The following is a 57,671-nucleotide window of genomic DNA, read 5'->3' as shown; positions in this document are numbered from 1 at the left end:
GGTAAGACATGTGAAGATGATAAGGAAATAATTGTTACCGAATAAAATTTTAAATTCTAAGAGTCTTTTGCTTATTTTTTCTCCGCTTAAGTACATAATGGCTGCATTCAAAAATGCTCCACCAAACGCGCAGATCAGATAAAGAAACAGGACAGCGCCGATGTAAAAAGTAAGAGGGTATTTTTTATCTTCCCAGATAATGAATGATCTGTTTTCTATGAAAAAATTGTAAAACAGTATCAAAAGAAGAAGTATCCAGAGAGACAGTCTGTTATAGAAAAAAAGTTCAGCCGTTAAGATTCTTGAATTGAAATATAGGTTGATTAGAGGAATTGAATAAAGCATAAACAAGACAAGCAGTATAAAAGTAAGTGCAATGCCTACAGCGTATTTTCCGTTGAGACTCATACAAATATACTTCTAAATTTCTCCTTTTCCCTGTCTGATGATTTCGGGCTCACCTGAAGTCAAATCTACAATAGTGGAAGCTACATTATCCCCATATCCTGAGTCGATGACAATATCCACAAGATGGTCATATTTTTCGGCAATTAGTTCTGGGTCGGTAGAATACTCTATGATTTCGTCTTCATCTTTAATAGAAGTTGATGCAATAGGATGACCCAGTTTTTCAACGATCAATTGCGGAATGGAATGATCCGGAACACGGATTCCTACTGTCTTATGGTTTTTATAAGCTAAAGGCAAGTTTTTATTTGCCTCAAGAATAAAAGTAAAAGGGCCGGGAAGATGACTTTTTAAAAACCTGAAAACAGAAGTGTCGATGGGTCTTGTGAAATCTGAAAGATGGCTTAAATCGTTACATATAATGGAGAATTTTGCCTTATCAAGTTTCTGTTTTTTAATCTGAGCCAGCTTTTCCATGGCCTTAATATCAAAAATATTGCAGCCCAGTGCGTAAACCGTATCGGATGGGTAAATAATCAGTCCACCATTATTCAGGGTTTTAATAACCTCGTTGATAAGGTTTTCCTGAGGATTGTCTGGATAAATCTTTAATATTTTTGCCATATAACAAAGATACAAATATTTAAATTATGAGTGAAAGTACCGTATTTAAAAGAAATATTTGTAATGTTAAAATATATTCGTACATTTGCAATCCAATATCGCGGGATAGAGCAGTAGGTAGCTCGTCGGGCTCATAACCCGGAGGTCATCGGTTCGAGTCCGGTTCCCGCTACTAAGTTGAAGTGCTTTCGGTAAGCACTCTAAAGATACACCGCGGGATAGAGCAGTAGGTAGCTCGTCGGGCTCATAACCCGGAGGTCATCGGTTCGAGTCCGGTTCCCGCTACCAATAGGAGAATTACGAAAGTAGTTCTCCTTTTTTTTGTTAAATTATCAGAGATTATGATTTAAAAAACCTCCTTTTTAAAATCTCTGATCTGCTGAGAATAGATGGTAGTCTGTTAAAAAATCGTAAAAGATTTGTTGTGAGCTTAATTTTTTAAGAAATGGTAAAATAATTGAAGTATTTAAATGATTTTAAACTAAAAAAGAGATTTAAAATTATTCAAAAAAGATACTTAAATAAAATTTTATGGAAAATTTACAACAAATAACTGTTGAAAAAATTAAAACATTTATGGAAAAATGGTTTGAACATTTTGATCAGTTAGATGAAAACAGCTTCTTTCTTCAGTACCTGTCAGAAGATGTCAAAATGAAATTCCCTGGAAATGATTTGTTTACGGGACACAAAGGATTTAGCGACTGGTTTACAGAATCTAAAAAGAATCTTTTGGCAAATACAAAGCATCACGTTTCAGATATTAAAATAACAGAAATGCCTGAAAACCATTTTGCTGTTTATTTTAAAGTAAGATATGTTGCTGAGATGAGAGACCAGAAAATTGATATGGATGTACAAGAGGACTGGAAATTAGCTTGGGATGAGATTAGAGACCAGCCTGTGATTTCTGAATATATCGTCAGTTAGATTTCATTATGTAAAAAAAAATCCCGCTTTAAGGAAGCGGGATTTTTTTTAGTTAACCAGAGTGTCAAAGTTCTGAAGTTTGTAATCATCAGATTTTAACTGTTCGAAGTAAGTTGATTTGTTGTCTCCTTTCATTTTTTTCACAGCGCCTACTGCTCCCGAGAAATCTTTGTCAATTTTTGTAGCAATCTCTGTTGGTTTGAAATCTAGTTTTACACTGTCATCCGCTACACCCAGATAACCGTTCTTTTTGGTAACGTAGGTAATGTAGTTTTCATAAATGCCTAATGTATTTCTAAAGTATTGGGTGTGATAGTTCATACACTTCTTAGTCAGTTTAGATTTTCCTAAAATACAGCTTGCCATATTTCCTTTGTAAAGATCAAATTCTTGAGAAACTTTATCGTATTCGTTTTTTAAAGCGACTTTTCCGTTATCTAAAACAGTTGTATTCCCTTGTTTTTCACTGACTTTTTTGAGATGTTCTAGAACAACAGGAACTGTAGCTTCTATTTTTGATTTTGCTTCGGTCACTGATCCGAACACTGATGACATCTGAGCCGATGTTAAGCTAAAAATAAACAATAATAAAACAGGTAATAGATTATATCTTTTCATGAGAAATTTTTAAAGCACTAAAATAAATATATTTTCTCAGTTTAAGCAAGTAGATTTTAATTTTATTTAATAAATTTTAACAAGTTTTATGAAATTTTCGATTTATCCGTTTGATTGATGCTAAATAAGTAGTGGTAAAATAGCTGCGATTGAAAATTTAACATATTTTAGTAAAAAATATAATACTGATAATCAGTAGTTTATACGATTTAATCCTTTATCACTAAAAAAATAGTTGTTCGAATGAATTTAATTTCTACATTTGTATAACTAATTTACTAGTGATATTAAAATCGTTGGTAAAAATGAGATAAGAAAGCTATGAAGATTCAAAACTTAACAAAGGCGGAGGAGCAGGTAATGCAGTATTTATGGAAACTCGATAAAGGTTTTCTGAAAGATCTGCTTGATCTTTTTCCGGAACCGAAACCGCATACGAATACTGTTTCTACCATTTTAAAGGTTTTGAAGGAAAAAGAATTTGTTGACTATAATATATATGGAAGACAGCACGAGTATTTTCCTTTGGTTTCGAAAGAGCAATATTCTGGGAAGACAATGAAGAGTCTTGTGAAAAATTATTTTAAAGGTTCTTACAAAAGTGCCGTTTCGTTTTTAGTTGAAAAAAATGAGATGACCGTTGAAGATCTTGAAATGTTACTCAACGAACTTAAAAAGAAAGACTAAGATGGAAGCACTGATTTTATATATCGGAAAAGTAATCATCTGTTCGGGTGTACTATTTTTGTATTATCAGTTGTCTCTTAAAGACAAGACGTTTCATCATTATAACAGATTTTATCTTCTGGTTGCGATGATGGTCTCCATTTTTCTTCCTTTAATAAAGGTAGAAGATTTTACAATTGAAGTCAGTAATAATATTTATTTGCTAATTAACAAATTACAGAATTTAAACACAAACAAAACAGCAGATCATGATTACATTTATTTTAGAATTGTTTTTTCAGCTTTGGGATTGGTGTCTTTCTATTTTTTAGGAAAGCTGATTTACGGAGTTTTAAAGATTACACAGTTTAAAAAGCAGTTTCAAAAAGAAACTTTTGAAGGGGTCAATTTTTATCAGACCAACCTTTCAGAAGCACCATTTTCTTATTTCAAAAATCTTTTTTGGAAGAATACCATTGTGATCAATTCAGATATCGGAAAACAGATTTTAAAGCATGAAATGGTTCATATTGAGCAGAAACATTCATATGATAAGATTTTTATTGAAATCATGACCGCAGTTTTCTGGTTCAATCCGTTCTTTCATATTATCAAAAAAGAAATAAGCTTAATACACGAATATCTGGCTGATAAAAAAGCCGTCAAACAATCGGACACCAAAGCATTTGCGCAGATGCTATTAGCCAGCCACTTTTCCGGAAAAGAGTTGCCAGCGACCAGTCCGTTTCTAAGTTCAAACCTTAAAAAAAGACTTAAAATGATTCAAAAACCACAGACCAAATTCGGTTATGCGCGTAGAATTTTTGCATTACCGGTGTTATTTACAGTTGCTTTCGCTTACATGGTGAATGCAAAAAATAAAGAGATTGCAGAAACCAATATTGAGATAGAAAAAGCAGTTTCTGAAATTAAAAAAGATACCATTTCTCCTAAAAATGATATAGATCAGATGGTACAAAGACAGGAAGCTAAAATTTCTAAAGCCAATGAAGCATTAAAAATTCAGGCTGAAAAGCTGAAAACATTAAGTGAAAAATCAAAAGAAAAAGCTGCAGAACTCAAGAAAATTGCCAAAGAAAAAGGCGATAGCAGCTATGAATTTGAATTGAAAGCAAAAGAGTTAAAACAGCTTTCCAGTGAAATGGATAAAATCGTAGAAGATGATAGTGTATATGATTTAGAGTGGAGTAATGTTTCTCCGAACGGCAACAGTTATTTCTATAAATTAAAAACTGATAAAAGTAAGCCTGCTGAGGCAATAAATGTTCAAGGACTTAGATTATCAGATATAGAACTTGATATTGAGAAGGTGTTTGATTCTAAAGATTTCAAGGAGAACTCAGGATTAAGTGAAGAGAAAATTAAAGCACTAAAAGAGAAAATTAAGAACAATTCAGATCTTAAAAATAAGTTTGGTAAAGCAAACAGATTATACATTAATGGAAATGAGGTTTTTTCAGACGGGGATTTCCGAATACCGCCAACTCCTCCAATGCCACCAAATGCTCCAAATGCTCCAAAACCTGCCCGTGGATATACAGGTGTAGCAACATACAGTGCAATCAATCGTACAAATTTATCTAAAAAAGAAATTCGTAAACTTGAGAAACTGGCAAAAGAAAAAGCCAATCTTTCTGAAAAACAAGCTGACATTGCAAGAAAGAAAGCTGAAATTACTAAGGAACAGATAAAAATGCAGGGAAATCCGTGGATTATTGGAATGGGTGCTCATGTGAAGCCAGATGTGAGATATTCATTCAAGTCAAGTTCTGTTGATGGAGATAAAATAAATGAAAAAGCCGTCGCTATTGCAAAAACATACCAAAAAGATGGATTTAAAAATCTCGTAAAAACTGATTTTGATAATGATACTAAAATCTACATTGATGGAAAGCCCGTTTCAAAGATTGAAATGAATGCGCTTAATCCTAGTAAGATAGCTTCGATAAATATCAAAAGATCTAATGATAGCGGAAAAAATGTTGGTGAAATTCATGTGAAAACAAAATAAGTACCTAAAATCTTAAGTAAAATAGAGTCATGGACACAGTAATTTACCTCCTTAAAGTCATTCTCTGTTCAGCAGTGATGTTTGCTTATTACTGGCTATGTCTGAAAGATAAAACATTCCATCACTACAACAGATTTTATCTTCTTGTGATGATTGTAGTATCCATGATTCTTCCGTTACTTAAAATCGAATATTTCACGGTTGAATTCAGCGATGAAGTATTTGTTTTGCTCAATAAAATTCAAACTTTTAAAGATTCTAAAGCCACAAATGATGGAATCAATTATCTGAAATATATAAACTGGGGAATTGCCGGAGTTGCAGTGATTTTATTATTAAAACTTTTAATAGGAATATTTAAAATTTTTAGATTTAAAAACCAATTCCAGAAAGAGAACTTTAAAGGAATCAATTTTTATCAGACCAATCTTTCTGAGGCACCGTTTTCATACTTTAAAAATCTGTTCTGGAAGAATACCATTGTCCTCAATTCAGATATTGGAAAGCAAATCTTAAAACATGAGATGGTTCACATTGAGCAAAAACATTCTTACGATAAAATTTTTATCGAAATCGTAACCGCAATTTTTTGGTTCAACCCGTTCTTTCACTTTATAAAAAAAGAGATTAACTTAATTCACGAATATCTGGCGGATAACAAAGCCGTCAGACAATCGGATACCCAAGCATTTGCGCAGATGCTTTTAGCAAGTCACTTTTCCGGAAATCAGGTGCCGGCGACCAGTCCGTTTCTCAGTTCAAACCTAAAAAAAAGACTTAAAATGATTCAAAAACCAAAAACAAAATATGGATATGTGCGCAGACTTTTTGCTTTACCGGTTGTCTTTAGTGTTGCTTTCGCTTATCTGGTGAACGCAAAAAACATAGAGATAGAAAAAGTAAACAGTGATGCTGAAAAAATAATTAATTCATTAGAAAACAGAAGCGAGCAGAATAATGATGAAGTCAGAATTACTAACGCTGAAAATTTGATTGTAAAAGATACTACAAGACCAACAAATTCTCAAACTTCTGAGGGTGAAATTGTTTCAAATTTACAGATTTCAGGTACCGAAGCTAACCCACTAGATAAATTTTTGGTGGATGCAGATGATCAAGATATCTTCCTGGTAGAAGGTCAAAAGGTCAGCAAGTCTGAATTTAAAATTTTTTTAGAAAAGAACAGCGAAACTCCCAATTTTGTATTCAGCCATTCAGCGCGCAAAACCGATGCGATAAAAGTTATGATTTACAGTGCTGCTAAAAATAACGACAAGGTTTCCAGCGCTATAAGAAATAAGATGATGAAGGAAAATAATCTCGGCAATGATATGTTTATGTACATGACAAAAATCATCGTTTCTGATGACGAGAGAGAAAATCTTAGGCAGTCACTTTTGGAAAAGATCAAAGCAAGGAAAGCAGCTGAGGAGGCAGAAAAAAATGGAAAAAATACGTTGAATGATAACCGACAATTTTTTAACAATTCTGAACAGAGACGAACAGGTGCAATAAAAGCCAATGAAGAGTTAAAAAAAGAACTTCAGAAAGCAATTATTGCTAAAAATGAAGCTTCAAAACTTAGAAATAACTTCAAGAAAGGAAGGGATTACGATAAAAATCCTTTAACCAAAGAAGAGGTGTCTGAGCTTAAAAAAGAGGCAGAAGAAATTGAAGCAATAACTGAAAACCATTACATAAAATCTGGAAGAATTTCTGATTTCGCACTTTTTAAAGCAGATAAGCAGAGTACAAAAGTATATGATATAGAAGGGAACGAAATCGTTTTGCCAGAAGCTCCATTCGTTGTAAACACTAAGATGATCGGAATGTCAACAAGCGGAGCAGATTTGTATATTGATGGAAAAAAAGTTAGTAAAGAAGAATTTTTGAAGTATCAAACTAAGTTTAAAGATGGCGATAGCGAATCAAAAATTAAAGAATTTAAAGTGGAAAGAATTGGTGACGGAAAATATTCGTACGCTAAGAAAATGGAAATTATCACGAAATAAAAATTAAATGAAATTATTTACCCTTAGTATACTCATTCTCGGAATATTCTCCAACGCGCAAAACAAAAGATTTTCCTATGAATACCAATTTATCCCGGATTCTACCAACGTTTCTGACGTTAAAAGTGAATTGATGAATCTTGATGTTACAGATTCCGGTTCAAAATTTTACAGTGCTACAGTTTATCAGTCAGATTCGATTATGAAAGTTGATCTAGACAAGCAGTTGGCTGCAACAGGTGCAATTAATATAAAATCTGATATGCGGAAAGGTTTGGTACGGTATAGTGTTTCCAAAAAATATCCGAAATACGAAATTTTTTTACATAGCCGAATTCTTTCAGACTTTTACAAAGTGTCTGACGAAAGACCGCTCGACTGGAAAATAACTTCTGAAAAACTGAAAATCGGTGAATGGTCAACTCAAAAAGCAGAAACAGATTTTGGAGGAAGACATTGGATTGCCTGGTTTACAACCGATATTCCGATTCAGGATGGACCTTACAAATTTCACGGACTTCCCGGTTTAATTGTTAAATTGGAAGATCATACAAAATCGCATCTTTTTAATTTGCAGGGTGTAAAAAATATAAATGTTATTCCGCGGGATGTTTTTGGCGCAAAAGAGATTTCTGTCAATTCTAAACAGTACGACAAGTTGATGAAAGACTACGAAAATGATCCTACTAAAGGTCTTAAACAAATGCAGATGGGCGGTGTGACGATGATTATGAAAGACGGGCAGAACAATCAGATGAAAGATCAGGAAGAACGCCTTAAAGCAAAAATTAAAAAAGATAATAACAGAATAGAACTTAATACGATCAAGTAAAATGAAAAAATTATATTTTGGATTTCTCCTAGGAATGTACTGTTCCTTTTCCGCTCAAAATCGTTTTTTTTATGAATATAAATTCATTTCGGATTCGACAGATAAGGCAGATGTTAAAAAGGAAATGATGCTTTTAGATATTGATGATAAAGGATCAAATTATTACAGTCAGGACAAATTTGTGTCAGATTCTACATCAAAAGCTGATCTCGAAAAACAATTGAAAAGCAGTCCAAGCAATATTACCATTAATAGAAGAGATAAACCTGGACAAGTTTCCTATAAAGTGACAAAACAGTATCCGGATTTCAAAACTTATCTTTTCACTCGAATTTCCAGCGACAGCTATAAGATTGAAGAAGACCAAAAGCCTGAGTGGAAGATTCTTCCGGATAAACAGAAAGTGGGAGTATATAATGCTCAAAAAGCCACAACGAATTTTGGAGGTCGCGAATGGATAGCCTGGTTTGCTACGGACCTTCCGTTTCAAGACGGACCTTATAAGTTTTACGGACTTCCGGGATTAATTGTAAAGATTGAAGATAAAACAGGTTCACATACAATGACCTTAGTAGGAAATAAAACAATTGCAATTGCCGCAGAAAAACAAACGGAACTTCCACAGGGAATACAAATCTTCGGAATGGGCGGAAAAGAGATTGAGATCGATGAAAAGCAATTTAAAAAAGCTTGGAAATCTTACGTTAATGATCCTACTAAAAATATGCGTGAAATGATGATGAAGAGCACCGAGACGAGCAAGGTAGTTTTCAAAACAACATCGGCTGACGGAAAGGAAATCTCAGACCCCAATCAGGTGTTCAGAGAAATGGAGAAAAAGGCAAAAGAAGGTTTTAAAAAGAATAATAATCCAATTGAACCGGATTTGTACAAATAAATATCGTCAAAAAAAAAGCGGAGAAAATTTTCTCCGCTTTTTTTTTTGTTTTATTTTTTACCAGTTAACCATTGGTCTTGAAGTTTCTTTTCGGCCGGTGTTGGGTTAGCTTTAAACTGCAATGTTTCTATCGTCATTTTGTCTAAAACTGCTTTTCCTTTTAAATCGATTTTATCAGATTTATCACCATTTTTTCTAAGAATAGTTACAGTAACATTCTGTCCGTCTTTGATCGTTTTAGAATAATTAATAAACTCCTGAACATTTTGAATGTTAATTGTTTTACCGTCTAGTGCTAAGATTTCGTCAGTGATTTTAAATCCGATGCTTTTTGCAAAAGGAGATAACGCTGAACTTTCATCAAACACAAACGTATTGTTTTTATCATTGTAACCTGTCTGGTTCGGATCCTTCACAAACCAGAAGACTGGCGGAGTTTCCTGCTTCTTGATTTCTACACCTACTTGTGCCAAATATTCTGCGTAAGGTGTCGGCTGGCTACCTGCAATATATTTACTGTAAAAATCTTTCACCTGAGAATATCCTGTAACGGTTACCAATTCGTCAATCAGTTTGTCATCTTTGAATGGTTTGTTTTCACCAAATCTTTGAGACAGTTTTCTGATCATATCACGGTAGCCCGTTTCACCGTTTGACAGTTTTCTTAGTTCAATATCAAGACACATCGTCAAAAGTGTTCCTTTTTCATAAACATTTCTGTATTGATCTTTGTATTCATCCAGCAAAATATTTTTACTCATCACTGTAAACGGCATCGTATCGTTATAGCTTTTTGAGTTTTTAATTTTGTCGCTCATTCTCTGAAGAAACTGATCTTTAGTAATCAACCCCTCCTGGATTTGGAATAAATTGGCAAAATATTCAGTTCCTCCTTCATACATCCAAAGATGCTGAGACATTTTGGGATCTGCATAATCAAAATAGTGAATTTCTTCTGAATGGGTCTTCAAAGGATTCACTGTGTGGAAAAACTCGTGAGAAACCACGTCTACAATAGCTTCATCAATGGCTTCTTTAGGCATCATTTCGTGAAGAACAACGCTTGTGGATTCATGGTGTTCTAATGCTCCGAAACCTTTAATCTGCGGGCCTTCAGTTCCTGCAAGATAAAGCATGATCGCATACTTTTTGTTGGTATTCATATCACCCAAAAATTTCTTTTGGGCTACAACCATCTTCTCTAAATTTTCTTTAAAGTCTGCCGCCTTATACTTGCCTGTAGGTGAATAAACACCTAGCACCAAATCCATTCCTCCTGCATTGAAGGTGATGTAGTCAGGTTTAGAATACATCAATGGAGAATCTGTCAGCTTCGCATAATTAGCCAGAGTAAAAGTATCTGTAGCTTCAGATTTGTCCTGATCTACTAAGGCAGTCGTTCCATAAAAGTCATTGGGCTTCTGGATGGTTAGTTGATAAGGAACATCCTGCATATTATCGATATAACCTACAAAACCATGCGTGTTGACCATGAAAATTTTCCCTGCTTCAATGTCGGTTCCTGATGGTGAAAATACGGCTTTATGCTTTGTAGCGTCACCTTCCTCATCAAAACTGTCGTTCACCAAATAAGTGACTTTAGTTAAGTCCTTCGCATTTTTAAGAGAATATGTATTGTCACCAACTTTTGTAAAAGCTATTTCTTTTCCCTTATTATCTAAAAACTTGATACCCTCTATAAATCTACCGTAGTCATCAACAGAATACGTTCCGGGAACGGTTTTAGGAAAGTGAAATTTCACATCTCCTGATTTCATTTTCGGAAATTCCATCGTTACGGCAACTTTGTCATCTTTCACATTCACCAAATCAATATTGGTTTTAATTGATTGTGCTTGAACGAAAGCTATTGCAAGAATTCCTAAGCTTACTGCTATTTTTTTCATTAGGTTTTATTTTATAGATAAGTAGTTGATGGAAAATTGTATTTGTTACAGGAGTAACAAATTTTAATTCAAATTTTATAAATAAAAAAAGACAAATCTTCATTGAGTTTTGTCTTTTAATATATTATTGCACCTTATTATACCTCAAATAATAATTCTTATTAAACTCAACGGGAGCTCCGTTTTTGAGTGTAATTTTCTGCCAAGATTCAGTAGGCGAAATTGTTTCATTATTAAATTTAATCGGAAGATTCAGATTTTCGACCACATTTGTAAAACGGTATTTCAGCTCAGTTCCATTTTGAGAATATTCTAAAACCGGAACTTTTGTCGTTCTTAAATACTGATTGAAAACTGTCGACAAATCAATTCCTGATTTGTTTGAAATGTACTTCTCAATTTGTTCGGTCGTAACCGTTTGATGATAAAAATCTTTATTCAAGCCTCTTAAAATCTGTCGGAATTTTTCATCATTATTGATGATTTGACGAATCGTGTGAAGCATACTTGCACCTTTCGGGTACATATCGCCGCTTCCTTCATTTCTTACGCCGTATTTTCCGATAATAGGAATGTCGTTGGCAATATTATTCTGGATTCCCTGTGCATACCTATCTGCAGATTTTTTATTCATATAATCTTCGGTAAAAAGTACTTCAGAATACATCGTGAAACTCTCGTGAATCCACATATCTGCCTGATCTTTTGCTGTGATATTGTTGGCAAACCATTCGTGACCGCTTTCGTGGATGATGATATAATCCCAGTTTAAGCCGACTCCTGTTCCTGATAGATCGTTCCCCAAATATCCGTTAACATATTGATTTCCGTAGGCTACATTGCTCTGATGCTCCATCCCTAAGTACGGGGCATCTACCAATTTGTAAGAATCTTCGTAGAAAGGATAAGGTCCGAACCAGTGTTCAAAGGCTTTCAACATTGGTTTTACCTGCTGAAATTGTTTTTTTGCTTTATCTAAATTGTAATCAATCACCCAGTAATCGAGATCAAGTTTTCCCTTTTCTCCATTATAAGAATCTTTAAAATTAACGTATTTCCCAATATTCGGGATGATAGAGTAGGCGTTAATAGGATTTTTAATTTCCCACGTGAAAATGTTTTTTCCGTTCTCTGTTTTTTTATCAGTTAGTCTTCCGTTCCCGATTCCTACCAAGTCAGATGGAGTGATAATTTTCATCATAATTCCTTCGTCCGGCTCATCGTCCCAAATGTCTTTTAATGGAAGCCATATTGATGCACCAATTCCTTCATCGGCAACACTCATCCACGGATTTCCTTTTTCGTCTTTGGTGAAAACCCATCCTCCGTCCCAAGGCGCATTTTTTGCGATTACTGGGTTTCCGGAATACGTAATGTCAATCGTATACTTTTCTCCTTTTTTAAAATTTTTCTTAGATGAAATGAATATAAAATCTCCATCTCTCTTAAAGTTTTCTAATACAGGAAAACTTGGTGTAACTTTATCAGCCTTCATCGGATGTTGAAGGTCAATCTGAAAAACAGGATTGGTTACATCTTTTAGAATTTCAAAGCTGATTTTATTGTTTCCCTTAATACATTTCTGTTCAAAATTGGGTTCTACAGAAAGTTCATATTTTTTGACATCCCAGAAATTGCGGAATTCAGTGTTTGAACCTTTTAAAGTATCTTGTTTGGTAAAAGTTTTGTCTTTTTCAAAAAACTGTCCGAAAGCCAGCCCGGAAACCAATAAAAGAGAGTAGTAAATTCTTTTCATATCATGTGAAATTTGATGTCTTCAAAAATATAAAATTTAAAATCAATTAAATAAAAAAGTGTGAGAAAATGTACTGAGGATAATATTAAAAAAAATGTCTTATTCACTCTATTTCGGTAAGAAATCTAATTATATTATTTAAGACTAAGTAAAATACAGACTCTGCAGTGAGGTTTTTTTAAAATTAGCTTGTGCTTTTATAATAATACGGCGAGAAAATCAAAGATTTTCTCGCCGTATTATTATATTAATTTTTTAACCTTGACCTATTTCTGTACCATAGGTACTTTTGCTTCTCTTTTTTGCACTTTTTTATAAGTATAAGCACACATCAGAATACTAAATTCGTACAAGAATAGCAATGGTAAAGCTGCCATCATCATACTTAAAACATCTGCAGGAGTAATAATTGCTGCCACCACCATAATCAGAACAATAGCGTGTCTTCTGTATTTTTTCATGAAAGCGGGATTCAGAATTCCAATCGTTGTTAAAAAGTAAATTAAAACCGGAAAAAGAAAAACTACACCCATTCCTAAAACTACCTGTAAAAACAAAGTTGTGTAGTCGCTCAAGTCATACAACGGAATTATAATATCTGAAATTTTGAAAATAACTCCAAAGTTGACTGCGAAGGGTAAGATGAGATAATACCCACATAAAACTCCGGTCAGAAAAAGAATCCATACGGAATTGATGATGAAGATTGAATTTTTTCTTTCATTAGGATGCAGTGCAGGACTGATAAATCTCCATAATTCCCAAACGATGTAAGGGAAACCAATCACCAGACCTCCAAAGATTGAAACCGCCATCATCACATTAAATTGCTGATACAATCGCTGTACACGTACTGGAAATTCTTTGGGAAGTTCAATACTGTCTTCGCCGAGAATCATTCTCGAAAAATGATTCACGATTTTAAACGTAGGAAAATCATTTCTGGTCGGCCCGAAAAAGACGTGATCCATGATCCAGTTGATGTTGAATCCAACGACTACAGCGGCGATAACGATAGCAATAATTGAACGGATAAGATGACCTCTCAGTTCACCAATATGTCCGAAAAAGGACATGTCTTTACCTTCACTCACAGAATTTTTTTTAATGTTTTCAAATTTATGAAAAAAAGCGGGGAGTTGGATGCAGGAAATTGGAAGTTATTAATTTGATTTTTAAAATTAACATACAATTTTACAGTCCCAATTGCTTTGTACAGCAATGATCACAACAAAGGCTTAATTAATTCCCTCGTCTAAAAGTTTATGAATATCAATAATTCCGAAATACTTTCCGCTTTCTGTTACAATCAACTGACCTATATTGTTATCCTTTAGAATTTTCATTGCCTCTTTTGCCAAAAAATCTTTTTCAATACTTTTAGGATTGGCAGACATGATATCTTTAGCTAAAACTTTTGAAATATCATCACCGTTCAGCAACATTCTTCGCAAATCACCGTCGGTAATGACGCCAATAATTTTTTCTTCATTTGTGACAACTGTAATTCCATGGCTTGACGCGCTGATAGAAATAATTACATCCCTGATTGAAGATTCTTCGGTTACCTGAGGCTTTTGTGAAGAGACAAACTGTTCGACTCTCGCCGTCAAGTTTTTGCCTAAACTTCCACCTGGATGAAATTTAGCAAAATCATTTTCTTTAAAATCATTGAGTTCCATTAAACAAATTGCCAAAGCATCTCCCAAAGCCATCTGTAAAGTGGTTGAACTTGTTGGAGCCAGCTTATTCGGACAAGCTTCTAAATCAACATGAGTATCGAGAATAACATCAGAATATTCTGCCAATTTACTTTTCAAATTTCCTGTCATCCCTATCAAAGCTGAAGAATAATCCTTGAGATAAGTAACTAAATTAACGATTTCCGGAGAATTTCCAGAATTGGAAATGCATAAAACGACATCCTGCTTTTGAATTACTCCCAAATCACCGTGAATAGCTTCTGAAGCGTGCAAAAACTGCGAAGGGGTTCCCGTAGAGTTCAGAGTAGCCACAATTTTATTTCCGACATGAGCAGATTTTCCGATTCCTACAACAATTAATTTACCTTGTGCAGAATGAATAATCTCTACGGCCTTTACGAAGTCTTCGTCTATTCTGTTTTTTAATTTTTCTAATTCAGCAATTTCTATTGCTAACGTACTCTTAGCGATTGAAATGATGTTTGATATATCCATTTTTTCGAGATGATTTGTATCCAAAATATGCCAAAGGAAAACTGCATTGATTAAGAATTTATTACGCAGGTTTTATTTTTAATAAATCTCTTTACTTTTATTTTCAGTAAAAAAGTTATAACTTTGGGTTAGATGCAAATTTAGCAATACAAAATTAGATGAGCGCAAAAAAAGCCAATTTATCGGGCGAGTTAAAGAAATACTTCGGATTTTCTACTTTCAAAGGTCAGCAGGAACTTATTATTGAAGAACTGTTGCAAGGCAAAGATATTTTTGTCTTAATGCCTACAGGAGGTGGTAAATCTTTGTGTTATCAACTTCCCGCCCTTATTTCAGAAGGAACTGCAATTGTGGTTTCGCCATTGATTGCTTTAATGAAAAATCAGGTAGACGCCGTGAACGGTCTTTCATCTGAAAATGGAGTAGCCCATGTTCTAAATTCTTCTCTCAACAAAACCCAGACCAAACAGGTATTTGATGATATCAAAAGCGGAAAAACAAAACTTTTGTATGTTGCTCCTGAGTCTTTAATCAAAGAAGATTATCTTGAATTTTTCAGAGATGTGAAAATTTCATTTGTTGCGATTGATGAGGCACATTGTATCTCAGAATGGGGGCACGATTTCAGACCCGAGTACAGAAATTTAAAATCAATTATTGATAAGATTGCAGATGTTCCGGTAATCGCTCTTACGGCAACTGCGACACCCAAGGTTCAGGATGATATTCAGAAAACTTTAGGGATGACGGATGCTTTGGTTTTTAAGGAAAGCTTTAACAGAGCCAACTTGTATTATGAAGTTCGTCCCAAAGTCAACGTAGATAAAGAAATTGTAAAATTTATCAATAAACATAAAGGAAAATCTGGAATTGTTTACTGCCTGAGCCGAAGAAAAGTAGAGGAATTTGCCCAGCTTTTACAGGTTAATGGAGTTAACGCACTTCCTTATCATGCAGGTTTAGATCAAAAAGTAAGAGTGACCAATCAGGATAAATTTCTGATGGAAGAAGCTGATGTCATCGTCGCAACGATTGCCTTTGGTATGGGGATTGACAAGCCGGATGTTCGTTTTGTTATTCACTATGATTTTCCGAAGTCTTTAGAAAGTTATTATCAGGAAACAGGTCGTGCCGGTCGTGATGGAGGGGAAGGTCACTGTCTGGCATTTTATGATCCAAAAGATATTGAAAAATTAGAAAAATTCTTAGCTCAAAAACCTGTTTCGGAAAGAGAAATCGGGCTTCAGCTTTTAAATGAAGTGGTCGGTTATGCCGAAACTTCTATGAGCAGAAGGCAGTATATACTGTATTACTTTGGTGAAACTTTTGATCCGGTTACTGGTGAGGGAGCCAAAATGTGCGACAACGCATCAAACCCTCCCAAGCTGAAAGATGCAACCAAAGATTTGAAGAAAGTTTTAGAGTTAATTGATACCACCAAAGAAAAATTCAAATCAAAAGATTTAATCTCAGCGATTGTTGGAAAAGAAAACGCTGTCACAAAGTCTTATAAACTGGAGCAAAGTTCATTTTTCGGTTTTGGAAAAGATGAGAAAGATAATTATTGGAAAACAATTTTAAGACAGGCTACCGTTCAAAATTTCTTACAGAAAGATATCGAAACGTATGGTGTTTTAAAAATTTCGCCAAAAGGACGTGAAGTGATTATTGGAAAATTCAAAGAGCCATTTTTAATAGCTGAAGACCGTGAATTTGATTTGTCGCAAACAAAAGCAGATAGTGATCAGGTTCAAATGCAGGCAAGTGGATGTCTTGATCAAAACCTGTTTGGACAGCTAAAGGAACTTAGAAAAAAAGTTGCCAAAAAACATGGAATTCCTCCTTATACGGTTTTTATGGATCCTAGTTTGGAAGACATGACTGTTCAATATCCAGTTAGTCTCGAAGAAATCGCAAAGATTTATGGAGTTGGGGAAGGAAAGGCAAAAAAATATGGTAAAGAATTCGCTGATTTTATCTCAAAATACGTTGAAGAAAATAATATAGAACGTACTCAGGATATGGTGTTGAAAAATGTGGCTAATAAATCGAGTCATAAAGTTTTCATTATTCAAAGTACTGATAAAAAGATTGATCTTGAAGATATTGCAAGAGCTAAAAATCTTTCAATGAATGATTTGTTGAAAGAAATGGAACGTATTGTTTATCAGGGAACAAAATTGAATATAGATTACTATATTGAAGAAAACTTTGATGAAGATATTGTTGATGATTTCATGGAATTTATGAATGAATCTGAAAGTGATAGCATGAAGGTTTTGCTGGATGAATTTGGAGACGAGCTTTCAGACGAAGAAGTGAGAATGCTAAGAATTAAATTTATTAGTGACGTTGCAAATTAATGGTGTTGGATGATAATGAAATAATTTTAAGAGAGATTTTTCCAGCAAAAAAGTTTTTTTTAAATACCGCTGAAAAATTAAGAATTTTATTTTCTTTTTTTTATTTAGCCATTTCAATTATTTTAATAATCAATTTGCAGGCAATGCTTTTTATTTTTGCAGTTTTTATTTTTTTTGTAGCATTGTATCTGGCTTTTTTTCGCTGGATTTTGAGGTATTTTGATGTAAATGATAATTATTATTTAGTAACGAATTATAGAATAATTATCGCAGAAAAATCAACAAAGGAAATTACAAAATATAAAAAACTCGAAGAAATAAAAGAGATTAATGTTCAAATGAACAGCAGTTTTTTTGGAAATATTATTTTTGGTCAGCCTGAAGATATTTTTGGAAAAGCTGATGATTCTTTTTCTTTTTTTAAAACAAACGGGATGAATTTCACAGAAGATAAATATATCTTTTTAAGTGTCGAAAACATTCATGAAATTGTACCTGTTTTTGAAAGTTTAGGATTGCCAATCAATAAAACTTTTTTCTAATTTATCAATGAAAAAGAAAATTTCTGTCATGTTTATTCTGCCGGATCTCGAAACGGGAGGCGCAGAAAGAATCGTTACCACCATTGCAAATCATCTTTCCCGAGATAAGTTTGAGCCTAAGATTTTGCTTTTACGCAAACAAGGTGCTTATCTTGATTTCCTTAAAAGTGATGTTGAAATTATAGATATCGATACCGAAAGAATAAGACATTCGCTAAAGCCTATTTTAAAAGAAATTTACCGCAGAAAACCGGATATTGTGTTTTCTGGATTTGGTGAAGTTAATGCTTATCTATCTTTATTTATCAAGCTGTTTCCAAAAGTAAAATTCATTGCTAGAGAAACCAATGTTGTCTCGAAGCATGTGACCAAAACAGAAATCAAATTTTTCTATAATTTCTACAATAACTACCAGCAGATCATTGCACAGAGTGAAGACATGATGAACGATTTGGTTAATAATTTTAAAATTAGCCGTTCAAAAATTATTAAAATTAATAATCCGGTTGATTTTGATTTTATTAATGCAAAACTTAGCTTTTCCACTAAACCTGAAAGTTTTAAATATAATTATAAAAACGTAGTAGCCATTGGAAATCTGTCTGCCAGAAAAGGTTTTGACAATTTACTGAAGGTTTTTTCGAGGTTAAAAAATGAAAAAATCATTCTGCATATTTTAGGTGACGGGAGAGACCGAGAAATTCTTCATCAGATGAAAGAATTTTTAGGTTTAAAAAATGTAGTTTTCCACGGAATACAAGAAAATCCGTATGAGTTTTTGAAATTTGCAGATTTGTTTATTCTTTCCTCAAGATACGAAGGTTTCCCAAATGTTTTGCTCGAAGCAGGAGCCTGCGGAACTTATTCTTTGGCCAACAACTGTCCGGGTGGAATAAATGAAATTATTCAGCACGAAACCAATGGTGAGATTTCTGATATTGAAAATCACGAAGATTTTTCCCAGAAGATAATACAGATTCTGCATCGTTCTTATGATCATGAAGCTATTAAAAATTCTATTAAGTCACGGTTTTCTAAGGAGATTATTCTAGATAAATATGAAAAGATTTTGTTGGAATTAATGAAGAAGTCATAGTCTTTAAATTTCTCTAAATTTGCACTTCAATTTATCAAAAAATCAATATTTCATTTCATGAAAAAACTTCCGAAATTAGGTTGTGCGTGCGAAAAACATGACCTGACCGAATCTGAATACAGAACTTCAATAGTGGGTACAGATCTCACCAATGGCAAAAATGCGGAAGTAAGTGTTATTCAATGCAGACTTTGCCAAAGAATTTGGATTAAATACGCAGTCGGATTTCCGGATTCTCCAGAATCGGGAAGATGGTATAAAGGAATTATTGCGAAAAAAGACGTTGCAGAAATGAAACCGGAAAATGTGGTTAAACATTTGGAAAACCTTGAATGGTACATTTGCGGAGGTCAGTTTTTCGGAAATAAAGAAGTTTTCGGACTGGGAAAATTAAATTTAGATTTATAAAATTGGCTGGATGATGCTAAAATTAGAATTTAAACAAAAAAAATTTCTATCTATTAAACTTCCATCATCAAGCTTCAAAGATCCGCTTTCCAAAACTTGACAAAACTCACTTTGTTCCTTGTAAATTAATCAGTAAATTTGTAAGGATTTAAGAATAGCTAATAATAAATTATAAAATAAAATGAGTCAATTCGATGTTACCGTAATAGGTTCTGGTCCTGGAGGTTATGTAGCTGCAATCCGCGCTGCGCAATTAGGTTTCAAAACAGCAATTATTGAAAAATATTCAACTTTAGGCGGAACTTGTCTTAACGTTGGATGTATTCCTTCAAAAGCGCTTCTAGACAGTTCTGAGCATTTCGAAAACGCAAAACACAATTTTGCAGGTCACGGAATTATTATTAATGAACCTCAAGCTGACATCGCAAGAATGATTGAGCGTAAAAATGAGGTGATTAAACAAAACACGGACGGAATCAGCTATTTGATGAACAAAAACAAAATCACTGTTTTTGAAGGTCTTGGAAGCTTCGAATCTGCAACTCAGGTTAAAGTGACTAAAAACGACGGTTCTACAGAAATAATTGATTCTAAATACACCATTATTGCAACAGGTTCTAAACCTACATCTTTACCTTTCATCACTTTAGATAAGGAAAGAGTAATCACTTCTACAGAGGCTTTAAATCTTAAGGAAATCCCTAAACATTTAGTAGTTATCGGTGGTGGAGTTATCGGTCTTGAGTTAGGTTCTGTTTATTTAAGACTAGGAGCTCAGGTTACTGTAGTTGAATTTATGGATAAGATCATTCCTACCATGGATGGAGCTTTAAGCAAAGAATTAACTAAAGTTCTTAAGAAGCAAGGAATGAAATTTATGCTTTCTACAGCAGTTTCTGCAGTTGAAAGAAATGGAGATACTGTAAAAATTACAGCAAAAGATAAAAAAGGAGAAGAAGTAACGGTAGAAGGTGACTACTGTTTGGTTTCTGTAGGTAGAAAGCCTTACACAGACGGTCTTGGGTTGGAGAAAGCTGGAGTTGAACTAGACGAAAGAGGTAGAGTGAAAACGAACGACCACCTTCAGACAAACGTTACTAACATCTATGCAATCGGAGATGTTATCAAAGGGGCGATGTTGGCTCACAAAGCTGAAGAAGAAGGAGTTTTCGTGGCTGAAACTTTAGCAGGACAAAAACCTCACGTTAATTACAACTTGATTCCTGGTGTGGTTTACACATGGCCTGAAGTTGCCGGAGTTGGTAAAACTGAAGAGCAGTTAAAAGAAGAAGGGGTAGCTTACAAAGTTGGTTCTTTCCCAATGAGAGCATTAGGAAGAAGCCGTGCAAGTGGTGATGTGGATGGTTTGGTGAAAATCATTGCAGACGAAAAAACTGATGAAGTTTTAGGTATGCATATCGTAGGAGCAAGAGCTGCAGATTTGATTGCAGAAGGAGTTATTGCAATGGAATTCCGTGCAAGTGCAGAAGATATCGCAAGAAGTTCTCATGCACACCCTACATATGCTGAAGCTATTAAAGAAGCTGCTTTGGATGCAACGGGTAAGAGACCTATTCACATGTAAAATTTAATTAATTAAATAAATATAAGACTGCCATTCGTAAATGGCAGTCTTTTTTATGTAAAATAAAATTCCAATCTAAGACTCTCAAACTAATTTCCTTACCTTTGCCAACTAAATTATCATCAATGCAAATCGGAAGAACACAGACTTTAAAAATTTCAGAAAAAAATAATTCAGGATGGATGCTTGAATCGGAAACCGGCGAAACGGCTTTTATGTCTAAAGTTTTTATTCGTGAAGAAAAAGAAATTGGTGATGAGATTGAAGTTTTTGTGTATCAGGATGATCATAAACTGAAAGCTACCACAGAAACTCCTTTGGCAGAAGTTGGCGAGTTTGCGGTGATGAGCTGCGTGCAGAGTCTTCCCAGCGGAGCTTTTATGGATTGGGGAATTATCAAAGATCTTTTCATTCCGTACAAGCAGCAAAAATCTAAAATTCTTGAGGGAAAAAGATATCTTGTACATCTTTATATTGATGAAGAATTAGGATTAATTACCGGTACCACAAAGTTCAAGAGAAATCCACAGTACGAAGATGTTCCTTTCAGAAAAGGAGATAAAGTGGAGTTGATTATGATGAACGAAAGTGAGTTGGGCTGGAATGTGGTGATCAACAAAAAATACCTTGGATTGATTTATGCCTCAGATGTTTACAAAAAAGTATATCCGCTTTCGGAAGAAGAGGGTTACATCAAAACTATCCGTGAAGACGGTAAGATAGATGTTTCGCTTCAGCCTGAAGGTTTTGAAAATATCGATGAATTCAGACAGAAGATTTTAAACAAATTGGAAGAAAACTTTGGTTTGCTTCATCTCTCAGATAAATCTTCTCCCGAAGACATTAAAGCTGAGCTGCAGATGAGTAAAAAGAACTTTAAAAAAGCATTAGGCGGTTTGTATAAAGATAAAATCGTTGAGATTATGGAAGATAAAATTAAACTTGTCTAAAGATTACTATTGAAATAAAACTGAAGTCTGAACATTTTGTTCAGACTTTTTTTATGATAATAATCACAGAAAATCACTTAATTATTTTGTTTAACAATTTTGTCAAAACAATTGTTTGATATATCTTTGCACAAAATTGTTTAACAAAAATGTCAAAACAAGAAAAAAAAGATCAAACTCAGGAATTAATCAAAGAGACTGCAAAGAATTTATTCTTTGTGCAGGGGAAATTTAACGCAACTACACAAGAGATTGCTGACGAGGCCGGTGTTAACAGAACATTGATCAACTATTATTTCAGATCACGAGATAATCTGATTCAAATCATTTTCGATGAAGCTCATCGGGTGGAGAAAGAGAAATCTGAAATCATCATGAACTCTGATCTTCCTTTTAAGGAAAAGATAGCCAAGTTTATTGATGGAAGTTTATCCACGAGTCTTCAATATCCATATCTGGAAACATACATCGTATCACAAATTAACAAAGGAAGTTGCCACAAAAGAGATGTGGAGGAAGACGAACTGAAAAAATTGTATGAAGACATCGAAAAAGAAATGCAATTGGGAAATATTGTAAAAATGGCTCCGGTACAGTTTCTTCTCAATATGGTTTCGCTTTTAGTGTTTCCGAGTGCGGTTAGGCCTCTGTTTTTAGAGAATTTAATGATTACAGATAAAGAGTTTGACCAGATCATCTCAGAAAGAAAAGACATCATCCTTAACATGCTTTTTAAAAATTAATTAAAAACTGTTAAAGTAATTATAAAACTGATTCGTCCTTTAGGGATAAAGTACATCAGAAAAACAACTACAAAAAAATAAACGAAGTAATAAATTATGAATAGAAAACGTATAACTGCAAAAAAGCTAAAAATTGGGATAGCTGCAGCATTTATGATTTTCGGCTCTACATCTGCATTTGCCCAGCAAGAGATATCTTTGCAAGAGGCCATCAAGCAGGCGTTGCAAAATAAAGCAGAAGCCAAAAAAGCAGCTTTACAGATCAAAAAAGCCGAATATAAGATCGCCGAGGCAAGAGCTGGTGCATTGCCGCAAGTGAGTGCAACTGCCGGGTTAACATATAACCCTATTATTCAGGAGTCATTGTTGGAGTTTGGAGGACAGAGAATCCGTGCACAATTGGGACAACCTTGGAGTTCAAGTGCCGTTGTTACTGTGAATCAGGCTATTTTTGATCAAAGAGTTTTTACAGGGCTAAAAGCTGCAAAATCTACCAGAGAATTTTATGTTTTGAATGCTCAGCTTTCTAATGAGCAGATTATCGAAAATGTAGCAACAGCCTATTATCAGGTTTTTGTACAGGAAGAAAATCTTAAAACATTAAACGTAAGCTACACCAATACCGAAAAAGTAAGAAATGTAATCAAAAGTTTAGTAGAAAACGGTTTGGCAAAAGGAATTGATCTTGATCGTACCAATGTACAATTAACGAATATCAGTGCCAACAGACAGCAGTTGGTGAACGCTGTTGAGCTTTCAAAAAACTCTCTGAAATTCTACATGGGCGTTCCTATCGATACTCCAATTGAGCTTGAAGAGAAAAGCATTGAACCTAAACCTCAGCTTATCGCAGGTACTGTTGATTTAGATACAAGAACAGAGGTAAAAGTTTTACAGAAAAACAGAGAGCTTTTGCAATTCAATAAAAAAGCTACTGAGGCTTATCTTTATCCAACAGTTGGTCTACAGGCAAACTATGGATGGGGTGGACAAGGAGCTAAATTTCCTTTGACAAACGGCATCAATAACGGCGTTCTTTGGAGCGATTATTCTGCAATTGGCTTAAATATTAATATTCCGATTTTTACGGGTGGAGCTACAAAATCTAAGATTCAGCAGGCTGAAATTGATATTTTAGATTTAGATCAGGATATTCAAAATACGCAGTTGACTTTAAGCTTAGATTATAAAAATGCAATTACCAATATGGAAAATTCATTAATCACGATTGAAAGCATGAAGAATAATGTGACGCTAGCTGAAAAAGTTCAGAAAGACACTCAGGCAAACTATCAATATGGTTTAGCAACGTTAACTGAAGTTTTAGATTCTGAAAATGCTTTGACGGATGCAAAACAAAATTATACCACTGCATTATTAGACTACAAACAGGCTGAAATTAAATTAATCAAGGCTAAAGGCGAACTTAATACTTTACAAAACCCATAATTGAAATGACATCGCTATGAATTATAGTACAAAAAAACTTATGAAAATGTGGCGATTGCATTTGACCTTTAAAATTTATAAATAACTTCAAATGAAAAAAACTTTAATATATATCATCGTCGCTGCAGTGCTTATTGGTTTAGCAGCTTGGAAAATTACTGATAACAAAAAGAAACAGGAAACCGAAGTAAAAGAAGTAGCAAAACAGGTTGACAAAATCAACGTAAATGTTGTTACTGTTTCCAGAGAAAATATCAACACAGATTATTCTGCAAACGGAACTTTTATCCCAAAACAGGAATCGAATCAGTCTTCAGAAATTGCAGGACGTATTGTGAGCGTTTTCGTGAAAGAAGGTTCTAGAGTAGGAGCCGGTCAGGTTTTAGCAACGATTAAAAGAGATGCGATTGAAGTAGACGTTACTCAAGCTCAGAACAATTTACAGAATGCAATTGCAGACAACCAACGTTATGAAAATGCCTTCAAAACAGGAGGTGTTACAAAACAACAGTTAGACAATTCAAGATTGCAGTTGAAAAATATGCAGGCTGCAGTAAGAGCTCAAGGTGTAAAAGTAAATGATACAAGCATCAGAGCAGGAATCAGCGGTATTATCAACAAAAAAATGGTTGAGCCGGGAATGGTGGTTGCACCGGGAACTGCTTTATTCGAAATCGTAAATATCAACAGCTTAAAACTTTCAGTTTTAGTTGACGAAAGCCAGATCGGAAGAATTCAATTGGGTCAGGAAGTAGCAATTAATGTGAATGTTTTACCTGAAGAATCTTTCAGCGGAAGAATTACATTTATCGCTCCTAAAAGTGATGCTTCTTTAAATTTCCCTGTAGAAATTGAAGTTCAAAACAGAGGGAACCTAAAGGCGGGTATGTATGCAACTGCATTATTTAAAACAAATAATGGTGCTGAAACTCAAAATATGCTGACAGTTCCCGCGGAAGCTTTTGCAAATGGAGTGAGTTCAGGACAAATCTTTATCGTTCAGAATGGTACTGCTAAAATGATCACTGTGAAAACAGGAAAAGTATACGGCGACAAAGTACAAATCATCAGCGGACTGAACGGAGGTGAGCAGGTAATTACCAGCGGACAGATCAACCTTGATAACGGTTCAAAAATCAATATCGTAAAGTAACAGAAGATGAAGTTAGCAGAAATATCCATTAAAAGACCGTCCCTGGTTATCGTATTATTTACGATTCTGACGCTGGGAGGTTTATTAAGCTACTCCATGATGGGGTACGAATTGATTCCGAAATTTGAAACCAATATGGTAACGATTTCTACCGTGTATCCGGGAGCTTCACCTTCTGAGGTGGAAACATCGGTGACACGTAAGATTGAAGACGCTGTAGGTTCGTTGGAAAACGTAAAGAAAGTAGAATCATCTTCATATGAAAGTTTATCGGTAATTATGGTTCAGCTGAACACAGGTGCCGATGTAAACTACGCTTTGAATGATGCACAGAGAAAGGTGAATGCTATTTTGGCAGATCTTCCGGAAGATGCAGACCCGCCATCACTGCAGAAATTCTCATTGGATGATTTACCGATCATGACGTTGAGTATTGCAAGTGATAAGCTGAATAGCAAAGAGCTTTACGATCTTTTAGATAAAAAAGTAGAACCGGTTTTCTCCCGTGTAAACGGTGTAGCTCAGGTTGACCTCGTAGGTGGACAAGAAAGAGAAGTTCAGGTAAATTTAGATGAAAAGAAAATGCAGGGGTATGGTGTTGCGATTGCAGACGTACAGCAGGCAATTCTTTCTTCTAACTTAGATTTCCCGACGGGAGCTTTGAAAACAAGAACTTCAAGATCTACCATCAGACTTTCAGGAAAATACAGAGATATTGCCGAGATGAATAGTCTTGTAGTATCCAATAAAAACGGAGTTCAGGTTCGTTTATCTGATATTGCAACCGTTTTTGATACTCAAAAAGATATAGAGAAGGTAGCGAGATTTAACCAAAATCCGACCATCTTACTTCAGGTAAAAAAACAGTCTGATGCCAATGCAGTATCAGTTTCTGAAGCGGTACAAAAAACGATTGAGCAGGTTCAAACCAATTATAAAGTTCAGGGATTAAAAGTTTCAATAGTAGATGACAATACAGACTTTACGCTTGAAGCGGCAGATCATGTAATTTTCGATTTATTTCTGGCGATTATTTTGGTTGCTGTAGTAATGCTATTATTCCTTCACAACATCAGAAACGCATTTATCGTAATGGTTTCTATTCCGGTATCGTTGATTGCAACGGTGATTGGAATGTATCTGATGGGGTATACCTTAAACCTAATGAGTTTATTAGGACTTTCATTAGTTGTAGGTATTCTTGTGGATGATGCGATTGTAGTACTGGAGAACGTATACCGTCACATGGAGATGGGGAAAAGTAGAATCCGTGCGGCCTATGACGGAGCTTCAGAAATTGGCTTTACCGTAACAGCAATTACCATGGTAATTGTGGTGGTATTTTTACCGATTGCGATGAGTTCAGGTTTGGTTTCAGACATTCTAGCACAGTTTTGTGTCACGGTAGTTATTGCAACGCTGTTCTCGTTACTGGCTTCATTTACCATCATTCCATGGTTGTCTTCAAGATTTGGAAAGTTGGTACATTTGACGGGTAAAAATCCTTTCGAGAAATTCATCCTTTGGTTTGAAAAGCAATTGGATAAATTTACACACTGGATTACAGGAATTCTTGAATGGGTTTTAAAATCCGGTTTAAGAAGAGTGATGACCGTTGTTCTTACGTTTGTACTTTTAATTGTAGTGACAATGGGATTAATGGGTGGCGGATTTATCGGTGGAGAATTCTTCCCGAAAATGGACAGAGGTCAGTTCCTTGTTCAGATGGAATTACCTAAAGATGCTTCCGTCGAAAAAACCAATCAATTGACTTTACAGGTTGAAAAATATTTGAGAGACGATAAAGATGTAGTCGATATGATCACCACGGTTGGCCAACAGTCATCAGGTTTTGGTGGAGCGCAGGCAACTTTGTATCAATCAGAAATTCAGGTAATTTTAGTTGATAAATCTGAACGTGATGAAAGTACAGATATTAAATCAGCTAAAATTAAAAGAGCTTTAGAAGAAAAATTCACCGGAGTTGAATTTAAAACAGCACCAATCGGATTAATGGGAGCAGACGCTGCACCAATCGAAATGGTAGTTACCGCTCCTGATAACGCAACGGCAAACAAAGAAGCCAACAGAATTCTTGCTTTGCTTAAAAAAGTTCCTGGAGCTGTAGATGCAGAATTATCTTCCGACTCAGGAAACCCTGAAGTTCAGGTGAACATCGACAGAGATAAAATGTCTTCTTTAGGTTTAAATCTTTCCAGTGTAGGTCAGACAATGCAGACTGCATTCTCAGGAAACACAGACGGAAAATTCAGAGCCGGAGAATACGAATATGATATCAACATCCGTTTTGGCGATGCCAACAGACAGTCCATTGATGACGTAAGAAACTTAATGTTTACCAATCCATCAGGCGAGCAAATAAGGCTGAGTCAGTTTGCTGATGTCAAAATGGGTTCAGGGCCAAGTTTGCTGGAGCGTAGAGATAAAACAGCCTCTGTAAAGGTGAAATCGAAAGTGGTAGGCCGTGCAATGGGTGATGTTGCCAACGAATGGGCAGACCAGTTTATGACAAATGAAAAAACAAAACCAGCCGGAGTAAATTACATCTGGAGTGGTGATATGGAAAATCAGACAGAAGGTATGGGTACTTTAGGAATCGCTTTAGCAGCGGCTATCGTATTGGTTTATCTGGTAATGGTTTCATTATATGATTCATTTGTGTACCCGTTTGTAGTATTATTCTCAATTCCTCTGGCATTGATCGGGGTTATGGTAATCCTAGCAATTACAGGTAATACCATCAATATCTTTACGATGTTGGGGATGATTATGTTGATTGGTTTGGTAGCGAAAAACGCGATTATGATTGTCGATTTCGCCAATATGAGAAAAGCAGCCGGAGCAAACACTCACGACGCTTTGATTCAGGCTAACCATGCCCGTCTTCGTCCGATCTTAATGACAACGATTGCGATGATCTTCGGTATGATCCCGATCGCAATTGCAAAAGGAGCAGGAGCGGAGATGAACAATGGTTTGGCTTGGGTAATTATCGGTGGTTTGACATCATCATTATTCCTTACCTTAATTATCGTTCCTACAGTTTATTCACTGTTCGATTCATTACTGAGAAGAATGGGTAAAGGCAAACCGGTAGATTATGATGCTGAAATGAAAGCGGATTACGAAGAAAAAGAACTGAGTGAAGACGGCTACACGCCAAAACACGTAGATTAATATAACAACCTTAATTAACCTGAAAGCCGCGTCAATTCTTTGATGCGGCTTTCTTATTTTAGTAATGATGCTCCAAATGATAAAAATAAATAAAAGACTGCTTTATATAACACAACCGGTGGCTGAGGCCTTCGAAGCCACGGACATATAAAACGCATGAACTGACAATTTCACAACCTTAAAATTCCCGTCCATCAACCCGAACCTACAGGTTTAAAACCTCAGCAGATATGTAAATAACCTTACTAGATTGGTTAATGACCTAAAAGCACAGGTTTCAATCATAAAAAAAATCCTATATAAAAACTTAGTAACCTTTTAGGCGAAATCATAGATTGCGAAGTCGAACGTATTGAAAGAATTTAAAATTGAATATGTTTAAACAAAATCTTAACAACTTTGGACAAACAAAAAAAGTCAGATTCTTCTGAGAATATCAGCAAGAACCTAACTTTAAAAAGAAACTATATAAAAATTTTTAATCTAAACTGGATAATTTCCTATCTCAGATTGATTACTTTGTTGAAAACTTTTCCTGCCTGTTCTACACTGATAATATAGTTGTCGGCTGTATTCGGGTTTAAATCGAAAGTGATATCCAGCTCACCATTGGTTGCAGATTTATTCGAATTGTAATAAACGGTATTTGAAAAATCTGACACCGTGATCTTTACTGAATTTTTTAAACCTGAGAAATGCAGTTTTGTTTTATTTCCGTCTAAAGAAAATTCAGGCTTCACGATTTCTGCCACAGGCGTTTTATCAATGATCACTTTTTTATCAGTGTCAACATTTATTTTATATTTCTCAATCTTAGTTTCAGATTCTACGATTAGGTAATAAATACCTGATTCAAGATCTTTAAAATTGTAAGATTTGGCAACGCTCTTATCTGAATTTAAATCTTCAGAAAGCAATTCACCATCATTTTCACTGAAGATTGTTACAGAAACATTTTTTGCATTTGATACTTTAAAGGTTACCGATTCTGCTTCAGCTTTTCCAAATGAAAGAGAAAAGTCTTTGTCTTTACTCATCGCACTAACTGAAAGAGATAGGAAACCGATCATCAAAACTGATTGTAATACTTTTTTCATAATATAAATTTTTTCATTTGTTAATACTGCAAATTTAGATCAAACCTCAACGCGGTTCTACTGTACAATTGCCTTATACATGTGCTATTTTAACCTTAATATTAATTATTTAAATTGTATTTGTTAATTTTGCATACAAATAACGGTACTGATATGAAACATTCGCATCCCACCTTCGAAGCTGTGAAACCCAATCTGGGAAGCAGTTTCACGAGTCTGAAGTTTTTGAAAAACGAAAATATCAAGTCACATGTATGGCATTATCATCCTGAAATTGAGTTAATTTTCGTCTGTGGCGGCTCCGGTAAGCGGCAGATAGGAAGTAATATATCTTATTTTTCAGATGGAGATCTTGTTTTAATGGGATCCAACCTCCCTCATTGCGGAATGACCAATGAAAATACCAACAACGATTACGAAATGGTCATCCAGTTTAAACCCGATTTTTTAGGTGAAGAGATTTGGAATTTGCCTGAGATGCAGAAGATTACCAATCTCCTGGAAAAAGCAAAAGCGGGAATTGTGTTTTCGGAAAATATAAAAAAAGAGGTAGGTTTAAAAATTACCGAAATGCACGACTCATCTTCTTTGGACAAGCTGATGAAATTCATCAAGATTTTGGAAGAACTCGCCTCAACACAGGAATACCGTATACTAAATGCCGGAAAATACTACCTCCAGACGCAGGTGGAAGATAACGAGAGGATCAATCATATCTTTAACTACGTGAAAGATCATTTCAAAGAACAGATCACTTTGGAACAGATTTCTGATCTGGCAAGCATGAAAGTACCTTCGTTCTGCCGTTATTTCAAGAAAATTACCAATAAAACCTTCACACAGTTTGTGAACGAATATCGAATTACCCATTCCCTTAAACTTCTAGCTGAACAGCCTTTAAGCATAACCGATGTCTGCTTTGAATCTGGTTTTAATAATTTCAGTTACTTTAATAAAACGTTCAGAGAATACACGGGCAAAAGTCCGTCGCAGTACAGAAAAGAATTTAATTTCTTATTAGATTGACGTGATTTTGGATTTCCAAACTCAATCGGAAAAACCACGTCAGTTCGGGTAGATTTTTGAAGAAACCGTATCGAGAACTTGAAAACTGCCCAATAAAAAAACCGCATCCAGAGAATACGGTTTATATTTTAAAATGCTGTTACAGCACATTTGTATTTTCAAAACGAAAATTAATCCGCCATTACCTCACCAGACTTTCTGTAGATGAAATTTCCGTAGATATGTCTTCTTGCAAAACGGCTCGGAGAATCAGCATTCACCATTTTGATATAGGTATTTCTCGGAACTCCGATGTATTCAAACATTTTACCGTTCAAATGCTGAACTTTCAGAATTGATTTTTCCAAATAAAAATCAGTGATGATAGAAGTAGTAATCGTTTCTGTGTATTCTTCTTTATATTTTTCCTGCGTTTCAGGGTTGATGCTTACCAAAAAGTGATAGGCTTCAATCACAGATTTGCTTTTTTCTTCCGCTTCCAGTTTTCCTTCTTCATTATTCACAAATTTATCAGGATGCGTATCTTTCATCACATTTCTGTAAACTGTTTTTAAATCTTTCAAAGTAGCGGTATTGTCTACCTCAAGAAGTTTTCTGTAATCACCTATTTTTTTCATAACGTACAATCCTTATTTCGGGGTGCAAAATTAGGCTTTTTAATTTTAAAAACCGTAAGTTTTTGATTATTAATTTATTTGGAACTAAAAATTCTGCTGATAAAGTTTATTTTACATTGAAATTCGCAAAACATCCTTCATCATCTCCCCAATTTTCTCCTCTATGAAACCAACTTTATCCTTCTTCACCTCATTCAAGATCACCTGCTGACTTTCAGGAATTTCAGAATATTTTTCCGCCCAAAGATTAATTTCTATCAGCAAAGGAAGCAGATTGATGCCTTTTTCGGTCAGCTTATATAATACTTTTGCCTTACTGTCAGGGTGATCCTGCTTGCTGATGATTCCGTTTTCCTCAAGCATTAAAAGACGTGAAGCCAGAATATTAGTCGCTATTTTCTCGTCAGATTTTAGAAATTCTCCGTACGTACTCTGTTTTTTAAACATCAGATCTCTTACAATGAGCAATGACCATTTGTCTCCCCATACGTCTAATGAGCTGCTGATGGGGCAATCTGATCTCTTTTTTGAACTCGGCATAAAATTATTTTTAAATAATGAAATAAAAACACTTGCGTTTTGAAAGTAATTTTATAGATTTGTACTTGCAAAACGCAAGCAAATTTACCGAATTAAATTTAAAATACAATGGAAAACATTCTTTTTGATGCTTACAAGAGTAAAAACTTAGATCTGAAAAACCGTATCGTGATGGCTCCAATGACCAGAAGCCGTTCAGATAATCCAGAAAATAAAGCAACCGAACTTATAGCAAAGTACTACCAACAGAGAGCTTCCGCCGGTTTGATTATTACAGAGGGTACATTCATCAGTCCGGAAGCAGTTGGTGTTATCAATGTTCCCGCAATATACAGTTCAGCACAAATAGAAGGGTGGAAATTGAGTACAGAAGCAGTTCATCAGGAAGGAGGGAAAATTTTTGCACAGCTTTGGCACACGGGCGCATACTCTCATCCCGATTTGCACAACAGTAAAAAGCCTTTGGCTCCGTCAAACGTTAATCCTCAGCAACAGATTTTTACGGCTACAGGTTTTCAGACGAGCGAAGAGCCTCAACCGATGACTACCGCAGATATCAAACAGACCGTGAATGATTTCAAGCAGGCTGCACTTAATGCTTTTGAAGCTGGTTTTGATGGAGTAGAACTTCACGGGGCGAATGGTTATCTTCTACAGCAGTTTTTCAGCAAAAATTCCAATCTCCGCACCGATGAATACGGTGGTACGGTAGAAAACAGAGCGAGAATTCTTTTTGAAATTATTGATGCCATCAAAGAAGTTGCAGATCTAAAAAAGGTTGGACTACGTTTAAATCCTTCGCTTAACGGAATTATGGGAATCTTAGTCGATGACGAAACCATTGAACTTTACAATTACATCGTCAACCGTCTCAACGGTTACGATTTGGCATATTTACACTTGATAGAGCCTTTTACAGACGTTTCAGGAAATTCAAATGCTATTCAGGAAGTAGCAAAACATTTCCGTAAAATCTACAACGGAACCATCATTATCAACAGAGGCTTTAACAGAGAATCGGCAACAAAAGTTTTACAGGATGGCGATGCAGATCTGGTTTCTTTTGGAACTCCTTTTATATCTAATCCCGATCTGGTAGAGCGTTTCAAGACCGATGCGCCGCTCAATCAAGCGGATCAGGCGACTTTTTATACGCCTGGCGAAAAAGGCTACACCGATTATCCGACTCTGAACATCTAAAATAATTTGGGCGAACGGCCGGGCTTTCCGCTGTATCTTTTGTTTCACAAAAGGATGCCGCTGCAATCCCTTTCGCAAACCCTACCATAACCACAATACACAACATTCAAACAAAACAAAAAAAATGAAAACAACAGGAAATACAGTATTCATCAGCGGCGGAAGTGCCGGAATCGGTTTAGCCATAGCAAAAAAACTGAATGCAGAAGGCAACAGAATAATCATCAACGGAAGAAATGAAGAACGTCTTCAGAATGCTTTACGGGAACTCGACAGTGCTGTAGCAATTCAGGGCGATCTTTCAAATGAGGCAGACAGATTACGCATTGCAGAAGATTTAAAAAACAATCATCCCGAAGTCAACATCATCATCAATAATGCAGGTGCAGCATTTGCCTATTTGCTGAACGAAACCCAAAATGCACACGAAAAAGCAGCGATCGAAATGAACACCAATTATTTCAGTGTCATTCATTTTACAGAACTTTTACTTCCTCATTTAGCTCAAAAAACAGAAGCTGCGGTAATCAACATATCATCAATTGCTGTATTTAGAAGCCATAAAATGTTGCCTACTTATAGTGCATCTAAAGCAGCTTTACATGGCTACACACATGCATTAAGACAAACTTACGAAGAGCAGGGAAATGTTATGATTTACGAGGTGTATCCCCCCTTAGTTAATACAGATTTCTCTGCTGAAATCGGTGGCGCCAATGGAATTGCACCTTCTGAAGTTGCTGACGAATTGTTTTTGGCACTTGCAAAAAATAAGTTTGATGTTCCGGTAGGTGATTCTAAGTTGTTTTTTGCAAAAGAATTAGCTTAATCTACTGAGAAAAATTCTTTTTTGAAAATTTCATCAAAATTACACCCTTCAGGGTTGGGGAATTAATTTTGATGAAATTTGAATATGATTTAAATTATTTACAAGGAGTTTTTCACCTAGAAAATATTGTAACATGGAATTAAAAGGAAAAACAATTTTAATTACTGGCGGAGCTTCCGGCATTGGTCTGGAAGCAGCAAAGCAGTTTTCAGAAATCGGAGCTAAAGTCATCATCACAGGCCGGAATCAGCAGAGATTAGATTTGGCTAAAAGACAGTATCCCAATCTTACGGTGATCAAAAGTGATGTTTCGGTGGCACAAGATGCGCAGGAGCTTTTTGATAAAGTGTCTCAGCTTGGCGGTATTGATATTCTGTATAACAATGCTGGTGTGGGATCTGCTCCGATCAATTTAGGAGTTCCCAACGAAAGGCATCTAGAAAATGCAGCTTACGAAATGGAAATCAATTATTTGGGCGTCATCCGGCTGAATAATATTTTCCTGAACATGCTTCAGTCCAGAAAAGAAGCAGCGATTATCAATACCGCTTCCATTCTGAGTTACGTTCCGTCATTGGTTGAAGCAACCTATTCAGCATCCAAAACCGCTTTGGCGTTTTATACAAAATCACTCAGAGAACATCTGCGAATAAACAGCAGCAAAATAAAAGTATTTGAATTGCTTCCTCCGGTCGTTGATACAGAAATGACTGCTGCCAGAAAAGACAAAAAAATCACAACTGAAGAACTGGTAAAAGGTTTGATTAATGGATTAAAAAAAGATCAGTTCACCATCAGAATCGGTGATGCGAAGTTGGTGTATTATCTGAACAGATTTTTTCCTAAATTAACGTTCGGGTTGGTCAATCCAAAGAATCAGGAACAAGTTTTAAAACAAAACTCAAGACATGAAAGCATTTAGTATTAGCCGTTACAAAAAAGACAGTGAACTGAAATTGGTGGATGTTCCCGAACCGGTATTGAAAGAAAATGAAGTTTTGGTGGAGATTCACGCTGCCAGTGTCAATCTTTTAGACTCAAAATTAAAAAGTGGTGAGTTCAAATTAATTGTCCCTTACAAATTACCGTTGATCTTGGGGCACGATGTCGCAGGCGTCATCATAAAAGTCGGTTCAAAAGTGAAAAGCTTTAATGTGGGTGATGAAATTTACGCCAGACCTGCAGATTTTCACATCGGAACTTTTGCGGAATTTATTTCGATCGATAAAAAAGATGTTGCTTTAAAACCAAAAAACCTGACAATGGAGGAAGCGGCTTCCATTCCTTTGGTTGGGTTGACGGCTTGGCAGGCTTTGGTTGAAAAAGCCAATATTCAGAAAGGTCAGAAAGTTTTTATACAGGCCGGATCGGGTGGAGTAGGAACCTTCGCCATTCAGTTGGCAAAACATCTGGGTGCGACGGTAGCAACCACAGCCAGTGAAAAAAGTTTTGAATTTCTAAAAGATCTTGGTGCCGATGTTCTTATTGATTATAAAAAACAGAATTTCGAAGATCTGTTGAGCGGTTACGATTTGGTTTTAAACAGTCAGGATCCCAAAACACTTGAGAAATCGTTTGATGTTGTAAAACCGAACGGTAAAATAATTTCCATTTCCGGTCCGCCAACACCTGTCTTTGCAAAAGAATTTAATCTTCCCTGGTACGTAAAATTTGCGATAAAACTGCTGAGCAGTAAAATCAGAAAAATTGCAGAGAAAAAAAATGTCAACTATTCTTTTCTCTTTATGAAAGGTAATGGAAGACAGTTGGCAGATATTACAAAACTGATAGAAGCAGGAAAGATAAAACCTGTCATCGACCAAGTATTTCCGTTTGAAAATACCAATGAAGCTGTAAAATACGTAGAAAGTGGCCGTGCAAAAGGAAAAGTGGTGATTAACATGAAATAATCTTTTATAGATTAAAAAAGGCAGGAGTTTCACAACTCCTGCCTTTATAATTTACTGAACTAAATTTCTTTCTTTTTCAAAAGCTTCAGATGCTTCTCTTGAAGCCTCTACCATTGCAATCAGCGCTTTTTCCGTTTCATCCCAATGACGGGTTTTCAAACCACAGTCAGGATTTACCCAAAGTTGCTGTGCAGGAATTACGGCTTGTGCTTTTTTCAGCAATTCTACCATTTCCTCTTTTGACGGAACTCTCGGCGAATGAATATCATACACTCCAGGACCAATCTCATTCGGATATTTAAAATCTGCAAAAGCATTCAGCAGTTCCATCTGACTTCTGGAGCATTCAATTGTAATGACATCGGCATCCATATCGGCGATATTCTGGATGATGTCATTGAATTCTGAATAACACATGTGGGTATGAATCTGCGTGGCATCTTCTACACCGCTTGCCGAAATTCTGAAAGCTTCAACCGCCCATTTCAGATAAATCTGCCAGTCTGATGTTCTCAACGGAAGACCTTCACGAATTGCAGGTTCATCAATCTGAATAATTCTGATTCCTGCTTTTTCCAAATCATTCACTTCATCACGAATCGCCAAAGCAATCTGTTTACAGGTTAACGAACGCGGCTGATCATCGCGCACAAATGACCACTGAAGAATCGTTACAGGTCCCGTCAACATTCCTTTGACCCATTTTTGAGTCAAAGACTGAGCGTATTCTGACCAATACACCGTCATCGGATTCGGTCTGTGAACATCTCCGAAAATAACGGGAGGTTTCACGCAACGGCTTCCGTAGCTCTGAACCCAGCCGTTTTGGGTAAAGGCAAATCCGGCCAGCTGTTCGCCGAAATATTCCACCATATCGTTACGCTCAAACTCTCCGTGAACCAACACATCGATCCCGATTTCTTCCTGCCAACGGATTGTTCTTTCTGTCTCCTGTTTCAGTAAAGTATCGTATTGTTCGGCATTTAATTCTCCTTTTTTAAATTTTGAACGCCACGTTCTCACTTCTTTAGTCTGCGGAAACGAACCAATAGTCGTCGTTGGAAATAATGGAAGCTGCAATACTTTCTGCTGAGTTTCTTTTCTTACATTGAAGGGGGAATTTCTCTGCGCATCTTCCTCTGTCGTCACATCTATACGGTTTTTCACGTCCTGATTGTGAATTAATGAAGATGTTTTACGGTTTTCAATTGCTTTTTTATTTTCGGCTAATTCCTGTAAAGTATTGTAGTCCGGATTTTCTGATGCTAATTTTTTCAAATTTACAATTTCATAAACTTTCTGTTTTGCGAAAGCCATCCACTGTTTAATCTCAGGAGAAAGAATATATTCATTTTTCTCTGAATCCAAATCGAAAGGAGAGTGGAGCAATGAACAGGAAGGTGCAATAAAAACTCTGTCCGAGCCGATTTTCTCAACTGCTTTTTTAATAAAATTTAAAGATCGTGTGAAATCATTTTTCCAGATATTTCTTCCGTCAACAATTCCCAGCGAAAGACTTAAAGTATTTGGAATTGTAGTTAAAACTTTATCCAACTGTTCAGGCGAACGAACCAGATCAATATGCAGAACATCGATCGGGAGGGAAGTCGCCAATGAAAGATTGTCTTTTAAACCTTCAAAGTAAGTTGTCACGATAAATTTCAGATTAGGGAATTGTTTTCTGATTTCAGCATAGATCAACTGATAGGTCTCCTTGGCTTTTTCATTTAAATCTAAAGCTAAAAAAGGCTCATCAAAGTGAATATATTCCGCACCATGATTTTCCAGTTCTTTTAAAATCTGGATATAAACCGGCAATAAATTCTGTGCTAGATCTAATTTATCGAAACCTTCTTCTTTTTCTTTACCCAATAATAAATACGTCAATAAACCGATGATTACGGGCTTTGCATTGATTCCAGCCTGTTTGGCACTGATGAATTCCTGAACAATTTTGTTGGAGAATAATTTGAATTCCTGATTTTTCTGAAATTCGGGAACGATGTAGTGATAATTGGTGTCAAACCATTTGGTCATTTCCATTGCCGTAATATCCAAACCTTCTTTCTGAAAACCTCTTGCCATCGCAAAATACAGATCAGTTTCAGATTTTTTGAAAGCGATTTCCTGATAACGCTCAGGAATCGCTCCCACCGTAAGAGTCATATCCAAAACCTGATCGTAATAAGAAAAATCGTTGCAGGGAATCCAGTCTATTCCTGCATCCTGCTGTAATTTCCAATTGTTTTGAGTAATGGTTTTTCCGACTTCCAGTAATTTGTCTAAAACAATTTTGCCCGACCAATACTGCTCGCAGGCTTTTTTGAGTTCTCTGTTGCTACCAATACGCGGATAGCCAAGAATGTGCGTTTGCATTTCTTAAAAATTTTAAATTAAACAATGATTTTAAAACTTCACAATACTTTTCTGTAAAAAAGCATTTTCATCCGGTAGAGGCAGGTCTCCTGACTTGTAACAGCTTCTGTCATCCTTCCCGTTTTCACAGTGGATATTCTTGGACAAAAACTTTTGGAATATTACTTACAGTTGCGCGACAGCTCGTGATTTTCACACGATTCCCTTTTCATTTATTTTACATAAAACCTTTCCGTTTGATGAAGTATGTGAAAGAACAATTTCTTTGGTAAAGATAATATTTAAGTGAATTGATTGGTTTAAATTGAAAAATAAAGGATGTTGTTTGGTTTTATTTATTTGAATCAGATTAATATTCTTTACATTTGAAAATTATAGTTTTAAAAAGAATATTATTCCGTGGAAAGATTAGACGAAAAGGATATTCAGCTCTTGAGAATCCTTCAAAAAAACGCAAAACTGACCGTCAAAGAACTTGCAGCCGAAGTAAATCTCTCGACATCGCCAGTTTTTGAGAGAGTAAAAAGACTCGAACAGGACGGATTTATCAAACATTACGCAGCGGTTCTGGAAGCTGAAAAACTGAACCGTGGTTTTACTGTTTTCTGTCAGATCAAACTGAAAATTCATGACCGTTCGGTAGGAAATCAGTTTGTGGAAGATATTTTAAAGATTGATGAAGTTGCCGAATGCTACAACATCTCAGGCGATTTTGATTTCCTGCTGAAAGTTCAGGTGCGCGATATGAAACATTATCAGGATTTTGTTTTCAATAAACTGGGATCAGTAGATTCTATCGGAAGCACGCACAGCACTTTTGTGATGGCAGAGGTGAAGAATACGCATGGATTGAGTATTTAATCAATGCGTTCAAAAGGAATAATTTTATGATCGATTAATTTTTTTTTCAGCTTATTTGCATACTGATGAGCAAATTTTTCTTTTTCGACTTTTGGTAAACTAAAGTAATAATCATTTCTTTTTTCATAAGAATCATAATCTTCTTCATTCTGTTCGGTCCTGAGCACAACATTTAAATAATGAACATAATGTCCAAATTCATGCAATAAAGTTCTATACAGTTGTGTATTTCTTGAAGACTGTGGCTTTAGTTCAGAAACAAAATCTCTTTTACTTTCGGTAAAAATATGACCATCTTCTTTCAATCTTAAAAATTCTTTCTGATCATCAACAGTTTGTATTTTAGACAAAATTATTTTTTATTTAAATCAATCGAATCTAATCTAATATTATTGCTGGATAAGATTCGTTTTCAAATTCAAAACTGTAGATTATTCTTCCCCAAACCTGAGAAATTATTTCTTCTTTTCTCTTGGGCTGGCGAAGAATAATAAATCTCATATCCCCATAATCAGCTTCTGGGATATGTTGAATGATTTTCACTAAATCATTTACGGAGCAGGAATGAAGACAGTTCTCACGAGTCTCTTCAATAATAAATAAAAAATCATGACCATTGATGTTTCTAATCTCTGTCTGATATTTTTCAATTCTTTCGTAAAAAGATTTCAGTGTTCCATATGGTATTGAGATTTGGAGTCTATTGTTTTGACCAACACCCTGATTTTCGGTGCCTATATTTCTATTTCTTCTTGTTGGGTTAAACATTAGTGTAGAATTTATTTCTATTCCTGATCCAGATACGTCAGCTTTGCATCTTTCACAAACTCCTCAAAACTCATATTTTTAACAGCTTTAGAATTTGTTAATTCAATAAAGTAAATAATCGGATTCGGCAGATTTCTATTTTTCGTAGTTAATTTAAATCTCTTCACCTTTTCATTGACATTTAAAAAAGGAAGCTCGGTAATTTTTATAGAAATATTATTCACATCAAACGATGCTTTCGGATCTTTTTGCAGTTTTAAAAATCTTTTTTGGGTTCTATCTGTGGTTTCATCAAGGAATTTCTGCATCTGATACTCTGTGAGCAATTGCGGGTAGATCAAGGCTTCTTTTAAAATTTGAGCAGTCATCTTTTCATATTTTTCAAGAAAAATTACTTTATCATCAAACTGGATATAATTTTCTCTAACTAAAATTTTCCCTTCAAATTTTTTATAATTTTTCTTTTTGTATTCAGCTTTAAAATGCTCTACAGCATGTTGATCTTTTGAACTTAATACTTCTTTCTTCTGACCAAATGCAACAGTAGAAAATAACAGACAAAGTACTAAAGAAAATTGCAATTTCATAATTTTAATTTTAAAATAAATCTACACTAAATTTTTAAGCCTGACATGCTGAAGCAACATAATGGTTTTCGCATCTTTTATTTCACCTGATTCAATCATCTGTAGCGCTTTTTCGATCTCGATTTCCAAAACTTCGATGTCTTCACCTTCATCTTCAAGTCCGCCGCCTTCCGCTATTTTCATCTCACTTGAATATTCTGCGATGAAAAAATGAAGAATTTCTGTTACAGATCCGGGTGACATATACGCTTCAAAAACCTTTTCAACCTTAGATATTTTGTAGCCGGTTTCTTCCTCTGTTTCACGGATGATGCATTCTTCAGGATGGTCATCATCTAGCAATCCTGCGCAGGCTTCGATCATCATTCCGTCCGCATTTCCATTGATAAAAGTGGGCATCCGGAATTGTCTGGTCAAAATTACGTTTTTTGTACTGGTATTATACAATAAAATCACGGCACCATTTCCTCTGTCGTAGGCTTCTCTGCTTTGGGTTTCGGTGGTTCCGTCCTTTTTCTGAACGGTAAATGTGATCTTTTTTAAAGTGTACCAGTTATCCGAAAGGACCTCAGTTTTCTCAACTTTTATGTTTGTATTTTGCATAGATTTTACAATCTTTTTATTTAATTAATTTCGTTTTAATAAGTCTTCCAAAGCTTTTTTTAAACCCGGAAATTTAAATTGAAAACCTTCATTTTGCAATTTTTCTGAAGACGTCCTTGAGCCTTCGAGCAATGCCACAGACAATTCTCCGAATATCAGCTTCATCACAAATCCCGGAACATTGGGCATAAACATAGGCTTGTCTAAAACTTCCGCAATTTCCTTTGTGAAATTCTCATTGTCGGTATGTTGGGGTGCAGAAGCGTTGTAAGCACCTTTTACGTTTTCGTTTTTCAAAGCAAATTCAAATATTGCACTGAGATCGTCGATATGAATCCACGGAATATACTGTCTTCCCGTTCCAATGGGAGACCCAATCCCAAATTTTACGGGAACAGCCATCTTTTTCAAAGCACCTTCTTTTTCAGAAAGAACAATAGCTGTCCGAACTTTCACTACTCTTTCTGCTACACCGCTTTCTAAAAATCCGTCTGCTGCTTTCTCCCATTGAATTACGACTTCACTTAGAAAATCATTTCCTTTTTCGTCATCTTCTTTAAATATTTTTTCGGAAGTAATCGCTCCGTAAATTCCAACGGCTGAAGCTGAAATAAACGATTTGAGTTGTATGTTTTTTTCTTGTAAAGTTTTTAGGATCAATTGTGCAGAATCTACACGGCTGGTGATGATTTCTTTTTTCCGTTTAACAGTCCATCTTTTTTCAGAAATATTAGCTCCTGCAAGATGTATAATGTGACTAACATTTTCGAACGCTTTGTCGTCTACAGTTCCTTTTTCAATATTCCATTCAAAATCATTTTCATGTCTTTGGGTGCGTGTTAAAAACCGAACAGTATATTCGTTTTCAAGTTTTTTCGCTAAAACTTTTGCGACCGATCCGCCGGCTCCGGTAATTACTACTACTTCCTTCATGTTTTGATTTTGGATATTTTTTAATTCTTAACGATCAAAATATAATCATCATCCAAAAGTTTATATCCCTGGTCGTAAACAAATTTGTATTCCGAACCATTTTTATAAACTTTAATTTGTGTAAAATAGTTAAAATCAAATCCTAAGCCAGTCAATTTGTTTTTAGCGATTTTGGTTTTTCCTTCAACATTGGTCTCGCTTAAGATCCGGTAATTACGGCGGAGTTTATTATTCACATTCCGCATCAGATTACTCGAATCTTTATTCTGTTTGTTATTGTAAGCGTTTCTACAGGCATCATTGCAGAATTTTTTATCTGATCTGCCGATGATTTTTTCGCCACATTCAAGGCATTCCATACTTATTAATTTTTCAAATTGTGTTGGTGTTTTTTATGTAAAAGCCGCTTCCATTTTTTACTTGTAGGGTAGCTTCTGTTTTTGGTAATATTATTGAAAAATAAGGCTACCAATAGTAAAATGATGCAGCCCGATAAAACAGGAGAAAGCACATACCAGTAACCTAAATCAGCGATTTTCCCTGGCGAGGTTACAGCGATTAAAGCTGTTGCTCCACCTGGTGGATGAAGAGTTTTGGTGTACTGCATCAAAACAATAGAACATGCGACAGCTAATGGAGCCGATAGCCATAAAATGTCAGGAACAATCTGATAAATGGTAACGCCAGCCAATGCGGAAATTACATGGCCGCCAACCAGATTTCGCGGTTGAGCCAATGGACTTTGAATGGCTCCGTAAATCAATACACTTGACGCGCCAAAAGAACCGATAAGGAATATGTTTTCTTGCTCCAGAAGATATTGTGACTGCAGAAAGGCGATAATTCCAATTCCGAAAAAAGCGCCGAGAAAAGACCAAAAATGTTCTTTATAATCAACAAGCGTTTCTTTGTAAATTACATATTTTGATACACGGTAAGTTCGTCGCAGCGTCTTCTTCACAGTTTCTGGTATTAAAATTTAAATATACAAAAATTATCCGTTTGTAAACGGCTGTTCTTTTACCACAAAAGAGGTGATTCAAAAAGGAGTAAATCAAAAATTTATATTAAATGAATATTCTTAACTAGAAACATGCTTCGACAAGCTCAGCATGACAATTTTACTTCTAACCGCTTGATTTATGCGATGTCAGTCTGAGCCTGTCGAAGACTTCACCAATTTTTAAACTAAATCTAAACAGTTAGTATAATTGTCCGAAATTTTGTCTCTTTTGTCTTTGTCGAATCTATAATTTACGGTAAAAAAAGTACTCTTTAATTTTTTATTCTCAGAAAAAAGTTTCAATTTTGCGCCATCAATGGGGTGCTGCACGATTGCGGCTGAGATGATACCCGGGAAATTTTTCCACACCTGATTCGGATAATGCCGACGTAGGGATTTTTTTGATTTATCATCTCATCATTTAATTTTATACAAGTTAATTTGATGCAGGAAATTTTATTCAAGACAACTTGGCCGGAATGGTTTGGGGTCTTCTTTTCAATTTTTCAGGTTTTATTGGCCCGAAAAAACAATTCAAACAATTATCTTTTTGGTATTGCCGGAATTTCACTTTCGCTGTATGTGATGTTTTTCGCAAAACTGTATGCGGAATTTACCTTAAATCTTTACTATTTAGTGATGAGCATTTACGGCTGGCTTTACTGGAAATTCGGTAAGCAACAATCTGAAGCAAAGATTTCTGAAACGACCAATCAGGAAAAACTAATCACCGCAGGAATCGTGGTTGGAACATTCAGCCTTTTCTGGTTTTTTCTAACTCATTTTACCGATTCTGATGTACCTATTTTAGATTCACTGGTCAGTGCTTTTGCATGGGCGGGAATGTGGTTAATGGCTCGACGAAAAATTGAAAACTGGATTTTACTGAATGTCAGCAATATCATAGCAATTCCTTTATTAATTCACAAAGATTTATATCTGTACGCTGGTTTGACGGCTTTCCTGTTCATCGTCGCGATTTCCGGTTACATAGAGTGGCGAAAAATTATCAAATCCAAGTCTTTGAAAGTCGCCTGATTTTTAAATACTCACGCAGATCTAGCAAATATTGCAAATTTTATCATCTGCAAAATCTGCTTAATCAGCGATCGATAAAAAAATAAAAACCAAAAATCTCAGTGATAAAGACATCAATTCAAAACGAAAACAGAACCATGATTACGCCTGAAGAAATCAGAAATGAAATGTTGGGAGCGTCTGAAGTTTCTCCAAAAATTATGAATCTGAATCATGAGAAACGGTTGCTTCAGATTTGGGTTCCCAAAAAATACGGAGGCTTGGGTTTACGGTTGAAAGAAGGACTATCTGTTCTGTTCGATTGGTCTCAAATAGATGGAAGTCTGGGCTGGATGCTAACGTTATGTTCGGGAGCGAATTTTTTCTCAAGAAATTTAAAACCAGAAATCGCAACGGCACTTTTCGCTAACCCTAAAACCTGTTTTGGCGGAAGCGGAATGATTGGCGGAACAGCAGAAAAGCAAAACGACGGAACTTTCATCATCAACGGACTTTGGCATTTTGCAACGGGAGCGCCACACTTAAGTCATTTTACTTTAAATGCTACATTAACTGAAAATGGAAATCCTTTATTGGATGAATCGGGTTCTGAAATCATCCGTTCGTTTGTTATTTCTAAAGATCAGGCAGAAATTATTCCCAATTGGAAATCGATGGGCATGAAAGCTACCGGAACGTATTCTTTTAAAGTGAATAACACAAAAGTTTCTGAAGATTACAGTTTTGTTTACGATGAATTTTTTACGGATGATGTTTTAGATAAAATTCCATTCAGGATTTTTGCAGATTTGACTTTATTGGTTAATTATCTTGGAATGGCGTCTCATTTTTCGGAGGAAGCGATTAAAATTAGGCCTAATCTCGATTTGAAACTGTTTAATCAAATGATCAGTGGTCATGTGGAAAAATCATTTCAGTTTGCCGATGAGATTGAGATGCTCCTGAATGATATTAAGTTTATAAGCCCTGAAAAACAATCTGAAATTCACAGTTTCGCAACCAGTTTGGTAGAAAATTTATCGCATCAGATTTTGGAAATTTATTTTCAGTTGGGACTTCGGGCAACGCATACAGATTCTGAAATGTATCAGATTTTTTGTGATTATTTTACAGCGACGCAGCATTCGAATTTTAGGAGGGAGCTATGATTTTTTCATAAATTAATAAAAATTGTACATAGAGTCTTTCTGCATGAAGATACTGCGGAAAACAAAGCACAAATATTTCGTTTTTAAAAGTTTAGAACCAAAGAATTACTATTGTACTTTGCAATTTTGCCCCTCACTATTGTAACTCTTGCTAGTGGTTCATTCTTTTTCAGGTCTGTCAATTCTCGGTAATTGATGCAATTTGTTTTTCTATTCTAGAATTTTCAAGTTTGACTTGCTGCTCTATATTTTCGTAATGAAAAGTCAAGGCGATTTTTGATATTTATCAATTCTTTTGTCAAGAAAATTTATGCCTTTTATTTTTAATTTCAGTTCGTCTGTTTTTATTTTTACTGTTATGTGATTTTCTGTTGTAATTGTTCCTTGCAAAATGTCGCCAGCAATAACAAGTCCACGTCCTGTAATTTTGAAACTATCTGAAATATCAAACTTTGCGATTGTGTTCACCTTTTTCTTTCCGATAAGTTCATAAAATTCAATTCCCCCAATTTTTTGTTTTTAAGAAAGTCAATAATAATTGTACCTTTTTTAGGATGTTCAACAACAATGTTGTCATCAAATTGCCATTCAGCTCCATTTTGATTAGCATTGGTACTGTCAACAAACTGAAAATAAGCATTTCCTCGCCATTGCCCACCTCTGCATTCTTTCAATGCCTTTATAGTGTCTTGTCTCAATGGTTCTTGTTGCTCTAAAAGTTCAATTATTTCTTTTATGTTGATGTATTCATTCATAGTATGAACGCTAATGTTTTTGGCTTTGGAATGATGGATAATAAAGAACAAATTTTCAATCGAAGAATTATCTTTGAATTTATAGTTTTACACTACTACTATAAACACATGTTTGCAGCTGGTATTTTTTATCGTTCCCATGTTTTTCTAATCAGTTTTAATAGTGGAAATTCTTTTCTTACATTCGGTTTGTTCAATGGTATTTTGTTATTGTCAATTTGTGCAGTAACTATTTTGTTATCATTTTGATTGTCTTCAAAATCCTTCATTTCTAATTCAAAGCTTTCGTTTTCGTCAAGTGGCTGTTTCAAGTCTGCACCACCCTTATGTGTAAATTGAACATAGTCTTTTGGCGGTGTTGGCAGTTTGCTTTCACATTCCTTTGAACACAAATTTGTCAAAAGAGGTAAAATGTCTGTTCCAACTTTTAAAGAAATCCAAAGTTGATTTGTTTGCTCATAAGTCATTGTCTTATTACACACACTACAATTTACAGTGGCACCTAAATACCTAATTGGGTTATGAGTTAACTGAGGAAATTCCATTCTGTTTTTCCAATTACCATACAAAGCTCTTGTGCTTACTCTGCTGTCTTTAAGGTTTTTACACTTTGTAATTTCATATGGAAACCAATGTAAATCATATGAAGTGTAAGGGTCAAAATATTCAAGTGCTTCCATTTCTCCAATTTCTGGCGGAATACGTTTCAGTTTACTTCCATAAAGCCAAACCTTCGTAACATTTTTTAGTTTTGATATTGTCTCGGGTAAGGTGTGTATTTGATCAAACAATTCTTGTCCGAGTTCTTCAACAGGTGAAAATTCCTTACGGTTTTCAATAGCAACTTTGTCAACATAATCACAAAGTTTTTTCCAAGCAACAGAATTTCTGTCTTGCACGTTATTTTCTATTTTAGATATTCTTATGTTCATTGTCGATTTGTTGGGATTGTGGCTGATCTACACTTGCTGATACAACCAAATATACGAAATCTTTAGTTTCACATAAAAAAAATAATATTATTTAAAGTGTTGTTTTTGAATGTCATATCCATTTTCAAACGACTACAAACGAATTTAAATAATTCTTTACCGATTAAATTTTAAAACCTGATGAATCTTTGCAACAGAGATTTGAGAAAACAGTGAACGTCTCTTATCTATTACTAATCTTAAAAATATAAAGTTATGTCACTAAGAAACAAGGTAACATTAATCGGTTACACAGGCAAAGAAGTAGAAATGATCAACTTCGAAAACGGAGGTACAAAAGCATCAGTATCGTTGGCAACCAACGATCATTACACCAACGCAAAAGGTGAAAAAGTAGAAGAAACTCAATGGCACAGTTTGGTGGCTTTCGGCAAAACAGCTGAGATCTTACAGAAATATGTTCCGAAAGGAAAAGAAATTGCCATCGAAGGAAAAATTACGTACAGATCGTACGACGACAAAGACGGTGCGAAAAGATATATTACCGAAATTAGAGTAGACGAAATTTTGCTTTTGGGAGGTAAATAAATGTAGAATTCTAAAATCACGAATGATGCAGATAAAAATTTTAAAAATAAGAATCGCAGAAGAATTTCTGCACGATGATCAGAGAATGATTGATGATTTCTTAGAGCATCACGATATTGTAAAAGTAGAAACTGCTTTTGTCGAAGAAGACCAATTTTGGTCAGTGGTATTGTATTTTAACGAAGCAAAATCACTGCTTAATAAAAACAGTGTAAAGGATTCTAAAGCGGTAAAGTATTCGGCAGAAGATGAAATGCTCAGCGATAATGAAATAATCATTTTGGATGCTTTAAAGATCTGGCGTTCAGAAAAAGCTAAAGAGCAGAACCTTCCGTCCTATTTTATTGCCACCAATAAAGAACTGGTTTCTGTAGCAAAATACAAACCTGCGAAAAAAGAGGAACTGCTGGACATCAAAGGTTTCGGAAAACACAAGATTGAAAATTATGGTGAAGAGATTTTAGAAATCCTGGAAAGTGTCTGAAATAAAAACCCCAAACACAAATGATTAAATGAGGGGCCGGGGAAATATGATCTCCGGCTTTTTTATTGATTTAAAAGTCCTTTCAATTCCTTATTTTTGCACATAATATCATTTATCAACCATCAATTATCATTTAGCATAATGAAGCCAAGCTTAGCAAAAGGAACGAGAGATTTTACCTCACTGGAAGTTTCAAGAAGAAAATACATCATCAATATATTACAGAAGAATTTCGAACTTTTTGGTTTTCAGCCTTTGGAAACGCCAAGTTTTGAAAATCTTTCTACTTTAACAGGGAAATACGGAGAAGAAGGTGATCGTTTGATTTTTAAAATTTTAAATTCAAGTATCAACGAAGCCAAAGACGAGAAAAAAACTCAGATGATGAATGATTTTCAAAAAGCTTTGGACAAACCTTTCAGTGCCGAAAGTCTTACCGACAAAGCACTTCGTTATGACTTAACAGTTCCTTTTGCAAGATTTATTGCGATGAACCACGGGAAACTGACTTTCCCCTACAAACGTTTCCAGATTCAGCCAGTTTGGAGAGCAGATCGTCCACAAAAAGGGAGATTCAGAGAGTTTTATCAGTGTGATGCTGATGTGGTGGGAAGTGAAAGCCTGTGGCAGGAAGTTGAATTGGTTCAGCTATATCTCAAATCATTTGCGGAACTGGGAACTTCTGTAACCATTCATATCAACAACCGAAAAATCCTTTCAGGTTTGGTCGAGTTTGCAGGAATCACAGACAAACTGATTGAGTTCACCGTTGCTTTAGATAAGCTTGATAAAATTGGGAAGGATGGAGTAGTGAAAGAACTTTTAGAAAGAAATATTTCTCAGGAATCGATTGATAAATTAGATTTCCTTTTCACTCAATCGAATGACGCTTTGGAAAATCTACTTCAGCTGAAAGAAAAATTTGTAGGAAACGAAATAGGCTTGAAAGGTGTTGAAGAACTGGAATTTGTCATCACGCAATCTCTAAACCTTGGAGTTGATATTCAGAATTTAGTTTTCGATATTACTTTAGCTCGTGGATTAGATTATTACACCGGAGCCATTTTCGAAGTCAAAGCAGACGAAGCGCAAATGGGTTCTATCGGCGGCGGCGGGAGATATGATAATCTGACTGAAGTTTTTGGAGTGAAAAATGTACCAGGAATCGGAATTTCTTTTGGTTTAGACCGAATTTATCTGGTAATGGAAGAATTAAATCTTTTCCCTGAAGAAGCTGCTTCCAATGTAGAATATTTATTTGCCAATTTTGGAGGTGCTGAAACCATTGAAGCTTTGAAATTGATTATCCAGTTGAGAGAAAAAGGGATTTCTGCCGAACTGTATCCCGAAAGCGCAAAAATCAACAAACAGTTTACTTACGCTGAAAAAAAAGGAATTAAAAATCTTGTTTTTCTGGGTGAGGAAGAAATAAAAAATAGAACCGTAACCTATAAAAATTTAGAAGCTGGCGAACAGAAAACGGTTGCTTTAGAGGATTTTTTAGGATAGATTCTTTTGATATTGGAACGACAAAAATACTATACTGATAATCACCTTTTCTTAATTGGAATGGTGATTATTATGTTTATGTCTGGGTGGTATAGAGATAAAAAGTATCATGAAACAATTGATAATGGTATGCAGAGCCCACATGTAGTTATTGCTTAGAACTGTAAATACTCAAGCAGGTCTAAATCCAGTGTAAAAATTGATGTCGATGATAAAGTCTATTCTGTAAATCTGAGTTCTAATGTTTGCGAACGATTCCCTGTACATTCGACAATTTCTGTATTTTACTTAAAAAAATATGATGAGTACATTTACAAAACCAAAGGATATCAAGACAAATTTAATTTTATGTTGATAATTTTAATTGCTTCATTATTCCCTTGGGAATTTCTATTTAAACATCATATCTTTTCTTTTCAGAGGAAAAAAATTAAGTGATTATTCTTCCCAACCGCAAAGAGTTTTACCCAAAGTCTGTGCTTTTTTAAGACTCACTTTAATAATATCATGTTTGCAGCTGGACAATCCACGGCAGTTTTTAGAGTAATGATATTTCTTTCCGCCGGCGCTGTCGCAAAGGTAGACATCAGAATATTTTAATGAATTTTCATTAAAATTTAGAATTATCGTTAGTAAGATTAAAAGTATAGTTTTCATCAAATATTAAGATTATTGCTCAAAAACCTGAATTTTAGTCGTCGTTTTTCTTGTAGAATAAAGTATCAAATTTTTTATTTTAAAAAAATGATTTCCCATGATTATTGCTAAGTCAAGTAGATGTTGAGAAACTTAATATAAATACGATCTATTGTAAAAGAGTTTCTTAAAAACACTAATATCCTGTAGTCAATTTCACAAAGGTTTTTTCATTAATCGTTTTTCTGATGCTTTTAAATTTCCAATGGTTAGCCTCTCTATATAATTTTCCTAAAACAAATATTCCTATTTTTTGAGAACTGCTCTCTGTCGAAATATAATGTTCTGAAAAAATGTTCTTTAGAGTATTATCGTCAAAAATCATTAATTGAAGCGAACTTATTGATGAAAAACTAGGTGATTTTATCTTTTTTAGATCAAAATTTAAATAGAAAAAAATAGTTTCTGTCTCATTATTTATTCTAGCCAAATCTATACTGATTACTTTTTTGTAGCGAGGGTCGTTTTTTGATTCGTAATCAAAATGTTCAAAGGCCCCATCTTTGGAATAACTTTTACCTAAAGGAAAATTATTATGTATAAGCCAACTATTGTATTTCGGTGAACAGATAGAATCTATCATTTTATTATACTTGTCAAACATTACACAAGTAAAATCCAACTCTATAAAATCAGTTAGTTTTTTTTTGATGCCTAAGAAATTACGGATATAAATCTCAGCAGAATCCCAAGTAACTGCCAGAGAAAAATTTAATAGTGGTTTTTCAAAATCTGAAAACAAGTCAATTGTTTCATCTTTTGGCAAAAGAGAAGTCATAGTTTCATGGTTATTATAAGTTTCATCAAAAATAATCTACATCGAGTTTCTGCAATTGTAGATTAATCGAAATATTCAGCAACTGTCAAATCAAATGTTTAATCATTCATTGATTTGATTTTCAGTTATTTGTTTCGCTGCAAAGGTAGAATAGTTTTGGCAAGTATTATATCATTTTTGCAATTATTTAATAAATTATTAATCTATCATCCTATTAAAAAGGGATTTGGAATAATTTCAGACGAAAAACAGCCTGTAGACTATCGATTTGCTATTAAAAACATTCAAGACGGATTTATTGCAAACATAATTTCAGACAGTTATGGTAACCGTAAATCTCCTTTTAAATTCTTTTCTACAACATATCATAGTTTGCGAAAATTTTTCAAAAAAATTATCTTTACATAAATTAAAACCAGTGGAAAATTATTTAGATATTAACAAAAACTCTTGGAACGCAAGAGTAGAGCCACATCTTGAATCAGATTTTTATTTTGTAGATGAATTTTTAAAAGGAAGAAATTCTCTTAATTCAATCGAATTAGATTTATTAGGGGATATTTCAGGAAAAACCATTCTGCATTTGCAATGTCATTTCGGACAGGATTCTATTTCGCTTTCCAGAATGGGTGCAAAAGTAACAGGAATCGATTTATCTGATAAAGCTATTGATGCTGCAGAAGATTTAGCAAAAAAATGTGAAACGGATACAGAATTTATATGCACTGATGTTTATAATCTTCCAAATGTCTTAGATGAAAAATTCGATATTGTTTTTACGAGTTATGGAACTATCGGTTGGCTGCCGGATCTGGAACGTTGGGCAAATGTTGTCAGTCATTTTCTAAAACCTGACGGTGAGTTTATAATGGCAGAGTTTCATCCAGTGATCTGGATGTATGATGACGATTTCAATGCTGTCACCTACAATTATTTTAATGAAAAACCAATTGTAGAAACCTCAGAAGGAACCTATGCCGATGCTTTAGCGGATATCGTGCAGGACTATGTTTCCTGGAATCATCCTTTGTCTGATGTTTTACAGAATTTAATCAGTAAAAGTTTTGTTTTAGAAAATTTCACAGAATTTGACTGGTCGCCATATCCTTGTTTCAGACACGTCGAGGAATTTGAAAGTGGAAAATGGAGAATCAAAAAATTCGGAAATAAGATACCGATGGTCTATGCTTTAAAAGCAAAAAAGAAGTCATTGTATTAATGACTTCTTTGTATATGAATGTAAATAATATTTAAAAATATATCTAAACTTAGATGTTTGAAGCAGAGTCTTCAACTTTCGCTTTCGCTTCGTCAAATTTATTTTGCGCTTGTGCTGCAACGTCATTTGCTTTAGATTTCAAATCATTACCCCATTTGTTCAGGTTATCCTTTGCGCTGTTAATCTTATCTTTCACAGCTTGCTGTTCTTCAGGAGTAGATTTTTTGTATTTCCAATATGCAAGAGCTCCAATTCCTAGTAATGCTAATAATCCATTTGTCTTATTTCCCATGATTTCTGATTTTAAAAGTTATATTAAATTGTTATACAACTAAGTATGTAAAATACGTGCCAAAAAATATATGACATTACTAATTAAATGTTAAAGTTTAATTAAAAATTTCAAAATTTTCTCCGTCAAAACTTGCGAAAACCATAGTCGGATGTGAGTCTTGATGATAGAAGTTTCCATCTTTATCAATGGCGATAGCTCCTGCGAAGCCATCAATTGTTTTTAATTCTGTAAATGTTTTACTAAAGGCTGCTTCTAAGCTCATTCCGTCTGTCACCCTCGTGACGATTTTCGTCGCTGTCGCATTACTTACGATATCTTCACCTACACCAGTACAGCTAACCGCACAGAATTTATTTGCGTAATTACCGGCCACTGTCGCAGAATCAGAAATTCTTCCAGGAATTTCAAAACCTTTTCCTCCGGTAGATGTGGCAACAGCCAATTTACCATCTTTATCAATAGCAACACATCCCACAGTACCTTTTCCACCATTGTTTAGTTTGGCTACGAACTCTTTTCGTCTCTGAGGAATTTCAGTTGAAAAGTTTTCAAAACCGTGTTCTGTAGCATATTTTTTTGCCCCGCTTCCGCCCAAAACTCTGTCGTCTTCTTTCATTAAATCTTTCGCCACAAAAATCGGATTTTTCACATCCTGAATATTGATGACGCCACTCATTTTCTGAGTTTCGCCATCCATAATCGCTGCGCTCATACGGATAATTCCGTCACTTTGAATTTGGGAACCAATTCCTGCATTATACAATTCATCATCTTCCAAGAGAGAAACAGCATAAGCCACCGCTTCAAAAGCGGTATGATTCTCTAAATACTGATGCGCTTTTTTGGCAATATCTTTCAAGGAATTTTGCTTGGCAACTTTCACTTCGTGGCTTTGGTCGCTTTCAGAGAAAAAACCTCCGTGTATGATAATTTTCATTTTGATTATTAAATTTTAAATATATAAAAAAAAGTGAAGAAAAACTTCACTTTAAATTTATTTTAGGTTTGTGGAATCGGGTTAAACTGAGAGTTTTCTATCGTTAATTTTCTCGTCGTTAAATCGTAATGGTCATTCATCGACATCACATGAACGGTTAAGTTATCGATAGAAATAGGTTCGCCTAAATTAATATTCGTAAGGTTGGTATCTTTAATAAATCTTCCGTCAACAATAATCACAAGCCCTGAACCAACAGCAGTCATGGTATCATTATGAATAAACAATCCTGTATCTTCACCCAATCCAATTCCTAAAGTTCTTGGGTTGTTGACTACGGCCTGAAATAGACGGCCAATTCTGCCACGCTGAACGAAGTGTGTATCAACAATCACATTGTCTATTAATCCTAAACCTTGCGTCGTTTTTATTTCACCTTTTAATAATGCTTCAGAGCTGCTTCCCTGATAAATCATGTTTTCAGAAGCAGCTGCTGCACCTGCAGAAGTTCCGGAGTAGATAAAATCCTGTTCCATATACTTAAGTAAAATGGTATCGTGAAATCTTGTTCCGCCAAGAATGGAAGTTAATCGTAACTGATCACCACCCGTGAACATCACTACATCTGCAGCGTTTGCACGGGCAACTATGGCATCAGAGTTAGCTTCTTCACGATTGTGAATATCAAGAATGTTAACATTTTTAGCTCCTAAAAATTCAAAAGCTTTTTTATATTCAGCTCCTACAATTTGAGGGATTTGAGATGCCGTAGTAATTACTTCAATAATTGAATTTTCTTTATTCTTAGATTCAGTAATAATTTTTCTTAAAATTCCTCTTTCAAAAAAATTGAGGTTTTTTTCAATATTCTGATCGTAATCGGTTTCGGAGAAACTGCCTTTATTAACAGCTCCACCGATAATAATTAATTTTCCAACAGGTTTCATAGCCGGCAAAGTTAGAAAATTATTAATTGTTGAGAAAATTTCAAACGGGTTTTAATGCATTTGCTTTGATTTTAAATTGATTACAAAATATAAAGTTTTTTTAATAATTCTTTAATGACACTGTGGTTTTTTTTGAGGTTTTGCATTATCTTTGATTTTAAAAGATAATTTTATTAATATAAATTTCATCACTAGACTATGAAAATTGAAAAGATACAAGCATTGAGGGGTCCTAATATTTGGAGTATTAGAAGAAAGAAGTTGATACAGATGCGTTTGGATCTTGAAGAAATGGAAAATTTTCCTACCAATAAAATTGAAGGATTCCGGGAGAGAATAGAAAAGCTAATTCCTTCTTTAATTACTCACAGATGTTCAGAAGGTACTCACGGTGGTTTCTTTCACCGTGTAGAAACCGGAACATGGATGGGGCACGTCATAGAACATATCGCTCTAGAAATTCAAACTCTTGCAGGAATGGATTCAGGATTCGGAAGAACACGTGAAACCAAAACTCCAGGAATTTATAACGTTGTATTTGATTATATCGAAGAAAATGTTGGTATTTATGCCGCAGAACAGGCTGTGGAAATTGCCAACGCATTGATTGAGGACAGGGAATATGATATGAATGCATGCATCCAAAGACTTAAAGAAATACGAGAGCGTGTGCGCTTAGGTCCTTCTACAGGAAGTATTGTAGAAGAAGCTGTTTCCAGAAAAATACCATGGATCAGATTAGGAACAAATTCTTTGGTACAATTGGGCTACGGTGTTAACCAACAGAGGTTTCAGGCAACTATTACCGGAAATACAAGTTCTATTGCTGTAGATATTGCCTGTAATAAAGAGTTGACGAAAAGAATGCTTCATGATGCTGCAATTCCGGTTCCTATTGGTGATCTGGTTACTTCTGAGGAAGGTCTTGAGAATGTTATTCGTAAAATAGGGTATCCAGTTGTGCTGAAACCTTTAGACGGTAACCATGGAAAAGGATCATCAATTAATGTGAACGATTGGGACGTTGCAAAAGTTGGTTTAGAACATGCGCAGAACTACTCTAACAAGGTGATTGTTGAGAAATATATTACAGGATATGATTTCAGAGTCTTAGTAATTAATAATAAAATGGTTGCTGCTGCAAGGCGTGTTCCTGCTCATGTAGTGGGCGATGGTGAAATGAATCTTCAACAACTGATAGACAAAGAAAATGAGGATCCGAGAAGAGGGTATGGTCACGAAAATGTGCTTACTGAAATTACCGTTGATAAAGATACTACAGAATTATTAAACAAATTAAATTATACTTTAGGAACAGTTCCTCAAAAAGGTGAAGTCGTTTATCTTAAATCTACTGCCAACCTTTCTACGGGTGGAACTTCTATTGATGTCACCGACATGGTACATCCGGAAAACATCACGATGGCAGAAAGAATTTCAAAGATTATTGGCCTCGATGTCTGTGGAATTGATATTATGGCAGAAAATCTTACCCAACCTTTGAAAGAAAGTGGTGGAGCAATTATTGAAGTAAATGCTGCTCCCGGTTTCAGAATGCACTTGGCCCCGAGCGAAGGGCTTCCAAGAAACGTCGCGGCGCCGGTTGTAGATATGCTGTATCCTCAGGGTAAACCATTTACAATTCCAATTATTGCAGTGACGGGAACAAATGGTAAAACCACTACAACAAGGTTGATTTCCCATATTGTTAAAAATAACGGATATCGTGTTGGTTTCACTACGTCAGACGGTATTTACATTCAGAATACGATGTTGACCAAAGGTGATACTACGGGCCCTATTTCTGCGGAATTTATTCTAAAAGATCCAACCGTTGAGTTTGCTGTCTTGGAAACTGCAAGAGGCGGAATCCTTCGTTCAGGTTTAGGATTTGGGCAATGTGATATTGGTGTTTTAACGAATATTAAAGAAGACCATTTAGGTTTAAATGATATCCACAGTCTTAAAGACTTAACCAAAGTAAAAAGAGTGGTACTCGACAGCGTAAAGAAAAACGGATGGAGCGTTTTGAACGCGCAGGATGAATATTCGATGAGAATCATCAATGATTTGCCAAGCAATGTTGCTATTTTCAGTTTGGATGAAAACAATGAGCACATTAAGAAGTTTGCAAAAGAAGGTCGAATTACCTGTGTATATGAAGAAGGTTATGTTACTATCAAAAAAGGTGACTGGAAAATCAGAATTGGGAAAGCCAAAGACTTCCCGATTACCATGGAGGGGAAGGCAAAATTCATGATTGATAATGTCTTGGCTGCAAGTTTAGCTTGTTACCTTTATGGATTTGGAATTGAAGATATTTCAAACTCCTTAAGAACTTTTATTCCAAGTGCTCAGTTGACACCTGGAAGATTGAATGTATTTAATTTTAAAAACTTTAAAGTTCTTATTGATTTTGCTCACAACCCTGCAGGATATGAAGCGATTGAAGATTATCTTAAAAATGTGGAATCTACCAAGAAAATAGGAATTATTTCAGGGGTTGGAGACCGTCGTGATGAAGATATCAGATTATGTGGAAAAATCGCAGGCAGAATGTTTGATCATATCATCATAAGAAATGAAAAACATCTTCGTGGGAGAACTGAAGAAGAAATCAATGGGTTAATCATTGATGGAATGCAGGATTCAGGACGAGATGTAAGTTATGAGACGATTCCGAAAGAGATAGATGCTCTAAAGCATGCAATGGGAATGGCTGAAGAAGGTACATTCATCACCGCTCTGAGTGATGTTATTTCTAATGCTATCGATTTGGTACAGGAATACCAGGCGAGAGAATTGCTAGAAGATGGTAAGATATAAATAGATCCTAATATCAACAATAAACCTCAGAATTTTCTGAGGTTTATTGTTGATATTTATTTAATCAGCAAAAAAAGTATTGGAACTTCCAATCCAAATTGCATCTTTCTTATTAAAGTCAACGTTTACCATAGCTGCTTTCGTCATTCGTCCTAAATTTTCCAACAAAATAGGACGTGCATCCTGTTCTCGCCAGATGTAAAGCAAACGGATCTCTGCTTTTGAAAACTCACCGTCAATGTCTTCGAAAATAGGTTCGTAAACTACTTTTCTCTGCAAAATATAATTTTCTTTATCTTCAATCGAATCTGTAATCTCTCTCGTCGGGTTTAAATTGACACCACTTCCTGCAAATGAAAATAGAGGTTTTAAAACAAAATTTTTAAGGCTTTCGCTTTCAGGAAATTCATGTAAAAAATAACTTTTTGGAACAAATTGATGCTGTAACATCGGCAATAGGAATTTTGAAATTTTGAAAAACCAGTTGGGGGGTGTGATCCATTTAACATCTGCTTCTTCGCGAAAGTCAAATTCAAGCTGAAGATTTGGAATTTTGTCTAATTCATCAAAAATAACCCGGTTGTAAATTCTGTTGATTTGAATTTTCTGCCCGTTATTTTCGTAGAATAATTTTTTACCTTCCTTTTTTACTTTAGTCAGACAAACTGTTTTTATTCCTAGTAATTTTTCGGTTAAGGCAAAATCTATTACAGTCTTTTGTTTTTCAGGAAAAATCTCAAGTAAGATAACATTTTCAGGATTTTCGTCTCCTACAATGAGTTCTTTGAGAAAATTTTGAAA

56 protein-coding genes, 2 tRNA genes and 2 riboswitches (2 of these 60 cut by a window edge) are annotated in these 57,671 nt (G+C 35.1%); of the genes, 31 read left to right on the top strand and 27 right to left on the bottom strand.

The window, feature by feature from the left end:
- Window positions 1-408: the 5' portion of a CPBP family intramembrane glutamic endopeptidase gene (locus AR685_RS02480; protein WP_059123609.1), read on the bottom strand. It extends 300 nt beyond the left edge of the window; 408 of the gene's 708 nt are visible here — the first part of the coding sequence; its start codon is at window positions 406-408; its stop codon lies beyond the left edge, outside the window.
- A gap of 12 nt (window positions 409-420) precedes the next feature.
- Window positions 421-1,032 carry an L-threonylcarbamoyladenylate synthase gene (locus AR685_RS02475; RefSeq protein ID WP_047446433.1) on the bottom strand — a complete coding sequence of 204 codons (612 nt, stop codon included), beginning with the start codon at window positions 1,030-1,032 and terminating at the stop codon, window positions 421-423.
- A gap of 99 nt (window positions 1,033-1,131) precedes the next feature.
- Here AR685_RS02475 and AR685_RS02470 point away from each other — a divergent pair.
- The 3 genes from AR685_RS02470 (at window position 1,132) to AR685_RS02460 (ending at window position 1,962) form a co-directional block, all read left to right on the top strand.
- Window positions 1,132-1,204 (top strand) — tRNA-Met (locus tag AR685_RS02470).
- Window positions 1,205-1,244: 40 nt separating this feature from the next.
- A tRNA-Met gene (locus AR685_RS02465) sits at window positions 1,245-1,320 on the top strand.
- Window positions 1,321-1,563: 243 nt separating this feature from the next.
- On the top strand, window positions 1,564-1,962 hold the full coding sequence (locus AR685_RS02460; protein WP_059123608.1) for a hypothetical protein: 399 nt from the start codon (window positions 1,564-1,566) through the stop codon (window positions 1,960-1,962).
- Window positions 1,963-2,010: 48 nt separating this feature from the next.
- Here the strand turns inward: AR685_RS02460 and AR685_RS02455 are convergent, their stop codons facing one another.
- Window positions 2,011-2,580 (bottom strand): hypothetical protein, encoded by a 570-nt coding sequence (locus tag AR685_RS02455; protein ID WP_047444302.1) that lies wholly within the window; start codon window positions 2,578-2,580, stop codon window positions 2,011-2,013.
- Between the two features lie 321 nt (window positions 2,581-2,901).
- Between AR685_RS02455 and AR685_RS02450 the strand changes: the two genes are divergently transcribed.
- The 5 genes from AR685_RS02450 to AR685_RS02430 are packed head-to-tail and all read left to right on the top strand — an operon-like array spanning window position 2,902 to window position 9,020.
- The gene (locus AR685_RS02450) at window positions 2,902-3,267 is read left to right on the top strand and encodes a BlaI/MecI/CopY family transcriptional regulator (RefSeq protein WP_047444300.1); all 366 of its coding nucleotides are present in this window, start codon (window positions 2,902-2,904) and stop codon (window positions 3,265-3,267) included.
- 1 nt (window position 3,268) lies between these two features.
- Window positions 3,269-5,278, top strand: a complete 2,010-nt coding sequence (locus AR685_RS02445; protein ID WP_059123607.1) for a M56 family metallopeptidase — start codon at window positions 3,269-3,271, stop codon at window positions 5,276-5,278.
- Between the two features lie 29 nt (window positions 5,279-5,307).
- Window positions 5,308-7,290, top strand: coding sequence for a M56 family metallopeptidase (locus AR685_RS02440; protein ID WP_082671877.1), 1,983 nt, complete (start codon window positions 5,308-5,310; stop codon window positions 7,288-7,290).
- Between the two features lie 7 nt (window positions 7,291-7,297).
- Window positions 7,298-8,122 (top strand): GLPGLI family protein, encoded by an 825-nt coding sequence (locus AR685_RS02435; protein WP_059123605.1) that lies wholly within the window; start codon window positions 7,298-7,300, stop codon window positions 8,120-8,122.
- A gap of 1 nt (window position 8,123) precedes the next feature.
- Window positions 8,124-9,020, top strand: coding sequence for a GLPGLI family protein (locus AR685_RS02430; protein ID WP_059123604.1), 897 nt, complete (start codon window positions 8,124-8,126; stop codon window positions 9,018-9,020).
- Window positions 9,021-9,070: 50 nt separating this feature from the next.
- On the opposite strand, the gene AR685_RS02425 is transcribed toward AR685_RS02430, so the two are convergent.
- The 4 genes from AR685_RS02425 to AR685_RS02410 form a co-directional block, all read right to left on the bottom strand.
- Entirely contained in the window at window positions 9,071-10,927 is a 1,857-nt protein-coding gene (locus AR685_RS02425) for a peptidase M61 (protein ID WP_059123603.1), read from the bottom strand.
- A gap of 124 nt (window positions 10,928-11,051) precedes the next feature.
- Window positions 11,052-12,683, bottom strand: coding sequence for a M1 family metallopeptidase (locus tag AR685_RS02420; protein ID WP_059123602.1), 1,632 nt, complete (start codon window positions 12,681-12,683; stop codon window positions 11,052-11,054).
- Between the two features lie 266 nt (window positions 12,684-12,949).
- Window positions 12,950-13,777, bottom strand: coding sequence for a twin-arginine translocase subunit TatC (tatC, locus tag AR685_RS02415; protein ID WP_185095999.1), 828 nt, complete (start codon window positions 13,775-13,777; stop codon window positions 12,950-12,952).
- A 144-nt stretch (window positions 13,778-13,921) separates the two neighbouring features.
- A complete protein-coding gene (locus AR685_RS02410) occupies window positions 13,922-14,881 on the bottom strand; it encodes an SIS domain-containing protein (RefSeq protein WP_047444284.1) in 960 nt (319 codons plus the stop codon).
- A gap of 158 nt (window positions 14,882-15,039) precedes the next feature.
- On the opposite strand from AR685_RS02410, the gene recQ reads away from it, so the two are divergent.
- The 10 genes from recQ to AR685_RS02360 all read left to right on the top strand — a co-directional run bounded on the left by recQ (window position 15,040) and on the right by AR685_RS02360 (window position 28,368).
- Window positions 15,040-17,244, top strand: a complete 2,205-nt coding sequence (gene recQ, locus AR685_RS02405; protein WP_059123601.1) for a DNA helicase RecQ — start codon at window positions 15,040-15,042, stop codon at window positions 17,242-17,244.
- A gap of 143 nt (window positions 17,245-17,387) precedes the next feature.
- Window positions 17,388-17,786: a hypothetical protein gene (locus tag AR685_RS02400; RefSeq protein ID WP_131777587.1), complete on the top strand. Its 399-nt coding sequence runs from the start codon at window positions 17,388-17,390 to the stop codon at window positions 17,784-17,786.
- A gap of 7 nt (window positions 17,787-17,793) precedes the next feature.
- Window positions 17,794-18,882 (top strand): glycosyltransferase, encoded by a 1,089-nt coding sequence (locus AR685_RS02395; RefSeq protein ID WP_059123599.1) that lies wholly within the window; start codon window positions 17,794-17,796, stop codon window positions 18,880-18,882.
- Window positions 18,883-18,939: 57 nt separating this feature from the next.
- Window positions 18,940-19,290, top strand: coding sequence for a hypothetical protein (locus AR685_RS02390; protein WP_059123598.1), 351 nt, complete (start codon window positions 18,940-18,942; stop codon window positions 19,288-19,290).
- 181 nt (window positions 19,291-19,471) lie between these two features.
- A complete protein-coding gene (lpdA, locus tag AR685_RS02385) occupies window positions 19,472-20,875 on the top strand; it encodes a dihydrolipoyl dehydrogenase (protein WP_047444272.1) in 1,404 nt (467 codons plus the stop codon).
- Between the two features lie 125 nt (window positions 20,876-21,000).
- Window positions 21,001-21,825 carry a S1 RNA-binding domain-containing protein gene (locus tag AR685_RS02380; protein ID WP_047444270.1) on the top strand — a complete coding sequence of 275 codons (825 nt, stop codon included), beginning with the start codon at window positions 21,001-21,003 and terminating at the stop codon, window positions 21,823-21,825.
- 149 nt (window positions 21,826-21,974) lie between these two features.
- Window positions 21,975-22,568, top strand: coding sequence for a TetR/AcrR family transcriptional regulator (locus AR685_RS02375; protein ID WP_047444268.1), 594 nt, complete (start codon window positions 21,975-21,977; stop codon window positions 22,566-22,568).
- Window positions 22,569-22,664: 96 nt separating this feature from the next.
- Window positions 22,665-24,017: a TolC family protein gene (locus AR685_RS02370; protein WP_047444265.1), complete on the top strand. Its 1,353-nt coding sequence runs from the start codon at window positions 22,665-22,667 to the stop codon at window positions 24,015-24,017.
- A 91-nt stretch (window positions 24,018-24,108) separates the two neighbouring features.
- Window positions 24,109-25,170 carry an efflux RND transporter periplasmic adaptor subunit gene (locus AR685_RS02365; protein ID WP_047444262.1) on the top strand — a complete coding sequence of 354 codons (1,062 nt, stop codon included), beginning with the start codon at window positions 24,109-24,111 and terminating at the stop codon, window positions 25,168-25,170.
- Between the two features lie 6 nt (window positions 25,171-25,176).
- Window positions 25,177-28,368, top strand: a complete 3,192-nt coding sequence (locus AR685_RS02360; RefSeq protein WP_059123597.1) for an efflux RND transporter permease subunit — start codon at window positions 25,177-25,179, stop codon at window positions 28,366-28,368.
- 500 nt (window positions 28,369-28,868) lie between these two features.
- On the opposite strand, the gene AR685_RS02355 is transcribed toward AR685_RS02360, so the two are convergent.
- Window positions 28,869-29,465 carry a hypothetical protein gene (locus tag AR685_RS02355; protein ID WP_059123596.1) on the bottom strand — a complete coding sequence of 199 codons (597 nt, stop codon included), beginning with the start codon at window positions 29,463-29,465 and terminating at the stop codon, window positions 28,869-28,871.
- A gap of 153 nt (window positions 29,466-29,618) precedes the next feature.
- Between AR685_RS02355 and AR685_RS02350 the strand changes: the two genes are divergently transcribed.
- Window positions 29,619-30,491: an AraC family transcriptional regulator gene (locus tag AR685_RS02350; RefSeq protein ID WP_059123595.1), complete on the top strand. Its 873-nt coding sequence runs from the start codon at window positions 29,619-29,621 to the stop codon at window positions 30,489-30,491.
- Window positions 30,492-30,661: 170 nt separating this feature from the next.
- Here the strand turns inward: AR685_RS02350 and AR685_RS02345 are convergent, their stop codons facing one another.
- Window positions 30,662-31,108: a KTSC domain-containing protein gene (locus AR685_RS02345; RefSeq protein ID WP_047444253.1), complete on the bottom strand. Its 447-nt coding sequence runs from the start codon at window positions 31,106-31,108 to the stop codon at window positions 30,662-30,664.
- A 111-nt stretch (window positions 31,109-31,219) separates the two neighbouring features.
- Window positions 31,220-31,648, bottom strand: coding sequence for a winged helix-turn-helix transcriptional regulator (locus AR685_RS02340; protein WP_059123594.1), 429 nt, complete (start codon window positions 31,646-31,648; stop codon window positions 31,220-31,222).
- 108 nt (window positions 31,649-31,756) lie between these two features.
- Between AR685_RS02340 and AR685_RS02335 the strand changes: the two genes are divergently transcribed.
- The 4 genes from AR685_RS02335 to AR685_RS02320 all read left to right on the top strand — a co-directional run bounded on the left by AR685_RS02335 (window position 31,757) and on the right by AR685_RS02320 (window position 35,587).
- The gene (locus AR685_RS02335) at window positions 31,757-32,848 is read left to right on the top strand and encodes an alkene reductase (protein WP_059123593.1); all 1,092 of its coding nucleotides are present in this window, start codon (window positions 31,757-31,759) and stop codon (window positions 32,846-32,848) included.
- Between the two features lie 124 nt (window positions 32,849-32,972).
- Window positions 32,973-33,677: an SDR family oxidoreductase gene (locus tag AR685_RS02330; RefSeq protein WP_047444249.1), complete on the top strand. Its 705-nt coding sequence runs from the start codon at window positions 32,973-32,975 to the stop codon at window positions 33,675-33,677.
- A gap of 133 nt (window positions 33,678-33,810) precedes the next feature.
- Entirely contained in the window at window positions 33,811-34,599 is a 789-nt protein-coding gene (locus tag AR685_RS02325) for an SDR family oxidoreductase (RefSeq protein WP_047444248.1), read from the top strand.
- Window positions 34,586-35,587 carry an NADP-dependent oxidoreductase gene (locus AR685_RS02320; RefSeq protein WP_047444247.1) on the top strand — a complete coding sequence of 334 codons (1,002 nt, stop codon included), beginning with the start codon at window positions 34,586-34,588 and terminating at the stop codon, window positions 35,585-35,587. Before AR685_RS02325 ends, AR685_RS02320 begins: the two co-directional genes overlap by 14 nt.
- A 51-nt stretch (window positions 35,588-35,638) precedes the next feature.
- Here the strand turns inward: AR685_RS02320 and metE are convergent, their stop codons facing one another.
- Window positions 35,639-37,963: a 5-methyltetrahydropteroyltriglutamate--homocysteine S-methyltransferase gene (gene metE / locus AR685_RS02315; protein WP_059123592.1), complete on the bottom strand. Its 2,325-nt coding sequence runs from the start codon at window positions 37,961-37,963 to the stop codon at window positions 35,639-35,641.
- Window positions 37,964-38,024: 61 nt separating this feature from the next.
- Window positions 38,025-38,210, bottom strand: a riboswitch (cobalamin riboswitch).
- A gap of 152 nt (window positions 38,211-38,362) precedes the next feature.
- Here metE and AR685_RS02310 point away from each other — a divergent pair.
- Window positions 38,363-38,824: an Lrp/AsnC family transcriptional regulator gene (locus tag AR685_RS02310; RefSeq protein WP_059123591.1), complete on the top strand. Its 462-nt coding sequence runs from the start codon at window positions 38,363-38,365 to the stop codon at window positions 38,822-38,824.
- Here AR685_RS02310 and AR685_RS02305 read toward each other — a convergent pair.
- The 7 genes from AR685_RS02305 to AR685_RS02275 are packed head-to-tail and all read right to left on the bottom strand — an operon-like array spanning window position 38,821 to window position 42,676.
- Entirely contained in the window at window positions 38,821-39,174 is a 354-nt protein-coding gene (locus tag AR685_RS02305; protein ID WP_059123590.1) for a hypothetical protein, read from the bottom strand. The genes AR685_RS02310 and AR685_RS02305 overlap by 4 nt on opposite strands.
- A 28-nt stretch (window positions 39,175-39,202) precedes the next feature.
- Window positions 39,203-39,592, bottom strand: coding sequence for a hypothetical protein (locus AR685_RS02300; protein WP_059123589.1), 390 nt, complete (start codon window positions 39,590-39,592; stop codon window positions 39,203-39,205).
- Window positions 39,593-39,609: 17 nt separating this feature from the next.
- Window positions 39,610-40,179 (bottom strand): hypothetical protein, encoded by a 570-nt coding sequence (locus AR685_RS02295; protein ID WP_059123588.1) that lies wholly within the window; start codon window positions 40,177-40,179, stop codon window positions 39,610-39,612.
- 21 nt (window positions 40,180-40,200) lie between these two features.
- Window positions 40,201-40,782 (bottom strand): GDP-mannose pyrophosphatase NudK, encoded by a 582-nt coding sequence (gene nudK, locus AR685_RS02290; RefSeq protein WP_047444241.1) that lies wholly within the window; start codon window positions 40,780-40,782, stop codon window positions 40,201-40,203.
- A gap of 24 nt (window positions 40,783-40,806) precedes the next feature.
- Window positions 40,807-41,715: a TIGR01777 family oxidoreductase gene (locus tag AR685_RS02285; RefSeq protein WP_059123587.1), complete on the bottom strand. Its 909-nt coding sequence runs from the start codon at window positions 41,713-41,715 to the stop codon at window positions 40,807-40,809.
- 20 nt (window positions 41,716-41,735) lie between these two features.
- Window positions 41,736-42,074, bottom strand: coding sequence for a hypothetical protein (locus AR685_RS02280; RefSeq protein ID WP_047444239.1), 339 nt, complete (start codon window positions 42,072-42,074; stop codon window positions 41,736-41,738).
- 5 nt (window positions 42,075-42,079) lie between these two features.
- On the bottom strand, window positions 42,080-42,676 hold the full coding sequence (locus tag AR685_RS02275) for an HPP family protein (RefSeq protein ID WP_047444238.1): 597 nt from the start codon (window positions 42,674-42,676) through the stop codon (window positions 42,080-42,082).
- 349 nt (window positions 42,677-43,025) lie between these two features.
- Window positions 43,026-43,131, top strand: a riboswitch (TPP riboswitch).
- Between the two features lie 28 nt (window positions 43,132-43,159).
- Between AR685_RS02275 and pnuC the strand changes: the two genes are divergently transcribed.
- Both pnuC and AR685_RS02265 read left to right on the top strand, forming a co-directional pair.
- Window positions 43,160-43,756, top strand: a complete 597-nt coding sequence (pnuC, locus tag AR685_RS02270) for a nicotinamide riboside transporter PnuC (protein WP_059123586.1) — start codon at window positions 43,160-43,162, stop codon at window positions 43,754-43,756.
- A 101-nt stretch (window positions 43,757-43,857) separates the two neighbouring features.
- Window positions 43,858-44,904 carry a hypothetical protein gene (locus AR685_RS02265; RefSeq protein WP_228376370.1) on the top strand — a complete coding sequence of 349 codons (1,047 nt, stop codon included), beginning with the start codon at window positions 43,858-43,860 and terminating at the stop codon, window positions 44,902-44,904.
- A gap of 264 nt (window positions 44,905-45,168) precedes the next feature.
- Here the strand turns inward: AR685_RS02265 and AR685_RS02260 are convergent, their stop codons facing one another.
- The 3 genes from AR685_RS02260 to AR685_RS02250 form a co-directional block, all read right to left on the bottom strand.
- Window positions 45,169-45,372, bottom strand: a complete 204-nt coding sequence (locus AR685_RS02260) for a hypothetical protein (RefSeq protein WP_059123584.1) — start codon at window positions 45,370-45,372, stop codon at window positions 45,169-45,171.
- Entirely contained in the window at window positions 45,369-45,659 is a 291-nt protein-coding gene (locus AR685_RS02255; protein WP_059123583.1) for a hypothetical protein, read from the bottom strand. Before AR685_RS02255 ends, AR685_RS02260 begins: the two co-directional genes overlap by 4 nt.
- Window positions 45,660-45,787: 128 nt before the next feature.
- Window positions 45,788-46,591, bottom strand: a complete 804-nt coding sequence (locus AR685_RS02250) for a leucine-rich repeat domain-containing protein (RefSeq protein ID WP_117584610.1) — start codon at window positions 46,589-46,591, stop codon at window positions 45,788-45,790.
- 255 nt (window positions 46,592-46,846) lie between these two features.
- On the opposite strand from AR685_RS02250, the gene AR685_RS02245 reads away from it, so the two are divergent.
- The 3 genes from AR685_RS02245 (at window position 46,847) to hisS (ending at window position 49,172) form a co-directional block, all read left to right on the top strand.
- Window positions 46,847-47,179, top strand: a complete 333-nt coding sequence (locus AR685_RS02245) for a single-stranded DNA-binding protein (RefSeq protein ID WP_047444232.1) — start codon at window positions 46,847-46,849, stop codon at window positions 47,177-47,179.
- A gap of 22 nt (window positions 47,180-47,201) precedes the next feature.
- A complete protein-coding gene (locus AR685_RS02240) occupies window positions 47,202-47,663 on the top strand; it encodes an HRDC domain-containing protein (protein WP_228376369.1) in 462 nt (153 codons plus the stop codon).
- Between the two features lie 141 nt (window positions 47,664-47,804).
- A complete protein-coding gene (gene hisS / locus AR685_RS02235; RefSeq protein ID WP_059123582.1) occupies window positions 47,805-49,172 on the top strand; it encodes a histidine--tRNA ligase in 1,368 nt (455 codons plus the stop codon).
- Between the two features lie 438 nt (window positions 49,173-49,610).
- On the opposite strand, the gene AR685_RS02230 is transcribed toward hisS, so the two are convergent.
- Window positions 49,611-49,829 (bottom strand): hypothetical protein, encoded by a 219-nt coding sequence (locus AR685_RS02230; RefSeq protein ID WP_059123581.1) that lies wholly within the window; start codon window positions 49,827-49,829, stop codon window positions 49,611-49,613.
- A gap of 175 nt (window positions 49,830-50,004) precedes the next feature.
- A complete protein-coding gene (locus AR685_RS02225) occupies window positions 50,005-50,646 on the bottom strand; it encodes a TerD family protein (RefSeq protein WP_059123580.1) in 642 nt (213 codons plus the stop codon).
- A 418-nt stretch (window positions 50,647-51,064) separates the two neighbouring features.
- On the opposite strand from AR685_RS02225, the gene AR685_RS02220 reads away from it, so the two are divergent.
- Window positions 51,065-51,865, top strand: coding sequence for a class I SAM-dependent methyltransferase (locus AR685_RS02220; protein WP_228376368.1), 801 nt, complete (start codon window positions 51,065-51,067; stop codon window positions 51,863-51,865).
- A gap of 49 nt (window positions 51,866-51,914) precedes the next feature.
- On the opposite strand, the gene AR685_RS02215 is transcribed toward AR685_RS02220, so the two are convergent.
- The 3 genes from AR685_RS02215 to AR685_RS02205 form a co-directional block, all read right to left on the bottom strand.
- On the bottom strand, window positions 51,915-52,157 hold the full coding sequence (locus tag AR685_RS02215) for a YtxH domain-containing protein (RefSeq protein WP_047444226.1): 243 nt from the start codon (window positions 52,155-52,157) through the stop codon (window positions 51,915-51,917).
- Window positions 52,158-52,254: 97 nt separating this feature from the next.
- Window positions 52,255-53,097: an isoaspartyl peptidase/L-asparaginase gene (locus AR685_RS02210; protein ID WP_047444225.1), complete on the bottom strand. Its 843-nt coding sequence runs from the start codon at window positions 53,095-53,097 to the stop codon at window positions 52,255-52,257.
- A 62-nt stretch (window positions 53,098-53,159) separates the two neighbouring features.
- On the bottom strand, window positions 53,160-54,044 hold the full coding sequence (locus tag AR685_RS02205; protein ID WP_047444224.1) for a cyanophycinase: 885 nt from the start codon (window positions 54,042-54,044) through the stop codon (window positions 53,160-53,162).
- A gap of 198 nt (window positions 54,045-54,242) precedes the next feature.
- Between AR685_RS02205 and cphA the strand changes: the two genes are divergently transcribed.
- Window positions 54,243-56,870, top strand: coding sequence for a cyanophycin synthetase (gene cphA, locus AR685_RS02200; protein ID WP_059123579.1), 2,628 nt, complete (start codon window positions 54,243-54,245; stop codon window positions 56,868-56,870).
- A gap of 60 nt (window positions 56,871-56,930) precedes the next feature.
- Here the strand turns inward: cphA and AR685_RS02195 are convergent, their stop codons facing one another.
- Window positions 56,931-57,671, bottom strand: the 3' portion of a protein-coding gene (locus AR685_RS02195) for a hypothetical protein (RefSeq protein WP_059123578.1). Its footprint extends 441 nt past the window's final position; 741 of the gene's 1,182 nt are visible here — the last part of the coding sequence; the start codon falls outside the window, past its right edge; the stop codon is at window positions 56,931-56,933.

The sequence above is a fragment of the Chryseobacterium sp. JAH genome, assembly GCF_001507335.1.
Lineage (GTDB): Bacteria > Bacteroidota > Bacteroidia > Flavobacteriales > Weeksellaceae > Chryseobacterium.
This window is presented reverse-complemented; position numbering and strand designations above follow the sequence as displayed.

Bases quoted from the DNA above. Each gene is read 5' to 3' on its own strand.
- AR685_RS02245 (WP_047444232.1), top strand. From the start codon at position 46,847: ATGTCACTAAGAAACAAGGTAACATTAATCGGTTACACAGGCAAAGAA.
- AR685_RS02340 (WP_059123594.1), bottom strand. From the start codon at position 31,648: ATGCCGAGTTCAAAAAAGAGATCAGATTGCCCCATCAGCAGCTCATTA.
- AR685_RS02210 (WP_047444225.1), bottom strand. From the start codon at position 53,097: ATGAAAATTATCATACACGGAGGTTTTTTCTCTGAAAGCGACCAAAGC.
- AR685_RS02325 (WP_047444248.1), top strand. From the start codon at position 33,811: ATGGAATTAAAAGGAAAAACAATTTTAATTACTGGCGGAGCTTCCGGC.
- AR685_RS02205 (WP_047444224.1), bottom strand. From the start codon at position 54,044: ATGAAACCTGTTGGAAAATTAATTATTATCGGTGGAGCTGTTAATAAA.
- AR685_RS02280 (WP_047444239.1), bottom strand. From the start codon at position 42,074: ATGGAATGCCTTGAATGTGGCGAAAAAATCATCGGCAGATCAGATAAA.
- AR685_RS02215 (WP_047444226.1), bottom strand. From the start codon at position 52,157: ATGGGAAATAAGACAAATGGATTATTAGCATTACTAGGAATTGGAGCT.
- AR685_RS02395 (WP_059123599.1), top strand. From the start codon at position 17,794: ATGAAAAAGAAAATTTCTGTCATGTTTATTCTGCCGGATCTCGAAACG.
- metE (WP_059123592.1), bottom strand. From the start codon at position 37,963: ATGCAAACGCACATTCTTGGCTATCCGCGTATTGGTAGCAACAGAGAA.
- AR685_RS02330 (WP_047444249.1), top strand. From the start codon at position 32,973: ATGAAAACAACAGGAAATACAGTATTCATCAGCGGCGGAAGTGCCGGA.
- AR685_RS02255 (WP_059123583.1), bottom strand. From the start codon at position 45,659: ATGAATGAATACATCAACATAAAAGAAATAATTGAACTTTTAGAGCAA.
- AR685_RS02430 (WP_059123604.1), top strand. From the start codon at position 8,124: ATGAAAAAATTATATTTTGGATTTCTCCTAGGAATGTACTGTTCCTTT.
- AR685_RS02410 (WP_047444284.1), bottom strand. From the start codon at position 14,881: ATGGATATATCAAACATCATTTCAATCGCTAAGAGTACGTTAGCAATA.
- AR685_RS02250 (WP_117584610.1), bottom strand. From the start codon at position 46,591: ATGAACATAAGAATATCTAAAATAGAAAATAACGTGCAAGACAGAAAT.
- AR685_RS02225 (WP_059123580.1), bottom strand. From the start codon at position 50,646: ATGACTTCTCTTTTGCCAAAAGATGAAACAATTGACTTGTTTTCAGAT.
- AR685_RS02295 (WP_059123588.1), bottom strand. From the start codon at position 40,179: ATGAAATTGCAATTTTCTTTAGTACTTTGTCTGTTATTTTCTACTGTT.
- AR685_RS02455 (WP_047444302.1), bottom strand. From the start codon at position 2,580: ATGAAAAGATATAATCTATTACCTGTTTTATTATTGTTTATTTTTAGC.
- AR685_RS02320 (WP_047444247.1), top strand. From the start codon at position 34,586: ATGAAAGCATTTAGTATTAGCCGTTACAAAAAAGACAGTGAACTGAAA.
- nudK (WP_047444241.1), bottom strand. From the start codon at position 40,782: ATGCAAAATACAAACATAAAAGTTGAGAAAACTGAGGTCCTTTCGGAT.
- AR685_RS02375 (WP_047444268.1), top strand. From the start codon at position 21,975: ATGTCAAAACAAGAAAAAAAAGATCAAACTCAGGAATTAATCAAAGAG.
- AR685_RS02380 (WP_047444270.1), top strand. From the start codon at position 21,001: ATGCAAATCGGAAGAACACAGACTTTAAAAATTTCAGAAAAAAATAAT.
- AR685_RS02355 (WP_059123596.1), bottom strand. From the start codon at position 29,465: ATGAAAAAAGTATTACAATCAGTTTTGATGATCGGTTTCCTATCTCTT.
- cphA (WP_059123579.1), top strand. From the start codon at position 54,243: ATGAAAATTGAAAAGATACAAGCATTGAGGGGTCCTAATATTTGGAGT.
- AR685_RS02445 (WP_059123607.1), top strand. From the start codon at position 3,269: ATGGAAGCACTGATTTTATATATCGGAAAAGTAATCATCTGTTCGGGT.
- AR685_RS02300 (WP_059123589.1), bottom strand. From the start codon at position 39,592: ATGTTTAACCCAACAAGAAGAAATAGAAATATAGGCACCGAAAATCAG.
- AR685_RS02475 (WP_047446433.1), bottom strand. From the start codon at position 1,032: ATGGCAAAAATATTAAAGATTTATCCAGACAATCCTCAGGAAAACCTT.
- AR685_RS02345 (WP_047444253.1), bottom strand. From the start codon at position 31,108: ATGAAAAAAATAGGTGATTACAGAAAACTTCTTGAGGTAGACAATACC.
- AR685_RS02360 (WP_059123597.1), top strand. From the start codon at position 25,177: ATGAAGTTAGCAGAAATATCCATTAAAAGACCGTCCCTGGTTATCGTA.
- AR685_RS02460 (WP_059123608.1), top strand. From the start codon at position 1,564: ATGGAAAATTTACAACAAATAACTGTTGAAAAAATTAAAACATTTATG.
- hisS (WP_059123582.1), top strand. From the start codon at position 47,805: ATGAAGCCAAGCTTAGCAAAAGGAACGAGAGATTTTACCTCACTGGAA.
- AR685_RS02450 (WP_047444300.1), top strand. From the start codon at position 2,902: ATGAAGATTCAAAACTTAACAAAGGCGGAGGAGCAGGTAATGCAGTAT.
- AR685_RS02240 (WP_228376369.1), top strand. From the start codon at position 47,202: ATGATGCAGATAAAAATTTTAAAAATAAGAATCGCAGAAGAATTTCTG.
- AR685_RS02285 (WP_059123587.1), bottom strand. From the start codon at position 41,715: ATGAAGGAAGTAGTAGTAATTACCGGAGCCGGCGGATCGGTCGCAAAA.
- AR685_RS02440 (WP_082671877.1), top strand. From the start codon at position 5,308: ATGGACACAGTAATTTACCTCCTTAAAGTCATTCTCTGTTCAGCAGTG.
- AR685_RS02350 (WP_059123595.1), top strand. From the start codon at position 29,619: ATGAAACATTCGCATCCCACCTTCGAAGCTGTGAAACCCAATCTGGGA.
- AR685_RS02230 (WP_059123581.1), bottom strand. From the start codon at position 49,829: ATGAAAACTATACTTTTAATCTTACTAACGATAATTCTAAATTTTAAT.
- AR685_RS02425 (WP_059123603.1), bottom strand. From the start codon at position 10,927: ATGAAAAAAATAGCAGTAAGCTTAGGAATTCTTGCAATAGCTTTCGTT.
- AR685_RS02400 (WP_131777587.1), top strand. From the start codon at position 17,388: ATGCTTTTTATTTTTGCAGTTTTTATTTTTTTTGTAGCATTGTATCTG.
- recQ (WP_059123601.1), top strand. From the start codon at position 15,040: ATGAGCGCAAAAAAAGCCAATTTATCGGGCGAGTTAAAGAAATACTTC.
- AR685_RS02435 (WP_059123605.1), top strand. From the start codon at position 7,298: ATGAAATTATTTACCCTTAGTATACTCATTCTCGGAATATTCTCCAAC.
- AR685_RS02335 (WP_059123593.1), top strand. From the start codon at position 31,757: ATGGAAAACATTCTTTTTGATGCTTACAAGAGTAAAAACTTAGATCTG.
- AR685_RS02370 (WP_047444265.1), top strand. From the start codon at position 22,665: ATGAATAGAAAACGTATAACTGCAAAAAAGCTAAAAATTGGGATAGCT.
- AR685_RS02365 (WP_047444262.1), top strand. From the start codon at position 24,109: ATGAAAAAAACTTTAATATATATCATCGTCGCTGCAGTGCTTATTGGT.
- AR685_RS02390 (WP_059123598.1), top strand. From the start codon at position 18,940: ATGAAAAAACTTCCGAAATTAGGTTGTGCGTGCGAAAAACATGACCTG.
- AR685_RS02420 (WP_059123602.1), bottom strand. From the start codon at position 12,683: ATGAAAAGAATTTACTACTCTCTTTTATTGGTTTCCGGGCTGGCTTTC.
- lpdA (WP_047444272.1), top strand. From the start codon at position 19,472: ATGAGTCAATTCGATGTTACCGTAATAGGTTCTGGTCCTGGAGGTTAT.